Genomic DNA, 55,839 nt, shown 5'->3' with positions numbered 1-55,839 from the left:
GCACAAGACCTACCGCCCCACGATCAAGGGCGAGATGACGGACATCGAGGCCGCCATCGAGTTAATGCTGAATGCGGAGCGCCCCGTGCTCTACACCGGCGGCGGCATCATCAATGCGGGCCCCGAAGCGGCGCAGCTGCTGCAGGAATTGCAGCGCGTCACCGGCTTCCCGGTCACCTCGACACTGATGGGCCTGGGGGCGTTTCCGTCCCAGTCGCCCGCGTTCCTCGGGATGCTGGGGATGCACGGCACCTATGAGGCCAACCTCGCCACCCACGGCGCGGATGTGCTGGTTTGTCTGGGCGCGCGGTTCGATGACCGCGTGACCGGCCGGGTCGACCTGTTCTCGCCGAACTCGAAGAAGATCCACGTCGATATCGACCGCTCGTCCATCAACAAGAACGTGCTCGTCGACATCGGCATCGTCGGCGACGTCGGCCGGGTGATGGAGGACATGATCGCCCTGTGGAAGGCCAAGGCCCAGGGCCCGAAGCCGCTCACCGATTGGTGGGGCCAGATCAACGCCTGGCGCGAGCGCAAGTGCCTGGCCTATCGCCAGACCGGCGAGGTCATCCTGCCGCAGCACGCCATCTCGCGCCTCTATGAGGCGACGAAGGACAAGAGCCCGATCATCACCACGGAAGTCGGCCAACACCAGATGTGGGCGGCCCAGTATTTCGGATTCGAGAAGCCCAACAAGTGGCTCACCTCCGGCGGTCTCGGCACCATGGGCTACGGCCTGCCGGCGGCCATCGGCGCGCAGATGGGCAATCCGGATGCGCTGGTCATCGACATCGCGGGCGAAGCCTCGATCCTGATGAACATTCAGGAGATGTCCACCGCCAAGCAGTACCGCCTGCCGGTCAAGGTGTTCATCCTCAACAACGAATACATGGGCATGGTCCGCCAGTGGCAGGACCTCACCTACGAGGGCCGCTATTCGGAGAGCTACTCCGAGGCCCTGCCCGATTTCGTAAAGCTGGCCGAGGCCTATGGCTGGACCGGCCTTCGCATCGAGACCACGAGCGAGCTGGAAGCCGGCATCAAGGCGATGCTGGAAACCCCCGGCCCGGTGATGGTGGACTGCCGCGTGGCCAAGCTGGAGAACTGCTTCCCGATGGTGCCCTCGGGCGCGGGCCACAACGAGATGATTCTCAGCCCCGAGCAGGTCTCGGGCGAGCTTTCCGAGGAGGCCCAAGCCCTCGTCTGACCCCACGTTCACCCCCCGGCTCCCGGCTTACGGGCCGGGAGCGCCCCCACCACAGGAGTTGAAGACGGCGCGGCCCCGCAGAAGGGGTCCGCCCGATCCAGGCCCGAGCCCAGGAACGAACCATGTTGCAGCAGAACAGCCCCATCGAACGCCATACGCTCAGCGTCCTCGTCGATAACGAGGCGGGCGTCCTTGCGCGGGTGATCGGCCTCTTCTCCAGCCGCGGCTACAACATCGACAGCCTCACCGTGGCCGAGGTCACGCACGACCAGCTCATCAGCCGCATCACCATCGTCACCTCCGGCACGCCAATCGTCATCGAGCAGATCAAGGCGCAGCTGGAGCGGCTGGTGCCGGTGCACTCGGTGGCGGACCTCACCGTCCAGGGCCCGCATGTGGAGCGGGAAATGGCGCTGGTGAAGGTGACCGGCCAGGGCGAGAAGCGGGTCGAGGCGCTGCGCCTCGCCGATATCTACCGCGCCCGCGTGGTCGATGCCTCCACCCACAGCTTCGTGTTCGAGCTGACCGGCTCCACGGAGAAGGTGAACACCTTCATCGAACTGATGCGCGAACTCGGCCTCGCCGAGGTTGTTCGCACCGGTGTCGTCGCCATCGCGCGCGGCGTTACCACCCTCAGGCATCCCTGAACCAGCCCCCTGCGCGAGCCCCTGGGGCAGGCATAACAAACGGCCAGGCAGAACAGGCCGCAAGCAACAACGGAAGGAAGACTTACCATGCGGGTCTATTACGATCGCGACGCCGACGTGAACCTGATCAAGACCAAGAAGATCGCCATTGTCGGCTATGGCAGCCAGGGCCACGCCCACGCTCAGAACCTGCGGGATTCGGGCGTGCAGGAAATCGCCATCGCGCTTCGTGCGGGCTCGCCTTCCGCCAAGAAGGCCGAAGCCGCCGGCTTCAAGGTGCTGAGCAACAAGGAAGCCGCCCAGTGGGCCGACATCCTGATGATCCTGGCGCCGGACGAGCATCAGGCCGCCATCTGGGAGAACGACCTGAAGGGCAACATGAAGCCGGGCGCGGCGCTGGCCTTCGCCCATGGCCTCAACGTGCACTTCGGTCTCATCGAGCCGCAGGCGGATACGGACGTCATCATGATCGCGCCGAAGGGCCCCGGCCACACCGTGCGCGGTGAATATGTGAAGGGCGGCGGCGTGCCGTGCCTCATCGCCGTCCACCAGGACGTGACCGGCAACGCCCATGACGTGGCGCTGGCCTACGCCTCGGGCGTCGGCGGCGGCCGCTCGGGCATCATCGAGACCAACTTCCGTGAAGAGTGCGAGACCGACCTGTTCGGCGAGCAGGCGGTGCTGTGCGGCGGCCTCACCCACCTCATCCAGGCGGGCTTCGAGACGCTGGTCGAGGCCGGCTACGCGCCGGAGATGGCCTACTTCGAGTGCCTGCACGAGGTGAAGCTGATCGTCGACCTGATGTACGAGGGCGGCATCGCCAACATGCGCTACTCGATCTCCAACACCGCCGAGTATGGCGACATCACGACGGGTCCGCGCATCATCACCGATGAGACCAAGGCGGAGATGAAGCGCGTGCTGGCCGATATCCAGTCCGGCCGCTTCGTGAAGAACTTCGTGCTCGATAACCGCGCCGGCCAGCCGGAGCTGAAGGCTTCGCGCAAGGCCGCCGCTGCCCACCCGATCGAGAAGGTCGGCTCCGAGCTGCGCGCCATGATGCCGTGGATCGGCTCCAACAAGCTGGTCGACAAGGCCAAGAACTAAGCATTCTGCCCCCGACAGGTCGGAAGACGGCGGGCCGCTGCCACCACCCGGTGACAGCGGCCCGCTTGCGTTTGCGGGTTCAGCGCGTTTTAGAACGCCAGCGAAACCGTCGGATTTATTGACGAAACACACCGAATATATGCGGCCGGCCCAGCCATTCTGGCAGCAAGCTCCTGAATTAAATAGGATATATTAGCTAATACAAACGTTGGCATCATACTTGCTTTCTGCGGTCCGGAAACAACTGCAGTTCACAGGAGCAAGGAATGCACACGTTCAAGCTTGTTGCCGTTGCGTTGCTGGCGGGTGGAATCAGCGGCACTGCCGCCGCCGCCCCGGTCTTTACCGACATGAATTCCGCATCGGCGATGGATATGGCCAATGCGCTGCTCTCCTCGGGCAGCGGCATCACCGTCAATTCCGCCTCCTATGCCGGTGCGGGCAGCGCGTCCGGCCTGTTCAGCAACGGCAACAGCTCCAACATTGGCATCGACCAGGGGATCGTGCTCAGCTCCGGTCTGCTCGGCAACATGGGCTCCAACTTCAACACCGACAACGGTGCCGGCGGCAACCCGCTGCTGGGCGCATACAACGGCGGCCGCTCGACCTACAATGCCTCGACCCTGACCATCCAGTTCACGCCGCAGGGCAACCAGATCACCTTCTCCTACGTCTTCGCCTCGGCCGAATATCCGGATTACGTCAATGACAGCTACAATGACGTGTTCGCCTTCCTGGTGAACGGCGAAAACCGGGCGTTGGTGCCGGGCTCGAACTCGCCGGTCTCCATCAACACGGTGAACTGCGGCGACGAGAACGGCACCAGTCCCACCAATTGCGACCTGTTCCGCGACAACCGGAACGGCGATCTCAGCGATCTCGACCTGGGCGGCTTTACCCTGGCGTTCGACATCGTCGCCAACGTGACGCCGGGTGAAGTCAACACCCTCGTCCTGTCCATTGCCGATACCTGGGACGAGGCCTTTGACTCCGCCGTGTTCCTGCGTGGCGGCTCCCTCACCGTCTGCGGCGGCCCCAACCAGCCGCCGTGCAATCCGCAGCAGGTCTCCGAGCCCGGAATGCTCGGTATCGGCGCTTTCGCGCTCTTCGGCATCGTCGGCCTGCGCCGCTCGCGCCGCCGGGGCTGAGGCTGCCCTCCGCGCCTTATCTGCATCAAGGGGGCGGAGGCCAGTTCCGCCCCCTTTCCTTTTCCACGCGGTGGAGGTTGGGCTTCCCCCTGCCGCGAACCGCCATGCGCCTGCATTCTTTTTGGAATTTTTCCAAGCAGGGAACCTGCCACCCCATCTGCCGGTTTGTTTTACAGCTGAAGCTACCAGTTTCAGAAAACGATGGCGGCGTGGCCGCCTTCGCCCTTGAAACTCTTGTCTTTTTAAAAGGTCCGGTTTGGCCTGAATATTGCCTGCGTTTCTACAGCGGCATGTTGTCGGCATGATAAAAGGAGCACCTTATGCGTTTGCTCGGACTTGCGGCTGTAGCTGTATTCTCCGTCGGCATCGCGAGCGCTGCCCAGGCAGTCCCCGCCTTCACCGATCTGACCACGACAACGCCGGAGGCACTGGCCAACCTTCTCCTGGCGGAGAACTCCGGTATCACGATCAATTCCGTCGCTTATACCGGCGCGAACGTCGCCTCGGGATCGTTCACCAACGGCAACAGTTCGAACATTGGTTTCGACAGCGGCGTCGCGCTGACAAGTGGCACTCTCAACACCCTGCCCACCAGCTTCAACACCAACAACGTGGCGCTCCCCAACCCGGCGCTCGAGGAATACAATGGCGGCAACCCGACGTTCAACGCCTCCACGCTGACCATCGAGTTCACGCCGGTCGGCAATGAGGTCTCGCTGCTCTACGTATTCGGCTCGAACGACTACCAGTTTTCCGTCGGCACCGCCTTCAACGACGTGTTCGCCGCCGAGGTAAACGGAGAGAACCGGGCACTGGTGCCGGGGACGGACCTGCCCGTCACCATCAACACCGTGAACTGCGGTGATTTTGCCGGCAACAATGCCGCCAACTGCGACCTGTTCCGCGACAACCGCTTCGGCGACATCACGGACCTGGATCTGGAAGGCCTGACGCAGATTTTCGAACTGACAGCGAGCGTCACGCCGGGGGCGATCAACACCCTGATCCTCTCGATCGCCGACAGCTCCGACTCTTTCTTCGATTCCGTCGCCTTCCTGCAGGCGGGCTCCTTCGTCAGCTGCGGCGGCCCTGGCCTGCCGGAGTGCGATGGCGGACCGGGCCCCGGACCGGAACCGGTGCCGGAGCCGGGGACGATCGGCCTTCTTGGCCTTGCCGTGCTGGGCGCGGCGGCCCTGCGCCGTTCGCGTCGCGCACAGTAGGCCGCGCCAGGGGCACCCCGCAGAATTTTACGAGCTTCAGAAAAAGGCGGGCATCCACGGCCCGCCTTTCTTGCATTCTCACCTCAGGCGTTCTTGCCCGCTGTCATCTTGTCCAGGTCGGCGCGCACCGCCTCCAGCAGCGCCTCGCATCCCACCCGGGCCAGGCGGAAGGCTTCCTCAAAGTCATCCTCGCCGCCGTAGTAGGGATCGGGCACCGGTTGACCCTCCATGCCGGGGACGAAATCCAGCAGCATTTGAATGCGGGCCTGATGCCCCATCGGCGCCATGGCGCGGATATTCTCCAGATTGCTGTCATCCAGCGCGATGATGAACCGGAAACGGCTGAAATCCTCGCGGCTGATCTGGCGTGCCCTGAGGCCGGCGATATCGATACCGTACTTGGCCGCCACCGCGCAGCTGCGCGGGTCCGGGCTGCAGCCCACGTGCCAGTCGCCTGTGCCGGCGGAATCAATCCTCACCGCCTCCCCGAGGCCGGCTTCCTCGACCAGATGGCGGAATACGCCCTCGGCCACCGGCGAACGGCAGATATTGCCAAGGCACACGAACAATACTGAGGTCTTCTCCACGCCTTGCTCCTTTAGCCCACATGCGGGTGCGCGGGGTTGCGCGCCGCTTATGCCCCATGCGGCAGCGGGAGGCGAGAGGCTGCGCGGCGCGGCCACCATTCGGCGCAGGCTTGCCCCTCCGACCTTGGAGCAGCCAGGCGGTTGCCTGCATGTCATAAATGTCATCAAACAACCTTAGATTTTATGATTATGATGGCCTCACGCACCTCCCCAGGAGCTTCTCCATGAGCCTGAAGATTGCAGACCTTTTCTCCGTTTCCGGCAAGGTTGTCTTGGTCACCGGCGGCAGCCGCGGCCTTGGCGAGATTTTCGCCCGCGCCTACGTCGAGAACGGCGCGAAGGTCTACATTTCGGCCCGCAAGGCAGAGGCCTGCGACGCCCTGGCGCAGGAGCTGTCGGCCTATGGCACCTGCATCTCCCTGCCTGCCGACCTCAGCCGGATGGAGGAGATCGAGCGGCTGGCCGGCGAACTCGATGCCCGCGAGGAGAAGCTGCACATTCTCATCAACAATGCCGGCTCATCCTGGTCGGCCAAGCTCGATAGCTTTCCCGAGCACGGCTGGGACAAGGTGATGAATCTCAACGTCAAGTCGGTGTTCTTCACCACCCAGAAGCTGATGCCGCTGCTTGCCGCCGCCGGCACGGACGACGATTGGGCGCGGGTCATCAACATCGGCTCCATCGAGGGCCTGCACGTCTCGGAGCTGGACGCTCCGTCCTATTCCACCTCCAAGGCCGCCGTCATCCACCTGAGCCGCGTGCTCGCCGCCAAGCTGGCCCCGTCCAGGATTGCCGTCAACGCGGTGGCGCCGGGCTATTTCCTCAGCAAGCTGACCGAAGGGCTGGGCGAGGAGTATCTGAACGGCGTGGCCTCCGCCAGCCGCATGGGCCGCCTTGGCCGACCGGAGGACATGGCGGGCATTGCCCTCTACCTCGGCTCGCGCGCCAGCGGCTTCGTGACCGGGGCGGTGATTCCGGTGGACGGCGGGCTCGCCACGACTGCCTGATCCCCGTCCGAAAACCGTTTCGGATATAGTCCATCTGCTATATAAATTCAGTTATATCAGATGGGTGGGGAGCATCATGGCCGCGCGTTGGGACTACATCATCGTGGGCGCTGGCTCTGCGGGCTGCGTGCTTGCCAACCGTCTGAGCGAGAACCCCCGCAACCGGGTGCTGCTGGTCGAGGCAGGCGGGCCTGACAAGGACCTGTTGATCCGCATGCCGCTGGGGGTAGCCCAGCTGGTGCCGCCCGGTCGCTCGCCGCACAACTGGGAATACTGGACCGCACCCCAGCCGCAGCTGGATGGCCGCCGCCTCTACTGGCCGCGCGGCAAGGTGCTGGGCGGTTCCTCCTCCATCAACGCCATGGTTTATGCCCGCGGCCACCCGTCAGACTATGACACCTGGGCGCGACTCGGCTGCACGGGCTGGAGCTGGGATGACGTGGCCCCTTATTTCCTGCGCGCGGAGGATAGTGAACGGGGCCCCAGCGCCCACCACGGCGTTGGCGGGCCGCTGCGAACCTCCACCCGTTGCCTGCCGAGCCCGCTGGTCGAGGCCTTTCTGCAAGCCGGGCGCGAGCTTGCCCTGCCTGATACCGACGATTTCAATGGCCCGGTGTTCGAAGGGCTTGGCCGCTATGATTCCACCACTGGCAACGGCGAGCGCTGGTCTGCCGCCCGCGCCTGGCTGCGCCCGGCCCTCTCCCGACCCAATCTGAGCGTGCTGACCAATGCCGTGGCGGAGCGGATCGTATTCACCGAGGGCCGCGCCGCAGGTCTCCTCGTCCAGCGAGGCGAGGAACGGCAGGTCTACCCTGTTTCCGGGGAAATCCTGCTTGCGGGCGGCACCATTAATACGCCCCAGCTGCTCATGCTCTCCGGCATCGGGCCGGGCGATCACCTGCAGGACATGGGCCTTGCGGTTGTCCGCCATGCGCCGGGCGTCGGCGGCAACCTGCAGGACCACCTGGACGTTACCCTGCGCTGGACCTGCGAGGCCCCCATTTCGCTGCTGCGCTACCGTTATGGCCTGCCGCGCCTGCTCACCGGCCTCAGCTGGATGGCGGGGCGAAGAGGCGTTGCCGGCTACATTCCAACGCCTGCGGGCGGGTTCCTCAAATCGCGCGGCCAACTTGCCGTGCCTGATCTCCAGCTGCATTTCATGTGCAGCCTCGGCAATCCGCATGTGCGGGAGGAGATGAACCGCCACGGCTTCCAGATCCACGTCTGTCACCTGCGGCCGCTGTCGCGCGGCACCATCCGCCTCGCCTCGCCCGATCCTGCCCGGCATCCGGTCATCGATCCCGGCTACCTGCGGTCGGAGGCGGACCTGGAAGCCCTGCTGGCGGGCGTCGTGCTGACGCGCCGCATCGGCAACGCGGCAGCCTTCAGACCGTTTGGCAGCGCCGAGCTTGAACCGGGCGCGATTCACAGCCGCGATGATCTGGTCGCCTTCATCCGCGCATCAGCAGAGACCATCTACCACCCGGTGGGCACCGCCCGCATGGGCAACGACGAGCAGGCGGTGGTCGATCCGCGCCTTCGGGTGCGCGGGGTCGAGGGCCTGCGGGTCGTCGATGCCTCGATCATGCCGGTTCTCGTCTCCGGCAACACCAACGCGCCGACCATGATGATCGCGGACAAGGCCGCCGACATGATTCTGGAAGACAGCGCGCGCCTCGCGGCCTGAGCGCGCGTAGGTGTTACGCGGCGCGGCGCACCCGCTCGACGATGGTGACGCCGATGCGCTCGCCCAGCAGCACGATTTCGCCTCTGGCGATCAGCTCATTGTTGGCGTAAATCCACACCGGATCGTCATGGCGCGCATCCAGGTCGATGACCGCGCCACGGCCCATTTTCAAGAGATGCTTGATCGGCATTCTGGTCCGGCCAAGAACGACAGAGATCTCCAGCTTGACCTTGTCAACGGCGCTCATTCCCGGTTCCTTCGGCCCAGTCCTAATTGGTCACTCGCGAGGCAGACTGACGCAAGATGGTTAGAGAGACGTTAAGAGCGGGGGAAACGATAGACGCAACCGCATCGGCGGCAGAGGGCACAACGGCCCTGCCCGCGCCGGAGCTGCGCTTCAGCCCCGATCTGGTGCCCTACCCGAAAGCGCTGGCCGCCATGGAGGCGCGCGCCGCCGCCGTGGCCGAAGGGCGCGAAGGCGAGCTGGTCTGGTTCGTCGAGCATCCGCCGCTCTATACCGCCGGCACCAGCGCCAGGCCGGAGGACCTGCGGGACGCCGGCCGCTTTCCCGTGTTCGAGACCGGTCGTGGCGGCCAGTTCACCTATCATGGTCCCGGCCAGCGGGTGGTCTACCCCATCCTCAACCTCGGCGCGCGCGGGCGCGACCTGCGCGCCTACGTCTGCGCCATCGAGAGCTGGATCATCGACACGCTGGCGGATTTCGGCGTGAAGGGCGAGCGCCGCCAAGGGCGCGTCGGCGTCTGGGTGGTGCGGGAAGACGGGCGGGAGGAGAAGATCGCCGCCATCGGCGTGCGCGTGCGCCGCTGGGTGACGCTGCACGGGCTCGCCCTCAACGTGCGGCCGGACCTCTCCCACTACGGCGGCATCGTGCCCTGCGGCCTGCCGGATTATGGCGTCACCAGCCTCGCCGCGCTTGGCAAGGATGTCACCCTGCAACAGGTGGACGAAGCGCTCCTGCGCCACATGCCCGCCTTCCTGGCGCGCTTCACCAACAGCGGCTCCGCCTGTGCCACGGGCGCCGCATAGACAGAAGAACCCAAGGGGGACTTGCCCCTCTTGGAGCAGGTTGTCTTCAATATGCAGGGGGAGCGCTCAGCCAGTGGCTTCGCCCCCTTCCGACCCCAATTCGTCCTTCGGGCCCCGCTTCCAGCGCCCGCCTGATACGCGTCCCGACAACAAAGTGAGAAGGACCGGGCCGCGCCCTTCCTCCAGCGGATGCGCCAGCACGACCGGGCACGTCCCGATAAAACGAAGGGAGTGCAGAGGGCCCCAAGACCCTCTGCAAAAACAAACCCCTCTCCCGGCTTACGCCGACTTGCGGCTTGGCGTGTCCAGATCAGAGCGCGCCGGCTTGGGCTCCCCGAACAGGAAGCCCTGCGCCTGGCGCAGGCCCAGCTTTTCCACCTTCGCCAGCGTGTCCTCGTCCTCGACGCGCGTGGCGATGAGGGTGATGTTGTGCTCTTCGAACTGGGCGCAGAAGGCGGCCCGATCCATCGGGCACGGCGCTTCCAGCAGGGTGGATGCGTCGATCTTGACGAACTGCACGTTCATGCCCGCCAGCCAGGCGGCGTCCAGCGCGAACAGGTCCGTCACATGGTCGATGGAAAAAACGAACCCGAGGCGGCTCAGCGTCGTCAGCTGCTCGCGGCTGCCGGCCGGAAGCTGGATCATGTCTCGCGCTGTGGCCTCCAGCGCCACACGGCTGCCCAGTCCCCGATGCGCGCAGATGAAATTCACCAGCTCACCCAGGAAGCCCTGGTCCTCCAGCACCCGGCCGGAGATGTTGACGAACAGCTTCACGCCCGGCCGGCGCGGCCCCAGCTTTCGCACCAGATTGATGCAGCGGAAGAGCAGGAGGTTGTCGAGCGCCGAGACCAGCCCCGAGCGCTCCGCCTCGCTCATGTAGTCGGATGGGCTGATGACATTGCCCCGCAAGTCCCGCAGGCGTGAGAAGCTTTCATAGTGCACCACCCGGCGTTCGGGCAGCTGCACGATCGGTTGCAGATAAAGGTCGACCCGGCTTTCCTGCAGCGCCCCCTGAAGCAGGGAGAGCATGTTCACCTTGGGTGCGGTAGGCGCCAGGGCTTTGTCGGCCGGGTCCTGCCGGGCGCCGGCCACCTGCTCCACCATCACGCGCAGCATCTCGACCTCGGCCGTCAGCTCCACGGAGTTCTGGCTGTTCCGGTCCTGCAATTGGGCGGCCAGGGCTGCCAATTCCCGTTCCAGCGCGGCAATGCGGGCAGAAAGGCGCGGGGCGACATCGGCGGCATCTGCGATCTGCCGCTCTACGTCCGACCAGTAGCGCTCCAGCACCACCACCAGATAGGCCAGCGCCCCGAGGGCAGCAAAAGCGAAGCCGGTCAGCAGCGCCAGCCGGTCCTCCCCGGTGAGAGACCACGCCAGGCCGAGTCCCGCAAGAAAACACCCCGAGACGACGAAAACGCCTGTTACCCCCCAGCCAAGCGCCCGCAACCGCATGAGTTCCCCCGTCCTCAGTGCATACAGTGGCCAAACATCGGCCAACATCCTTTACGGAAAGTAAATTTCCGCAAATGGAAACGGAATTTTAATGAATTGCGACTGGGACCGAAATGATTCTACGCCATTTCTGACGGCGGCACAGCCACGCCGCGCCCCGGCCGCGGCGAGCCGAACAGATAGCCCTGTCCGTAGGCTGCGCCCAGTTCGAGCACCTCCGCCACCGTCCGGTCCGTCTCAATGCGGGTTACGATCAGCGTCATGCCGTGGCGCTCCAGCGTTTCGGCCAGCACGGCCCGCACATATGAAATGGGCCCGCTCAGGTAAATCTCGGCGTCCATCTTCAGGAAGCGCACGTTGAGCCGGGCCAGCCGCGCCAGGTCGAGCGCTGCCATGTCCGTTACATTATCTATGGAGAAGGCGAATCCCACGCGGGCCAGCTCCGCCAGCTGGGCGATGGCCGCCTCCGGCAGCTGGGCCAGATCGCCTGCTGAAAACTCGAACACCAGCCGGTCCGCCAGTTCGCGCTGCTGTTCCAGAAACTCCACCAGTTCGGCAAGGAAGGTCTCGTCGGTCAGCGATCCGGCGGACATGTTGCAGAACAGGCGCACGCCCGGCCGGCGCGGCCCCAGCTTGCGGATCAGGTTGATGGAGCGGAACAGCAGCAGGTTGTCGAGCAACGATACCAGCCCCGCTTCCGCCGCCTCGTCCAGGTAATCGCTAGGGGTGAACACCCGGCCCTTTTCATCGCGCAGGCGCGACAGGGCTTCATAGTGCATCACCTTCCGGCTCGGCAGGCGCACGATCGGCTGCAGATAGAGATCAACCCGGCTTTCTTTCAGCGCCGAGCGTAGAAGCGCGGCGATATCCCGTCCGGCCTGCCCCTTGCCCACCGCAGCCAGCGCGCCGGATGCCGCGTCGCTCGCCACTCCCGCCTGCCGCATGTCGCCCGCCAACCGCTCCATCATCAATCGCAAAAGGCTCAGCTCCGCAGCCAGGTCCGCCGTCTTGCGGCTCTGCTCGGCCGTCAGGTCGCTGAGCATGGCGGTCACGTTCCGCTCCACGCGCAGCAGCCGCTCGTCCAGTTCCGGCAGCAGTCGGTCCTGCTCCGTCACCCAGGCAATCATCCGCCGCCGCTCGCCCAGAATGCCGGCAATGAGGTGCAGCAGGAACGCCGCGCCCACCACCCCCAGCCCGAGGAGAAGGGCCGTTGTCACGTCCAGCCCGGCGAGGCTGAGCCCGGCCAGTGCCGTCAGCCCTCCGGCAAGGGCGTAGGCGACAAGGGCCGTGATGGTTCTGTACGGCAGCGGATGCATGTGTTCCCTGTTCTGGCGACAACCTTTGCCCAGACTGTGGGCGCATAGCCCTTACGGCACGGTTAACGCCCTGTTTTCCACGAATGGCTGGCCCGATCAGCGATGCCGGGAAACGCCGGCAGGGAGATAAGGCATCCGCGGCCTTGGCCTCGCCCAGTCTTGTCATCGGCAGCTGCGGCGGCCTGCCGGCCGGTCTTCTTGGCGTCGGCGCTCGGCCCTTGCATCCCCCGTCCTGCCCTTGTCGGGTGGGTCCTCCTGGCCTGGAAAACCGACTCAAGCGCAGCTCCGCTTCTCGGATTCATTCGGTTGGTTCCGTTTTGCCTCCTGTTGGGGCCCATGATCGGCCCCGCACCGGCCGAAACACGCCTTACGCACGCCTTCCCGGCCAACAGGAGGCGGATAATTTGCGTGTCTTTTCTGATACTTGCACCTTCAACACTTTTAGCCAAATCATTTTAATAGAGTTAAGCATCGTTCCTATTGCGTTATCGCAAGCGTTGGGATACGGCGGCGCTGCGGCAGAGGTTTTCGCCTTCCCGGCCAAGCCAAAAAAAGCTTGGAAAAATGGAAAGGTAGCAATCATTAAGCCGCTTGTTACGCTGATAAATAGTGGCTAAGGTTCCGCGCGGTTTGGGGACAACACGGGCTAACCAAAACCACTCGTTGACAAACAAGGAGTCAAAAATGGGTGATCTTCTGCTGAAACTGAAGTCGGCTGCTCTGGTTGCTGGTGCGGCTGTTGCTCTGGCCGCTTGCGGCGGTGGCGAGCAGGCTGCGACTGACGCTGCTGCTGAGCAGACCGAAGCTGCTGACGCTGCTGCTGCCGACGCCGCTGCTGCTGACGCTGCTGCGACCGACGCTGCTGCCGCTGCTGACGCTGCTGCGACCGACGCCGCTGCTGCTCCGGCTGACGCTGCTGCGACCGACGCTGCTCCGGCTGACGCCGCTGCGACCGACGCTGCTCCGGCTGACGGCGCTGCTGCCGAGTAAGCTGCTGCAAAGCACGCTAAGGGAGGCCGCCCAATCGGGCGGCCTTTCTTTTTGTCCCCCGGCCCCTCCCCCTAACCTACGCAGTTGAGTCCCCGCCCTCCGCAAGCTACGACCGGTACGAGAGAGACTGCGTCACTGGCATTCCGGAGATTTCGATGACCTTGGCGGAACTGACCGAAAAGCTGCGCGGCAAGGCGCGCGAAGACCTGGGGCTACGCAAGACCATCAAGCTGGACTTTGGCAACGAAGGCATCATCCGGTTTGACGGCACCACCACGCCCAACACCGTCTCCAACGACGACGGCCCGGCGGATTGCACCATCAAGGTGAAGCTGGCCGACTTTCTCGACATCATGACCGGCCGCAAGAGCGCCCAGGCGGCCTTCCTGTTCGGCAAGGTCCGGGTGGAGGGCGACATGGGCGTCGCCATGCAGCTCAGCCGCCTGGTCGGCTGAGCCACGGCCGCTTGCAAGCGCCCCCGGCAGGCCCAAATAACCTGTTCGTTCCGGGGCGTTTAAAGGACTTTCTGCAATCTGTCTCATTTGCTTGCGCGCGGGCTTGACCGGCTTTCGGGCTGCGGTAATTCTCCCGCCATGAGGATTATTACCGCATCGCTCGTACTGGCGGGGCTGCTTGTCTCCGTCCAGGCCCATTCCAAAGCCGCGCCGCGCAAGCCCAGCGCGTCCGCAGCCAAAAGCGCCTCGCTCTCGGAGCTGGAGGCCATCTGGAACATGCGCGCCGCGCTCAACGTGGCGGCGCTGCAATGCCAGTATGATCCGATGCTGGCCCTGCCGGACCGCTACAACACCTTCCTGCGCCTGCATGAAGACGAGTTGAAGCAGGTCTACACCAACCTCGTGAAGAAGCGGGGTGGCCAGGCCAAGTTCGACCGCATCAACACCCAAGTCTACAACAAGTTCGCCACGGTCCCGCAGAAGGTCGTGTTCTGCAACATGGCGGCGGACGTCAGCGTGGCCGCGATGAACGCCGCGCCCTTCGATCTCCTGTCCGTGGCCCGTGAGGCTCATCCGGCCCTCACCCGGCTGATCTCCGGGGCGGAAGTGGCCAGCGCCACGCCAGGCAGCCACTGAGCCCTAGAACCGCCAGGCACCGTCCAAGCCTGACCATCTTTTAACGTCAAAGCGCCCCATCAGCGGGCGCTTTTTCGTATGGGCAGTGCCTGCCCCATCCGCCCATCACGATCCGACAGGCGCTCCAAAAAGAAAGCGCCCGGCAAATCTGCCGGGCGCCTCTTTCTTCAGCCGTCGTGAAGACGATCAGGTCTTACTCAGCGACCTTGATCTCCACGCGACGGTTCTGCGGCTCGCGCACACCGTCGGCGGTGTCGACGAGCGGCTTGGACTCACCGAAAGCCTCGGTCTTGATCGCGTCAGCCGACAGGCCCTTGCTCTGCAGGAAGGCCTTGGCAGCCTGAGCGCGACGCTCCGACAGCTTCTGGTTGTAGGCGTCCGCACCGGCGCGGTCCGCGTGGCCCTGCACCAGGATGGAAACCTGGCCGCCCTTCTGGAAGGCCTCGGCAGCCTGGGTCAGCACCTGCTGCGCGTCGGCGGTCAGTTCGGCCTTATCGAACTCGAAGAAGACCATGAACGGACCCGGCACTGCCGGAGCCGGCGGCGGCGGAGGCGGCGGGGGCGGAGGAGGCGGCGGCGGCGGGGGCGGCGGCGGCGGGGGGAGGCGGCGGCGGCGGAGCAGCCGGCTCTTCCTTCTTCGTGCCGAAGTTGAAGGCCACGCCCAGCATCAGGCTGTGCGAGCGGAAATCGCCCTCGAGGGCGGTGCCGCCCGTCGAACGGAAGTCACCGCTGGTCGCCTTGAAGTAGCGATACTCCAGCGTCAGGTCGGTGCTCTCGCTCAGCTCGCGACGCAGACCGGCAATGGCCTGCCACGCAAAGGCGGTGTCGCCGTCGTTAAGGAAGGCATTGGCGCCCTCGGCAACGCGGTAGTTCTTCGCCTTCAGGTGCGCCAGACCGACGCCGCCGCCGATGTAGGCGGAGGTCTTGCCCTCGGTCGGGATGTCGAACAGGCCGTTCAGCATGAAGCTGGTGACGCGGGTGGTGCCGCGGCCGTCCCAGAAGTAGTCGGTGGAGCCCAGCTCCGGCAGACCCTCATTGAAGAAGTGGGTCATCTTGCCCTGCTGGTAGCCCAGCTCGAACTCCGTGCGGAACTTGCCGAAGTCATAGCCGACCTGGCCGGAAACGCCCCAGCCCGGAGCCTTGTGGTCCGTCTGGAATGCATCGGCATCGGCATCCTTCTGGGTGAAGGTGCGGTCCTGAATGATGGATACGCCGCCCTTGAGGCCAAGGTACCAAGCGTCGTCCTGCGCGAAGGCGGTACCCGCCAGAAGCGTCGTAGTCATCATGACTGCGACTGACAATTTGCGCATGATGTCCCCTTTCTTCGTGAACATTTCGGGTGGGAACTTAGTAACGCTGAAGGGGTCGGTCAACGAAACCGGAGGCTTAGAACGGGTCCAACCCTCCGCTAGCCCGTCTTAGGCCCGAATCTGTTGCGCGGAAGTCACAGTTTAATAACACAGTGGCAACTATTGCTTATAAATCAAGTTGCTTAAGAATACGGCATGTATGTTGCTAATAAGCATCAAACAACCTGTCAACCAGCGGCGGGCCAGCCATCCGTCCGCCACTGCGCGCCATCGCGCCAGGCGAAGGTTTGCGCCGCCTTCACCCAGGCCAGCATGCCTTCCCGCGCCGGGGCGAAGCGCCAACCGCCCCCGGTCCACAGCGCCAGCGCTCCATCCTGCCCGGCCCAGGCCTCCGTGGCGGCTGTTCCCACGATCCACATTTGCCCCGGCTGCGGCGCGGCGGGCGGAGTCGCCAGCGTGTGAGTCTCCACCGCCGGATGCGCCAGCAGATCGAGCAGCGCCAGCGCCTCGTTGTGGGTCACTTCCTTTTGCGCCTGCCCTGCCTGAAGCAGCGGCAGGCCATGCCGGATGGTCGTGTCCGCCATCGCCCATTCCTTCCGTCCGTTTGAGATTGCCTGAAACTCAGAATGCAACCGCGCGCCGGGCAGCCGCGCCCGGCGCCACCTGCACCTCGAACGAGGCGGGCGGCGCGCCGAAATCCTCGATTTGCTGGGTTTGCGTATAAACGGCCTCAGGCAAGGCCACCCGCCACTGCCGCCGCATCGCCCCGTTGGCGAGAATCCGCACATCATACTGTTCGGCTTCCTCCGCCAGCGGCGCGTCGGCCCCGTCCACCCAGTCGAAGCCCTGTCGGCTGCGCCGCACCCAGGTCAGGCGCACGTCGCCCGCCGCATCGCGCTGCGCCCGCAGGTGCGCGGGGGCGAGCGGCCTCAGCCCCTGCGCCGCCACCGTCACGCCTTGCGCCGCCACGTCCTCCAGCGTCTCGTAAGGGCTCATCGCCTTGAACAGCAGCGTCTGGCCCACCCTGGCGAGCCCGGCGTCATAGGGCACCAGCGCCGCGCCGCTCAGCAGCACGAACCGCTCGCCCGCCTGATGCCCGGCCACCGCCGCCTCCGTGCCCCGCCGCCCGCGCAAAAGTCCCGAGAGGCGGTAGCGCCCGCTCGCCAGCAGCTCGGCATTGGCGAACTGCACCAGCTCATCGCCGATGAGGCACAGGTTGCTTCCCGCCAGCACCGCCGGCTCGGGCCGCGACTCCAGCGCCATGTCCGCGGCGAGCAACTCCACCTCCACCGCGCTCACCCGGTCCCAGAAGGCGGTCTCCCCTGCTGGCAGCGCGGTTGCCGCCACGCCCATCACCGTGCGGGCGGGAATGTCCGCCGCCGCGCGGTAGTCGAAGCCACCATCCGGACTCACCGCGACGCTGGCCCGGCGCCACCCCTCCGACTCGCCCGCCACCGCCAGATGCAGCACGGGCCCCGTCGCCAGCGTGGCGGAGAGCGGCGGCAGGTCCAGCACATGCAGCGTCGTTGGACCGTGCGGTGTTGCGGGCTGCGGCACCGCCTCTCCCGGCTCGGCCTCGGCATGGCTCACTTCATCCTCAGACGATACCGGCACCGCGCTCACCAGAATGCGCCCGGCCTCCACCGTCACCTCCCGCGCCTGCCACAGCCGGTCGCCCTCGCCCTCCAGCCGCAACGCATCCCCCGGCGTCAGAGCGAGGTAGCGCCACGGCAAGGCCAGCGTCATCGGCGCGCGCCGCCGCCAGCGCCGGGCCAGCAGCCGCTCCGCCGCCTGCTTGGCGGTCTGGGCATCGAGCGCAGCCGGCACCTCCTGCCGCTCGGCGCTGCCGCCAGGCGCGCTCAACCGGCGGGCCCGTTGCAGGCCGGCCTGATAGTCCCGCGCCACATCGAGGTAGGAGAGGCTCACTTCCCGAGGCACCGAGGCCTCCCCCGCCCGCGTCACCTGCCGGCGCGGGGTCTCCTCCCCTTCGCTGGCCGCGCCCAGGTCGCGCTGCGCGATCACAACCGGCGTCTGCGAGGCCCGGTCCGCCAGCCGCATGTCTTCCCCGCTTTCAACGATATGAAGCGGGCTCAGCGCCCCCAGCGTCCTCAGCGCATCACCCGCCGTGACGGCCCGGCCGATGGCGAAGCCCCGCACGCCGTCCTGCGCCGCTCCCACCGTCGCCGGAAGCCCGATGCGGGCGCACAGGTCCTGCGCGATGCTGGCAACCAGCATCTTTGCCCCGCCATCCGCCGTCACTTCAAAGGTGAGCTGGGGAATGCGATTGGCGAAGTCTCCCAGCGCCAGGTCCTCGAACACCGCATAGGCCAGCCCCCGGTAGGCGGGGGCGTTGCCCACGCCCTGCGCCGCCTCGATCAGCGGGTCGGGCAGCTGGCGCTCATCACCCCGGTAGATCCGCATTTTCCCGCCCACGGTCAGGTGCCCGGCCGTATCGCGAATCAGCTTGCCGTCCGCCCACACCCGCCCCACCGAGAGAATGGGCCGCCCCGCCAGCGCCACCGCGAACGAGGCTGAATAGAGGTAACTGACCGTTGTCACCGAGCCGCGCTTGCCGCCGCCCTGTTTTTCCTCGACCCGCGTTTCCTTGAGCCCGGTCGCCCAGATCACGTTTCCAGCGATACGCGTCGTGCCATAGACCAGCGCGACCGCCGCGCCGTAGGAGGAGCCCTGCACCATCAGGTCCTGCAAGCGCGGCCCCTCGGCGCGGGCGGAGGGCGCGAAGACATAGTTATCCACCGCCGTGCCGATGGCCGAGCCGATCAGCCCGCCGATCGGCCCGCCGAAATAGCTGCCGACCGCGCCGAGGATGACATTAGCCATGTCTTGCCTCTCCCGTTTTCACAGCCCCCGCTGTTCCTGCCACCATCTCCTGCGGGAAGCGCCACGCCGCCGTCAGCGCCGCCTGCCACTCCCCGTCCAGCCGGTGCTCCGCCACCCGGCCCAGCCCCCGGTGGGCGTGGATGATCCCGTGCTCGCTCCGGATCGCCAGATGCAGCAGCCCCCGGCCCAGGTCGAACAGCAGCACGTCCCCCACCCGCGCCTGCCCCGGCGCCACCGGCACGAGCCCGGCTCGCGCCAGTCCCGCCTCCAGCCGCGCTCCGTTGCCGGTGAGGCCATAGCCCGTCTCGTCATGCGCGCTCAGCCCAAGGCTGCGCCCCACATGCGCCACCAGCCCCACGCAATCGAGGCCGCGCCCCGGCACTCGCCCGTGCGTGCGAAACGGCGTGCCGACGCACGCCCGCGCCGCCGCGGCGATTTCCTCCCCCGCGTCGTCATGGTTTTTCGCCTTTTTCTGGTTTTGTGTTTTTTGGTTTTGCAGGAGGGTCTCAACCCTCCTGCACCTCCCTGAACTTCAGGGCCACGCCCGGCCTTAAGCGGCGCACTTTCTGGAATTTTCGCAACCTGTCGGGTCGCGCCAACTTTTACTGCCGCGCCCGCCGGAGCAGTTATTTCAATCGGCCTCACCCGGCTTCCAGCACCGTGCCCTCGGGTCAATCGTCTCATCCGGCCTAACCCGGCATTACGCTCTCTGACTCTCTGGAGCCCGGCCACACCGAGCCGCACCCAATGCTCCAAGCCGCCCCCGAGACGCCAAGTCACACCCAGCGCACTCAGTCCACCAAGCGCACCAAACCACACCCAACGCACCTGCTCTTGCCGCCCCATAAATTTTAGAATGATTTTAAGGAACGATCACTTCTCTTCGGAAGGCCACAAACCCCTTCAAAGCTGGATGTTCAGGTAACTGAAGGCTGGTCAGCCCGCGCAGCATCTCGAAAGACAACTGATATTCCGCGCCCCTGCATCCAATTCCCCAACCAACCAATTCACAGAATGAGTTTAAGGAGCACGTGTCTTCCTTCGGCCCTCTTAAAACCCGCCATTCGGACACCCTTATTCCGGCCAACCGGTACAACCAGTCTCCCCGCCTCGCCAACCATCCCGGTCTTCATCATTGAATGATTGTAAGGAGCATTCACCCTCCAGTGTTCCAGCTCGCAAATGGGCCGATGCCGCGCACGTCCCGATAAAACGAACGGGTCGTAGGGGTCCGAGCCTCCTGCATGAAAAACCAACCGATCCTATCGCGCGTCCGGATAATCCAACATGGCATCCAGCCCCGGCACGTGCGGCTCGCCGCGAAAGTTCGCGCCGTTTCCAAACTTCCCCACGCAGGTGGAAAAGCGCCGGTCGCATCCGGCTGTCAGGATGAACACATCGCCCACGGCGATATCGCCCCGCATCGGCTCGCGCAGTTGCACCGCGCCGCCGCCGCTGGAGAACACGTCGGCCGACAGCCCGGCATTCGCGCCCGTCACCCAGCGCAGGCGGCCATAGGCATACCAGTCCGCCGTCGCCACCAGCCCGCCCGCCGTAAACCGGCTCCGGTCCGTCACGTTTGCCACCTGCGTCGTCACGCGGTGTTTTGAGAGGTCCACCCGGCAACGCCTGTCGCCCAGATCCGCCCGGCATTCGGGCGAGTAGCTCTCCGTTACCACCTGCCGGAAGCGGGCGCCGTCGGTATGAAGTTCGGCGCGGAAGGCGCCGTCCTCCCAGCGCACCGCGCCCAGCGTGCCGCTGGCGAGCGGAAGTATGCCGTCCCCCGGTTGCGCCCAGTTGATAAGGCCCACCGTCAGCCGGGCAAAATCGAACCGCCCGGCGGCAAGGTCCGCTTCCGTGATGGTGCTGTTTGTCAGCATGCCGGAAAGCTCAATATCGCCCGCCTCGAACTCGGCGGTGCTCACGAATGCCGAAGGCAGGAAGGATGGCGCGGCGCGATAGGCCACGCCCTCCACTGCCAGGTCCCGGTCGTGGCTGGTGAAGCCGAAAATCACCCCGTCCTTGCGCGTGATACGCCACAACAGGGCAAGCGTCGTCACCTCGCCGCCCAGATGGGCAGCAAGACCCGCTGGGATCGCCCGGCTCATGCTTCCCTCACCTCGATGAGCGGGATGGAGGGAATTTCCCCCGCCCGGAAGCCCGCGAGCGAAACCGACAACTGGTCATCGGCGAAGCGCACCGGCACATCGAACACGAAACCGGCCGTCACCACAGCGCCTTGCGGCGGCGCCTGCGAAAACTGCACTTCACCCGCCGCACCCAGCGCCCAACCCTGTGTTTGCTCCACGCCATTGATGGCCACCCTCACCGCCTCAAGCACCGGCCGCGTGATGCGACGCACATGGCCCTCCTCCTCGCCATAACGTTTGATGAGAGGAAAGCCGGTCCGCACGCCATCGCCAATGCCCAACTGCTGGTCAAACGGCGTCACCGTGTTTCCATCGGCAGACGCACAGTCGAACGGGTCACGAAAACGAAAAGCAAAAGCCCGGCCTCGCCGTGCGCGAAAGAACGCGATCACCTGCGCCAGGTCGGCCTCGCTCCGCACCCCCAGCCCCGCATCGAACCGCGCCCGCGCTTCTGCCCAGTTCACGTTGCGCTGCTCGAAGCCCGAGGCCGTCTCGATCACGGTCGTTGAAAATTCCGGCCCGCCGCTGGCACCAAACCCCACCTCCAGCGGAAAGCGCACGTCATGAAATCCGCCCACCTCATCCTCCCCCGCCGTATCGTAGAATGTCATTCCATCGCGCATCACCTGTGGCAGCGCCCACACGAACACTTGCGAACAATTCCGCCGCCGCGCATCCTCGATACTGCGGCCGATGGCCCGCCACTGCGCCCGCGCCTCGCCCTTCAACACGAAGCCCGCGAAATACTGCTGGCGCTCGCGCGGGTAGCCGAAGCGCGCATCCACCAGCGCGATGCCCCGCTCGTGCGCGCCCCAGTTCTCGGCGGTCACATGGTCATAGTCTTCCACCTGAAACACATCGAACGCCGGGTGGGCCCAGCTCAGCGGCATGTTCACCCGCTCCAGCATCGGCGCGCCCTCGTCGATCACCTGCGGCGTGAAAAACAGCAGCGCCACGGTCGCGCCCGGATGCGCCGCCTTCACCGCATCACGCAGGGCAAACGTCGCCGCGCCAAGTTTTTCGCCCAGCCAATCGAGATATTCCCCTTGCGCCGCGTCCGGCTGCTCTGTCACCAGCTGATGTGGCGTCGGCACCGGCCGCCCGGTCTCCGCCGCGTAGGCCGCCGTCGTTGCCGCATCATAGAAGCACGGCCGCCGCACCGCCCCCAGGCCCGACCACCACCACGGCTCGCCCACCTGAAAATCAACCGGCAGTCCGGCCTCCGCCGCCAGCGCGCAAAATTCCGTTGCCACGGCTTCCAGATACGCCACCGCCTCGCCGTTGCAGGGGGAAAGCAGCGTTGAGGGCGGATCCCACCCGGTCAATGCCGGCGCGCCTGCAAAATTCCGCTGCTTCCATTCTTCGGGCGCGTGTTCGTCCAGCAGCTCGAATGACAGGGAAGTGATAACCCGAAACCCCAGCAACTGGCTGCGGGCGTAAAAATCCGCATGCCATTGCCGCGCGGGCGCATTCAACATCTGCGCGCCTTCATTGCTCACGATGAACCGCCCGGTCGCCGCGTCATGGCCAAGGCGGAAATAATGGCTCATCCCGACATAATGATTGAGCCACGCCCGATAGCCGAGGCCCACGATATTGTGCAACACCCGCGCCGGGGTCAGGTGGTAGAGATCATCATAGCCCGTCGCCACGCGCAGCTTATGGGGCGGCACGAAGGCATCGCCCAGGCCAAGCGTCGCGCCGCCGCCTTCACACAGAATATCGCTCATCTCCACCGTGCCTTCCACCGGCGCGTCCAGCGCGCCATCGCCGCTGCCAAAACTTTCCGGCACAATGGAAATGAACATCCGGTCGATATCCCCGGCCCATACCGGGTCCGCCTCCTGCGGCAGCAGGAAACCGCCATTCAACGCATCAAAATCCAGCGAAATCACCGCATCATCGTTATCGCCAACCGCGTAATTCCACAGCCGTACATACCAGGTGCGTGGGCCTCCGTTCTGGTCCCGTCCCTCGATCGTCAGCGTCGGCTCGTGCACCGCGTTCAGCATGGCGATGCCGCCGCTTGCCCTCCAGCGGAAGGTGAGCATCAGCCCCCGGTAATCCCGCGCCGTCTCGTAAGCGAGCAGCGGGTGATCCCATGTGTCCTCGCTTTGCCAGATCAGCCCTGCCAGGTCCTGCTTCTGGTAGAAAACGCAATCGATCCTCAGGCTGTCCGGTCCGGTCGTCACCACGCTGCCCATGGCCGGGCGCGGAAAATTCATGGTCCAGAATCGCGGGTCGAACCGCTTGATCCAGTCCTCCGCCAGCCGGTCTTCGCTGCGCGCCAGCCAGTAAGGCATATTATCCCCCGATTATGTATGGTTCTTGCAGGGGCCCAGGGCCCCCGCAAAAACTCGTTTCAAAAATTCCCTCACCCATCTCCCACCGCGCGCCGCACCGCGCGGGCCACCTGCTGGGCGCTGCGTTGCATCAGTTGTGGCGAGGCGCTGTCCGGCGCGGCGACGTTGATGGAAATGTTGAAAACCCTCGCGCCCGTGCTGCCGGTCAGCGGCTCAATGCGACCGGCCCGCTCCGGCACGAACATTTCCGGGCCGCGTTCGCCCACCAGGTAGGCGCGGCCCTCCGTCACCGGCCCACCGCTTGCCCGCCCGCTCATACCAAGCAGCTGGACGCCCTGCGCGATGAGCCCCACCCAGTCGCTGCTGCCGCTCCCGCCGTTCCTTTGTCTGCCGAAAATCGCCCCGAGCCCTTCGCGCAGCGCGGCCTTGGCCACGTCCGCCAGAATATCGAGCAGCAGTTGCTTCAGCTCATCCAGCCCCAGCTTGCCCTTGCGGATCAGCCGGTCGAGCGCCACCTCCGTCGCGCGCATCGCGCTTTCCGCGCCGGTCTTCAACACCGCCCCATCAAGGCTGCGCCGCAGCGCCTTGCCCATGTCCACAGCGTCCGCCTCGAAGCGCGCCTTCATGTCGGCCGTATCCCTGGCCAGCGCGGTCGTATCGGCCCTGATTTTCAGCACCAGGGTTTCCAGTTCCTCGGTCATTGCGTGCCTCCCTATGCGCCATCCGGAAAGCGGGCCATCAGCTGCTCCAGCTCCGCCCGCCCCAGCCCATGGGCAGAGGCGCGCCCCAACCGCCCCTCCAGCGCCAGTCGCAGATCCTGCGGCGTTGCCTGCCAGAAGGCATCCGGCGGCCAGCCGAGCAGCCCCATGGCCACCCGCGCCGCCGCCGCGCACATTTCCGCAAAACCCTGGCCTTGCGCCGCCTGCGCCCGCGCCCAATATTCAGGGCAATCCCTGGAATGTTCGCTCATGGGCTCGCCGCCCCGCTTCTCGGAAAGGCTTGTCATGCGAAACATCTGGCTCCTCCCCGCTGTTCTCCTGCTCACGGCCCAGGCCCCGGCGAGCACGCGCCCGCCCACTCCGGCGCCCGCCAAGTCGTGGGTGCCGGACCTTGCCGTGGTGCTCGCCGTTGAAAACCACGTAACGCTGCCGCCGGGGTCCGAACCGCTCGACAGGTACATGCGTGTCTATGCAGGAGAGAGGCACGGGTCATACAACATCCTGCGAGGGCGTTATTTTCTGAAAAAAGACCCCGACAATCCGCCCATACGGATGCTTATGACCGCCCAGGTTTTCCCCCGCCCAACGGCCCCGGCTGTTCGGTGATTGATGTGGTTTTCAACGTTACCAGCAGCCAGCAGGTCGCCGCCACCTGCGTCGGCACGGGCGCGCAGCAGGAACGCTAGCTAGGCGGCCCGGCCGCCAAGAATATTCACTGCCAGCTGGCGAAAGGCGGGCAGCGCCGCTGCGATCCCTTCGCGCAGCAGCGCCTCGGCGAAGGCGTCGCGGGTCAATCCTTCCGGCCGGTGCACCAGGCAATGCCACAGCACCGCCGCCAGTTCGGAAAGGCCGATCCGTCCCTCGCTTGCGCGCTCGATCAGGCCAAACAGCGGCCCCACCTCCTGCTCGGCCGTCACCAGCGCGGCAAAGCTGGGGCGCAGCACGAACGTTTTCCCCTCCAGCCGCAGCGGCACTTCGCCCCGCAACGGGTTGGCGTCTGCGTTGCCATTTTCCATTGCGCCCTCCCGCCTACAGCACCGTCACCGCGCCGGTCGATTCCAGCGAGAGCGTGTAGCTGCGCTCGCCATTGAAATCCCCGCCGTAGTCAAGCCGGGTAATAAGGAATTTCCCCCGTATCCTCTCGCCGCTCTCGAACACCACCTCGAAGTCGTCCGCCGCGCCGGCCAGCGCCTTTTCCTTCAGCCGCGTCTCGGCGGCCGATCCGGTAAATACGCCCGAGCCCGAAATGGAAACTGACCGCACCCCTGCCTCCGGCAGCATTTCCCGCCAGCCGCCCGAACCCTTGTTGGTCACCACGATGCCCTCGGCGTTGATCGCCAGCTGCGTCGTTCTCATCCCCGCCACGGTGGCATAGGTGGCAGGCACCTCGCCATCGCTGATCCTCAGCAAAAATGCGCTTCCCTTCTCGGCCGCCATCGCCGCCTCCTTCCTTGCGTGTCGATTTTTGGAATTTCATGCAGGAGGGGCTTCGTGCGCGGAGGCGCACAAACTATCACCCCCTCCTGGCAACCTCCCGTTCGTTTCTCCGGATCGCACCCGCCCAACCGCTGCGCTTCCTCATTTCACTTCATATTTCCTGAAGGATTTTAAGGCGCGTCTGCGTTCCCGTTGGTTTTATTCCCGCACCGTGCGCGCGCGATAATCAGCAATGCCGTGGCGCACCTCGTCCTTCACGTCCGCGATCACGCGGGAGGAGAGAAACCGCAGGCTGACGAGCCTGTGACCATCCAGCATTGCCGGCATATGCTCCAGCGCCTCATCCACCAGCCCGAGGATCGCCTTGGCCTCCGCCATGCCGGCGTGGTCCGACCACGCATGCACGCTGATCCGATGTTCGCGCCCCTCGAAATCCTTGGCGGACCAATCCGTCTCCACCGCCTCGCCCACGGTCACGTAGGGCAGCTTCTGCCATTGGGGCACATAATCGAAAATACCGGTCACCGCCGCCATCAGCGGCGGGTATGCCGCGAGCGTTTCATAGAGCGCCCGCTGCACCGCCCATCCTGCCGCCACCATGTCACCCCCTCCCCGCCTGCCACCGCGCCCGCGCCTCTTCCAGCGCCGGGCCCAGGAAAGGGTGGGCCGCCTGGCGCCGCGTGCCGAATTCAACGAACCGCGCGAAGCCGGGGGCTGTCACCTCCGCTCCGTCCGCCGTCTCCACCGCTTGCAGCGCCTCGCCCAGGCGCCCCGGCGCGCGGGCGCGCGCCCCCTCGGCAATTTCGGCAGCCAGGTGCCTTGCCGCCCGCTGGCCTGCCGCCGCGCCTTTTGCGCCAGCTGCGCCGCCAGCCGGTCCGCGCCATGAAGTGCCTTTCCGCTCATGGCAGCGCCTCCTCCTCGGCCTGGAGCAACACCAGCTCCGGCCGCCCCTCGATGTCCTCCACCCGGCGAATGCCGAGCAAGCGGTTGCGCCAACGCAGGCGCCAGGCCGGTGTCAGCCCGTCGGGCTTTCGCGCCACCAGCCGGTAGCGCACCGGCCGTATTTTTTGCTGCGTCCTCTCGCCCTCGCGCACCGCCACCATTTCGATGGCCGCCCAGCCGCAGCCCATGCGCCGCCAGCCGCGCGTCAGGCCGCCCAGGCCGTCGTCCAGCCCGGTAAAGGCTTCGAACGCCACCCGCTCGCGCATCCGGCCCAGAAGCTCCGTCTCGCTCATGCCAGCCTCCCCTTGCGGAAAGGCCGCCACAGCGCGGCAACCGCCAGCGGCGGCCCCGTGTCGTCCGGCCGGTCGCGGTGCGAATAAAGGTGCGCCGCCAGCCGCAGGATGCCCTGCCGAAGCGCCTCCGGCACGGCATTCCAGTCCGCGCCCAGCCCGGCCCAGTAATCCACCTCCAGCCGCGCCTGCATCGGCGGCAGAAACGCCATCCGCAGCCAGGCGCCGCCACGCGCGTCTTCCTCCAGCGCGTAGTCGCTGGCGGAAAGGGCTGTGCGCGTGCCGTCCGCGCTCACCAGCGTTGCCGCCACCACCTGCCGCACCGGCCCCTTGGTGAGCATGACGCCGCGTCCTGCGCTCCACGGCGCGCTTCCCCGGTTCTGGGCAATATCGAACGCCCGGATTTCCTGAAATCGCGTGGCGATCAGCACCAGCCCGGTAAAGGCCTCGCACAGCTCCCGCGCCACCTTGAGAAAAGCGGCCAGCTCTGCGTCCTCCTCCGTGCCGTCGATGCGTAGGAACATCCTCGCCTCGCTCACCGAAACCGGCTCCAGCGCCGGTCCTTCCAGCCATGTCACCGCCATCACCGCGCCTCCGTCCGCACGATGAGCGAGCGGGCATCCTGCCGCCCGTCGCCGCGGGTGATGATGTTGGCGACACGGTAAACCTGGCCCGCCACGCCGCCTTCCAGCGTCACCTGCGTGCGGCCGTTCTCGCGGAAGGAGGCGGTGGCGCGCAGGCCGCCGTCCTCGGCGGGCGAGATCTCCCACTGGCTCTCCGCAATGGCGCTGCCATCGAGGTTCGCGCTCCAGTCGATGGCATAGTCCAGCCTTGAGCGCGGATCTTTCAGATAAACCCCCATCGGAATTATCCCCATCTGGCGCGCAGGCGCGTCCAGCCCGCGCGCATAAAAAAAGCCGCCCCAGGGGCGGCCGATGCAGTGCTGTTTTTTTAGCTCGTGTTTCCCGGCCTATGCCGGGTCGTTTATTTCCACGTCCCAGCTGCCGAAGGTCACGGTCTGCCCTGCGGTCAGCGCTTGCGCCGTACAGGTGGTCACGTAGAGCAACCGGCTGCCCGCCATGTCGAGCAGCGCCACATGGTTGGCCGTTCCGCTTGCCGTCACCTGCACGCCGCTCTTCTCCGCCACCGTCACCCGTCGGCCCGATTGCGCGCCGTCGGCAATGAGGAAGTCGCCCGCGCTCATCATCGCTTCCGCCAGCTTCAGGCTGCCGCTGGCCGCCGCGAAGCTCGCAGGCTCGCCCGCGCACGCCACCATTTTCGTGGCGCTGTTTTTCAAAACCATCAGCGCGCCATCCAGCACATCGTTGTGCACTGCCTTTGCCATTATCTCGTCCCCTTCATTGTGCCTGTTCTTGGGCTGCCCGGCCTCATGGCCAGCCCGCCGTCATGCCCCGCCGCTCCGGCGGCACGCGCATCGTCTCCGCCGCCGCGGCAAGCCACAGCAGCGAAGGCGCGCCCGCCGTCTGCGCGTGTTGGCCTGCCTGCGGCACCAGCTGCCCCGCCGCCGTGAAAACCGCCTGGCCTGCCGTCATGAAATGCCGCCCCCCGGCCGCATGCAGCACGGGCGCGGCGTGCGCCGCCAGCCCCGCGCTCGTCGCATCCTGCCGGTGCCGCCCTGCGTTGACCGCCAGCATCGGCGCGGCGTGCGCGGCCAGCGTCGGCGCCCCGTTTTTTGCGCCAAGCCGCCCGCCACTGCCCTCGATCAGCAAGGGCGGATGGGTCGCCATCTCCACCGTCACGCCCGTGCCCAGAGGCATGAAGGATGTATTGCCCACCTCCGCCTCCACGCCAGTGCGGAAGGAGCGGTAGAGCAGCAGCAGCTCCGGCGCGATGGCGAGCGGCGAGATGCCCCGTGCCAGCCGCGCGGCGTCCGCGGCGCTCAGGCGATAGTTCTGCCACACCGCCACTTCCGCCACCCAGCCATCGAAGGCGCTGAGGTTCGGCGCCTCCCGGCACAGCAGCGTCATGCGCCCGCCCGGTTTCGGCACGCCGGAGCCGACGCTGCCGGTCTCCACCGCTGCCGACGCGCCCTTCCACCAGACTTCGTGCAGCTGCTGGGCCCCGCCGCTGCCGGTATTATCCGGCGCGGCGCTGCCGCGGATGGAAAAGGCGAGCGGACAAAAATCCGCGCCCGAAAAATCCGCCAGCGTTGCCCGCCCGCGCCCATCCTGGTTGCTGCCCGCCCCCCAGGTGGCATCGTTCGTCGACGAGACGGAAATCACCACCTCCGTCGGCAGGGTGGTCCCCGAAGCGCTGCCGCCCACATGAACGATGAACCCGCGCGTGCGGGCGCTGTTAATCAGGTTGAAAATCCGGCTGCCGCCGGTCACGTCGCTGCCCCGCCGGATCCACAGGAAGGCGGAAAGATCCGCCGCATCGTCATATTCATCCGGCAGGAAAAAGGAATATCCGCCCGCACCACTGCCTCTGAGCGCCATGTTTCCGCCTCCCGCGCCGCCCCAGCAGAAAAAAAGCCCGGCCCGCAGGCGGCGGGAATTTTCGCCCCGCCGCCTGCTGCCCACGCGCCGCTCAGCTGGCCGAGAACTTCAGCAGCTTGATGGCCTCAGAGTTCACCACCGCGCCGCCCACCCGGCGGGTGGCGTAGAAGTGAACGAAGGGCTTGTTGGAGTATGGGTCTCGCAAAATCCGCGTGCCCGTGCGTTCGGCGATCACATAGCCATGGGCAAAATTGCCGAAGGCGACGGCGCAACTATCCGCTGCGATGTCCGGCATATCCTCGGCCTCGATGACCGGATACCCCAGCAGCGTTGCCGGCTGGCCCTCCGCGAGCGCGGGCCGCCACAGGAAATTGCCGTCGCCGTCCTTGAACTTGCGGATGCGCGCCAGCGTCGCCGAGTTCATCAGGAACACCGCCCCCTGCCGGTAGGCCGGGCGCAGCGCATGCACCAGGTCCACCAGCTTGTCGGCCGGGTCGCTGGCGGCGAAATTTCCGGCCGCACCCGTCGCCACATGTTGCAGCGTGCCGAACGGGCGGATGGCATCCTTTGTCGCGGCGGTGGGATAGGCGAGAAAACCCTTGGGCCGGTTGGTGCCGGTGCCGGAGATGAAGGCAGCGCCTTCCTGGGCGGCAAACTCCAACGCGATTTCGCCGGCCAGCCAGCTTTCCACATCGAACACCGCGTCATCCAGCATGGCCTGCGTCGCCGCCGGGTTGGCGTAAAGCTCGCCCCAGGGCGGCGCGATCTCGGCGAAGGTGGGCGTTGCCGTCTCGGGCCGCTGCGCCGTCTCCGCCACCCAGCCGGAGGCAAAGCCGCTGGTCGCCACCAGCTTCTTGTAATTGGCCGTGCCCACCTGCACCACCGACGCCACGGCGCGCAGCGGGGAAATGCTTCGCAGCCTTGTTTCGATCAGCTGGTCGATGGCCTCGGGCACCGCATAGCCGCCATCGCCCGGCGTTGCCATGTTCAGCGACTTTGCCTCAAGGCTCGCCAGCCCCGTCTCCAGCCCTTTTCGCAGGTAGCGGTCGGTAAAGGCGGCGCGGTGCGCGTCCTCGCCGCGCGCGGCCTTTGCCTCGCCGAGAAAAGGCCGCCGCGCCGCGCCCACCATTTCGCCCACCCGCTTGTCGAGCAGCGACACGGTGCGGGCCAGCTGCGCCATCTTCTCCTCGATGCCGCCGGAGGTCACGCCGCTGCCCGCGCCGGCCTCGCCGGTTTGCGAAGCATCCATGCCCGCGTCCTCGAACACATCCTCAAGCGTCGTCGCGCCCTTGATCTCATATCCGTCCATTTGCCGTCTCCAAAGGTGTCAAACCCCACGCCGACGCCACAGCCGTTTCCACCCCCAGCACCCGCGCCCGCGGCTGCATGGGAAAGGTCACCAACGAGATCTCCAGCAAATCCACATCCAGCAGACGCCGCAGCCGCTGCTTGCCATCCACCGCACTGCGCCGCACGCGATAGCCGATGGAAAGGCCGGTGAGCGCCTGCGCGCGGATCAGGCTTGCCGCATCCTGCCCGCGCCGCGCGCCGAGGCTGATGCTGCCGATCACCCGCAGCCCCCGCCCGTCCGTCGCCAGCGTCTCGATGCGGCCAATCGGCTCGCGCGCCTCATGCTGCCACAAGAGCGGCAGGGTTTTCGCGCCCTCGCGCAGGGCGCGGTCGAATGCCCCCGGCATCACCACGTCGCGGCCTGCGTCCATCTCATGAAAAATGCTCGCGTATCCGGCAAACCGCAGGCTTGCCGGTGGTTTTTCATCACCGCCCATGTTCGTGCTCGCTTGTATCCGTCCGGATTTCCTTGCGGAAAGGCCCAAGCCCCCCGCAAACCCGAAGCCCCTATTTCGCCCAGCCCAGCAGTTTCAGCTTCACGGCCAGTCCGATCATCAGCCCGGCCAGCATCAGCCGCACCAGCCAGCCGATGGCGGCGTTGCGCGCGGTACGCCGCACGTCGCGCCAGGCGGAGAGCAGTTCGCGCAACTCCGTAATGTCCGCCCCGGCCCGGCCGTCAGCCAGGCCCAGCCGGGCGAGCGCCCGCGCCGCGCCGGCTTCCGCCGCCTCTTCCCACAGCGCCCGCAGCGTCACCATCGACGCGCCCTCGCCGTGCGCCTGCCGCAGCAGCGCGCCCAGCATGGCGGCGTTGGGCCTGTCCCCCCTCGCTCATGCCGTCCTCTCCGTGCCCATATGTGCGGATTGCCGCCCGCGAAGCGACATTTCCGTCGCGTGCGGGCCGCGGCCAGAACCAGGGAGATGGAATCAAAAACGGGCCGGAGGTATTGCTCCGGCCCGTTGCCTCCGCCTCGGGAATCGGCAAGGAGGATTTCCCTTCCTCTATGGCTTGGCTTTAAGAATAAATCCAGCCCCGCTTCGTCAGGCTGTCGCATTTGCCGCGGCTGTTGCCGCTATTTCTGGTTAATTTTTCGCTTGTTATGGTTAATGTTACGCCGGCCTCAGTAGATGGGCTGCGGCTCGTCGGCGCCGGAGTCCATAATCAGCGCGCGGGGCGACATTTCCATCACCTTCGCCAGCGCCTGCAGCAGCAGCGGGCGCTCCGTCGGGCCGGCGGTCTCCAGCGCCTCCACCAGCGCCCTGGCCATCTTCTCGGCGTCCACCTTCTGCCCGTCAGGGATGTCGAACTCCACGTCGGCATTTGCCTGCGCGGGCAAAGCCGTGCCTGCGAACATCCCCAGGCTGGCCAGAACCACCGCCACTCTCCCCAGCTTCGCCATTGGCCTTCTTCCTTCTCTGCTGAACCGGTTTTTGCCCCCTGTGCATTTGGTTACCGCAAATTCCGGGCCAGCCTGCAGTTTTCCCCGTGAATCAGGAATTTGAATAGTTAACGGCTGCAGCCCGCGGGCGCGAGCTGTAAAATTATCCGTCACCCTCTCCGCCAAGGCCGAGCAGGCGGCGCTTCTCCTGCGCCGAGAGGAAGTCCGCCGTTGCCACCTGCCGCCACAGCCGCTCGCGGTCGGCCGCCAGCGCCGGAATGGCGTTGCGATCGATGTCGAGGCTCACCCCCTCCCACCAGTGGCCGAGGTAGGCCGAAAGGCTGTCGGCGATTTTCGTCAACAGCGGCAGCACGGTCAGCCGCCACAGCGCCCGGTTGGCCTCGCCGTAGTTGGCGTAGGTGTTGTCGCCCGGCAGGCCCAGCAGCATGGGCGGCACGCCGAAGGCCAGCGCCACCTCCCGCGCCGCCGCGTTGCGCGCCTCGATGAAATCCAGCTCTGCCGGCGAGAGGGACAGCGCCTGCCACTTCAGCCCGCCTTCCAGCAGCAGCGGCCGGCCCGCGTTCTGCGCGCCCTGGAAGCCCGCCTCCATTTCCGCCTTCAGTCGGTCGAACTGCTCCTGGGTCAGCGTTGTTCCCTGCCCCGGCTCGAACACCAGCGCCCCGCACGGCCGCGCCGCATTTTCCAGGAGCGCCTTGTTCCAGCGCCCGGCCGCGTTGTGCGTCTCGATCGCCAGCTGCGCCGCCTCCAGCGGCGACAGGCCATAGTGGTCATCCAGCGGATGGAAGGTGCGGATGTGCAGCAAATCGCCCCGGCCCGTCACCGGGTCCACGCCATAGCGCACCGTCGTGCCGCCCACCGTGTGCCGGTATTCCTGCGGCCAGCCGGTCGGACCCGGCACCACCGTCACCCGTTCGGGGCGCAGCAGGTGCAGCTCCAGCGGCATGTCGTCGGGGCCCGGCACCACCTCCACATAGGCGTTGCCCGCCAGCACCAGATGGCTGGCCAGCGCCTCGATGAACGCCGCCCCCGGCTGGCACGGGTTGGGCCGCGCCAGCAACTGCAGCGCCGGATGCCCTGTGGGCGCGCTCATCCACGGGGCCGAGGCCGCGCTCTCCGCCACCAGCCGCACCGCCCGCTGGGCAATGGCATTGCGAAGATAACTCTCCCGCACCTGCGCCTCGTAGCCGCGCGCCAGAGCGCCCACATGCCAGCCCGTCACCATCGCCATCGGCACCGCCGCGCGCCGCTTCTGCTCCCGCAGCGACGCGCCCTTGCGCCGCCACGGCAGGAACGAAAACTCCATGGGTCCCTCCCCGGTCTGTCCGTATGGATTTCTGTTTTTTGCAGAGGGACCCCGTGCGCGAAGGCGCACAACTAAAAAGTCCCCCCGTGGCCCTAAGGGCCACAGATAAAAATGCAGAGGGTCCAGGACCCTCTGCGCTCCCTTGCATTTTCTCCGGACACGCCCGCCATTTCTCGCTGCGCTTACCGGATTTATTTTTCCGATGGCGCGCCAGAAAAGAAGGGCACGCCCCAATAAAACCTTCCTTCGAAAATCTCCGCGACACCCTCACGCGCACAGCCCGAAAAAACGAATGGGAGGTTGCCAGGAGGGGCAAGCCCTCCTGCATGAAAAATCCCTTAAAAAATCTCTCAAAGTGTCCTGATCCTCGGCTTCGCATCGTGGCCCAGCATCAGTTCGGTCAGCGCCCACACCAGCGCGTCGGCGCGGTCGGGCGAGCGGCTGGGGCCGACATATCCGCCGCCCGGCATGAGGCCGCAGAGTTCGTCTTCCAGTTTGGCGAAGCTGCCCGCGTGGCGCACACGCCCTTGTTCGTAAAGCGCGGCGACCGGTTCGGCGCGAGCGGATTTTCCCCGGCTCGCCCGCACCAGTTTGACCGGCAGTTGCGGGCTCACCGAGCGCAGCACCAGCCCCACCAGGTCGCCGCCGTTGTTGGCTTCGGCCACCACCCTGTCGGCGTTGAACTCGTCAGCGGCGGCGGCGACGGCCCGGGCCCAGCCTTCGGGGCTTGCACCGTGGAGCGAGCGGTCGGCCAGCACGTAGGCAAGGCCATCCGTTCCAAGCCCCGCCACAACAATGCCGCAGGCGTCGGCCTCCGGCCCGCCGGTGACGGGCGGATCGACCGCCACCACCACGCGGGTGAGCGCAGGCGCAGCGTCGATCCGGCTGCGCTCGATCATGTCCGGCGACCACAGCGCGCCTTCCACCGCCTCCACCAGCTCGCCGTCCAGTTCCTGCCGGCCGAGGCGGGTGCCGCCATAGGCCGAGACCATGGCCGCGAGGAAGCTTTTCGGCAGGTTGGCCTGGTTATCCCAGGTGGCGCCGCGCGTCACCACCACCCTGGGGTCGGAGAGCAGCGCGCGGACCAGCGGCCTTGGGCGCGGCGTCGTCGTGACCATCACGCGCGGGGATGCCCCCAGCCGCAGGCCCATTTGCAGGTTGGCCCACACGGCCTCCGCATTGCGCCACTTGGCCAGCTCGTCGCACCAGGCGAAGTGGTGTTGCGCGCCGCGCAGCTGTTCGGGCGCGTCGGCGGAATAGAGGGTCGCCATGCTGCCGTTCGGCCAGACGAGGCGGCGCAGCGCCGGCTCGAACGTGGGGCGCTCCTGCGGCGGCGCGATAGCGAGCAATCCGGACTCGCCCTCCACCATCACCGCCCGCGCCTCCGCGAGCGTTGCCGCCACCAGCGCGATACGAACCGGCCCGCCCGCCGGGCGGTGCCGGCCCTGTTGCGCGCCCGGAGGAACGCCCGTCCCTTCAGCTGCCACGGTCCGCAGCCCCGCGCCTTCTGCCTCGCGCCCTACCCCCAAGCCCGAGGCGCAATCCTGCCCGGCGCGGCCTTCCCCGATACGATCCTTCCAGGTGCAGCCTTCCCAGGTGCAGCCTTCCCCGGCGCGGCCTTCCCCGGCGAGATCACCTCCAGCCCAGCCTGCTCCAACCCAGTCTGCTCCAATTCTCTCCTGTTCGTGCTCCCTCTCCCACCCCTGTTCCCATTCCTGCGCGCCGCCGCTTCCCTCGGCAAAGTGTCGTAAATGACATTTGCTACCCGAGCACGCGCCCCTTGAGCCCCTTGCGTCTCTTGCCGCCTCTCCGCCCGCGCCCCCCACGCCCGGCCCGGCCCTGGCGGTGCCGCCCTTTCCACCAGCGCCCTTTTCACCAGCGTTCTCTCCACCAGCGCCCTTTCCATCAGCGCTCTCTTCATCGGCAGACTGTCGTACATGACATCTCGTGGACAGGCCGATGGCCCCGCCTCCGGTGGCCAGCATCCGCACCCACTCGGCTCCGGCGCGGGTTTTGCCGAAGCCGCGCCCGGCCAGCACCAGCCAGGTCCGCCAGTTTCCAGCGGGCGGAAGCTGGCTGGGGCGACCCCAGAAGCGCCAATCGTGAAGCAGCCGCGCAACCCCGGCCGGGCCAAGCGCGCGCCACAGCTGGCGGCGCTCCTCCTCCCCGAGGCAGGCGAGACGCATGGCCAGCGATGCCTCGCCCGCCGCTGCGCCGCCATCCTGCCGGTTCATCGCCCTTGCTCCCTGTGCCTAAAGATCAACCCAGCGCCGCCGTTCTGCCGGCCCGGCGCCACCGGCCGCCATGGCGGCCCCTCCTCACCACACTAATGTTTTCGCCAGGCCCCTACCCGGCCTCCTGCCCAACCGCCCCTCTTCCATCCCGGCAAAGTGTCGTTAGTGACAATCTCAGCCTTTTCAGACGGTTGGGATGGAAGCATCAGAGCTTGCCTTGCGCTCCGCCGCCATCGGGCGGGCCGCCTTCAGCCTTTTCGTTGGCCCGCAGCGCCTTGAGCCGCGCCTCGATCAGCGTCACGGGGTCGGCCGGTCCGGCCGTCGCCGCTGCGGAGGGCTCGGCCGGCAGCGCGCGCCCATAGGTTTCGGGCCGGCGCGCCCGCAGCAGGAACATGGCGAGCGCATCTGAATACTGCCGCACCGAGCCGCAGGACCGGCCGCCATAGTAAACCGGCTTCTCGACACCGTTTATGGCCCGCTCGAACAGGGTTTCCTCCAGCGCGTCGAGCGCCTGATCCATGGCCTCCTGCCAGGCCTTGGCGAAGGCGGCCGACTTGCGCCGCATCCGGTAGGCGCTTTGGGGCGACACGCCCGCCGCCCGCGCCGCAGCCCGCACCTGTCCCAGATCGGCCAGCGCCTCGAGAAACGCTATCCGGGTCTGCGCCGTCCAGCCCCTGGCGGCGCGCTCGGGCACAGGAGCGCCCGGCGCTCCTGCCGCCGCAACCTTGCCCCCGCGCCGCGGGGATGCGGCCCCTGCCGTCCCCGCCGCCGCGCGCGCCCGCGCCGGTTGCTTTCCTTTTCCCTTTTTGGCGGCGGCGCTGTCCGGCCCTGCCTTCTGCCCGCCCATGGTCCTGCCTCCCGCCCTATGGTTGCGCCCACCGGCCTGTGGCCGGAACCGAAAAGGGCGGCCGGTCTTGCGCGACCGCCGCCCTGGAAAATGCCGTCTGTCCTCTAGTCTGAACAAATCGATGAAGCCAGGAAGCGCCGACGTGCTGCCCGACGAAACGCCGCCGCTGGAGCCCCGGCCCTGCCGCGCCTTGCCAAGCGCAATTCTCCATCGTGATTCGATTTATACAAAGTATCGTGACGATAGTCAATAGGCTTTTTCCTATCTCGGGCGCAAAAAAGGGGAGCGGGCAGACGGATTGCGATGGGATGGGTCGTAGTGGTCTGCCAGCCGGTCCAGCGCCAGACCGAGCACCAGCTTGCCGGCCCGGCGCGGCCAGCCCAGTTCCCGCTCCGCCGCGTCGAGGCCCGTGCCTTCGCACACCACCCGCCACAGCACATCAGCCAGGCCGGGGCCGACGGCATCGATGGCGGCATGGAAGCGCTGGCGCGCCGCCACCTGCGTCTCGGTGGGAGTAAGCGGCTCATGCGGTCCGCGCCGGGTGCGCGTGGCGGGCAGCATGTCCCACCCCTGCGTCACATGGGGAGAGAGGCAAGCCAGGTAATAGTCCCGCTGGATCCGCTCCGCCGCCATGGCCTGGCGCTCTGACAGGTGGCCGTGACGCTTGAGCCAGGCAACCGGCGAGTCGTCTTGGCAGAGCACCGTCACGCCGGAACATGGTTTCGTAGATGCAACCGCAACCTTTACAGTTCTGCTGTCAGACATGTCAGCCTCCGCTCGAATCGTTTCATCGATCAACCGTGCTGACTCGACTAGCGGGCCGGGGCTGCTGTAGGACAGTAGAAAGTACCTGTGCGGTGAGAAAGAGAGTCTTATGCACACGCGTATTCGCGAGGTCCGCAAGGCTAAGGGACTGACGCTGGCCGAGGTGGCCGCCCGTTGCTCCCCTCCGACGACTGCCCAGACCATCGGACGGCTGGAGACCGGCACCCGCACGGTGTCGGTGGGTTGGCTCAACCGCATTGCCGCGGCCCTGGGGGTGGAGCCATCGGAACTGGTCAGCCTGCCAGACCGGCCGGATGTGCCGGTGGCGGCCGTTCTGGGCACGGGCGGCGCGGAATCGCCGCGCCGGGCCATGATGCTGGCCGCCCCGCTGGTCCAGCCCAATCTGATGGGCATGATCGTCGAGGTGGCGCAGGGCGATTACCGCGCGGGCGACGAAATCTGGCTGAGCCGGCTTCCACCCGAGCAGTACGGGGAGGCCCTCAACAAGGACGTCCTGGCGCCGCTGACGGAAGGACGCTTCGCCTTTGGCCGGCTCATCTCCGCCGAGGCCGACCGCCTGCTCATCCTCCCGCCCGTGCCTGGGGTCCAGCCCATCGCCGTCTCCAGCCCCCGGTGGATCGCGGCGGTCAACATTCTGGTTCGCAGGCTCTGACTCGCCCGCTGGTACAGCGTGTTGCCCCGGCCAGCTCTGTCTCCCGTCACCTGCCCTCCTGCCGGGGGACATTTCGTCATCCATAGCGCGCGTCCCGCTCGGAAGCGCCGCACCGGCCTGCCCGGCTGATCCTTTTCAGTGTTGCCCTTTCTCGCCCTCGCCGGGCTTTCCCTTCTCTCCTTCGACTTCGATTTCCTTAGGTCGCGCCGCAATACCCTTGTGCGGCCTGTATCCCTTCGGTGATCTCTCCTCTGGCCTGGCCCTGCGGTTTTGATCCTGTGGCCTGCTGCCCGGATTTGATACCCGGATTTGATGTCTGGACTTGATGCCTGGCGCTCCGGGTTCCGCCTGCCGCCCCTGCCATTTCAGGCAGTCCGCCTGAAAGCTGACCTGGCAAGGGCGGCCGGGGGAGGAACCAGATCGACAAGAACGCCGCTTGGGAGGTACGCCAACCTGCAGGCATGCCTGGCGCAAAGAGGAAACGCCGGCAGCCCGAACTGGGGGTCAGATCATGCCCCGAGTGAGAGCCCTTGAGGCAAAGCCTCTCAAGGCAAAGTCTCCTGAGACAGAGCCACCTGAAACAGAGCCTCTTGAGACAGCAGCTCCTGAGTCAGGTAGCTTCTTGATTCAGGCAGCTCCTGAATCAGGCGGCCGTTACTCAAAAAGCCCCGTATCCAGAACACCCTGCGCTGACAGACTCTGAAAACCAGGGGACGCAACCTGGCCCCGCAAGGGAGAACGCGGGCCAACCAGAAGGAACGCGGACTAAGGTTCGCAGCAGCCCGGCAAAGATACGCAGAGTGCGCGCACTCCAACCCGCGCCGCCAGCCATGACGGAACATAACGCGCCAGGTGCCCCGCCCCTGGACCCCCTGAAAGCTGGCCAGAACCCACTCGCCCAGAACCCACTGGCTTAGAACCCACTGGCCTAAAATCCGCCGGCCCGAAGTGCTGCGCTATCCCCGGCTTGGCCAAACCGACAGCATGCAAAAGCGCGCGCCTGGCTTGCAGAAACAATTCGGAATCCGCGCCACCTTCAAAAGCCCGCCTGTGAGACCTTGCCTGCGAAATCCTGCCTGCGAAACTCTGGAGGACTTGCGGGGAACCGCAACCGTGCGGCTCGGTTTCATCATGCGAAAAACCTCCATGCGGGGCAATGCCCGCATGGTCGAATATCCGGGCAGCCCAGGGTTTGCGAACCGCCGTCGCTCCTCCTCGTTGCCGCCTCCCCTGTTCTGTTGCAGTGGCTTGATTTGTAAGCATTACAGCCTGTGTCCTCTTCCCCGCGGCGGGCCGTTGCTTCTGCCGCGCAAAGCCCACGGGCGGGCGCGCGGGCACTGGCTGGCCCTCCGGCACCGGCCTATTCATTGCGCCAGCAGAAAGAAGACGCCCGGAAGAACGCCGGCAAACCAGGGATGAGGGAGGCGGCGCGTCATGCGCGAGATGATACAAGCGGCTATCGGGAACAGGGGTTCATCGCAGTCCCGCGGGTTCTTTCGTGCCGGGCGGGCGGGCACGCTCGCCCTGGCCTGCGCCCTCATGGCCGCCACGCCCGCCCTCGGAGCCCCCGTGGTCCCGCCCGCAGCGGAGCCCGCATCGGCAACCCCGGCGCAGGCAAGGCTCTCCGCCTCCGCTCCGCCAGCCTTGCGGGTGGGCGACCAGCTTCTCTCGGTCCTGCCCCAGGCCGAGCCTGGCAGCGCGGCTTCCGGCGATGCCCCTGTCTGCCGCCTGTCGCTCACCGACCGGCTGCTCCAGTTGGCGGCGCGCACGGTCGGCAGGGTGTTGCCCTTCCCCGTGCTGGTGCTCTGAGGCGGCTTGCGGGCAGGCTAGATAAGGCTCTGCCGGCCCGTCACCGGTAGCGCCGCACAAACCGCTTCCACATCCGCCAGCCGACAAAGGCGGCGATCACGGCCAGAACCAGCGCGATCAGCAGCACCACCGCCACGCCGCCAAGAATGGCGGCCAGCGTATCCCAGAAGCCGAAAGTGGCAATGAGCGCCACCAGGACGAGAAACAGCAGCAGGGGCATGGGCAGGGCCTTCTTCCATACGGTCCAGCTGGAAGAACAGTTGAGCCGCCCCCAAGGTTCAGCCTCTGCCAGCCCCGGCGGGCCTTATGCCCTGAAACCTAACGTCTCGCCCGCAGCGCGCTGTCGCTGACGAACGGGTTGGTCCGCCGCTCCTGCCCAAAGGTGGACATGGGGCCATGGCCGGGCACGAAATGCACCTCGTCCCCCAGCGGCCACAGCCGGGTCGTGATGGCGTTCAGCAGGTCCTCAAGGTTGCCCTTCGGGAAATCCGTGCGGCCGATGGAGCCCTGAAACAGCACATCCCCCACGAACGCCAGCTTCACCCCTTCGTGGTAGAAAATCACATGGCCCGGCGTGTGGCCGGGGCAGTGGCGCACCTGAAAGGTCTGCGCGCCCACGGTTACCGTATCGCCGTCCTTCAGCCAGCGGTCCGGCACGAAGCTGCGCGCGGGCGGAAAGCCATAGGCCTTGGCCTGTTGCTCCAGCCCGTCGATCCAGAACTTGTCGTCCTCGTGCGGCCCCTCGATCGGCACGCCCAGCTTCTCCGCCAGCTCGGCCGTTGCCCCGCAGTGGTCGAGATGCCCGTGCGTCACCAGCAGCTTCTCGATCGTCACGCCATGCTGCTTCGCCGCCGCCGTGAGCTGGTCGATATCCCCGCCCGCATCGATAAAAGCGCCGCGCATGGTCCGGGTGTCCCACACCAGGCTGCAATTCTGCTGGAATGGCGTGACCGGAATGATCGTCACCTGAAGGGGCGGCTGGGGCGTCGAGGTGGCTTGCGTACTCATGGCCCAACAGGTGCCCTCGCCCGGTGCCTCTGTCAACGCCCCCCCGACCTTCGGGTTTTGACAGGTTGTCTTTTCTCGCAGGGGGCCTCACCCCCCTGCACCCCTGCCTTTTTCGAGCCGACTCCGGGGCTGCCGTGGCACCTAATGAGAAGGTTCAAAGGGCCGCGTCCGGCATCCACCGCCCAGCCCGTCCGGCAAGGGGTTGAATGGGTCGCCCCCGGCGGCAACCGCACGCCCCATTCACAATCACCTGATGTTATATTGAATGATTTTAAGGAACAGACGCACCGTTTGATGTCGGCCAAAGAAAAAGGGCCGCGCCCTCTATGAAGGACACGGCCCTTTGAATCGACTGGGAGGTGCAGGAGGGGGCCGGTTTTTTTGTGCGCCTCCGCGCACGGGCCCCTCCTGCAAAACCCTGGAAAAATCCCCCCTTTATCAATCCAGCAGGTATTTCTGCCAGAACATCAGGCTGGCCCAGAACTGGGCGTCGAGGTTTTCCTTTTTCTTGAACTGGTGGCCTTCGTCCTTGGCGAGGAAGTGCCAGGCCTCGCCGCCATTGGCGCGCACGGCCTGCACCACCTGATCGGCTTCGGAGGCCGGCACGCGTGGATCGTTCGCGCCGGTCACCACCATCAGCGGAATGGTGATTTTATTGACGTTGGTGAGCGGGGAGATTTTCTCCAGGTGCGCCTTCATCTTGGGGTCGCGCTCGTCGCCATATTCCACGCGGCGCAGGTCGCGGCGATAGGCTTGCGTGTTGTTGAGGAAGGTGACGAAGTGGGAGATGCCCACCACCTCGAGGCCTGCCCGCAGCTTGTCGGAATAGTGGGTCAGGGTCGCCAGCGTCATGTAGCCGCCGTAGGAGCGGCCCGTCACGCCGAAGCGGCTGGCATCGAGCATCGGGTCCTTGGCCAGCGCGTCGAGGAAGGCGCCGATGTCCTTCACCGAATCCTCGCGCTTGAAGCCGTTGTCGAGCGTGAGGAAGGTCTTGCCGTAGCCTTCCGAGCCGCGCACGTTCGGGAAGAACATGGCGATGCCCATCTCACTGACCAGATAGTTGTAGTTGCCCTGGAACTCGGGGCGCAGCTGGCCTTCCGGCCCGCCGTGGATGTGCATGATCATCGGCCGCTTGCCGGGGAACTTTTTCGCATCCGGCCGGTAGAGGAAGCCGGAGATTTCCAGCCCGTCGAAGCTTTTGATCGCCACCAGCTCCGGCTCGGCGAAGGTCTGCGTGTCCACCCCGCCGGTCTCGCTCTCGGTCCAGCGCGTCACGGCAAGCGTGTTGGGGTCCACCGAGAACACGTCGCCCGGCGTGCGGGCCGAGGAGAAGGAGAAGCCCACCGCGCCGGTGTCGGCAATCTCCAGGTGGGAGATCACGCCCTTGGGCAGCTGCGGCGAGCGCGGGGCGATGCGCTTCTTCAGGTCATGGATCACCAGCCGGCTGCTGCCCGCCTCGTTGATGACATAGGCGAGGAAGCTGCCGTCCGGCGCGATATCGAACGCCTCCACGTCCCACTTGTCGTTGGCCGAAACGCGGGCGGTCTTGCCGGTCTTGGGGTCGAGCGTTGAGAGCGTCTTGAACTCGCCGCCCGCATCGGTGGTGACGAAAATGGTGCCGTCAGGCGCGAACCTAGCCTCGCCGTAGGAGACTTTCCCCTTCGGGGTGATCTGGCGCATCTGGCCGGTGGCGATATCGAGCAGGTGCAGCGAGCTTTCGTTCACCGAAACGTAGCGCATCACCAGCGCCTGCTTGCCATCGGCCGACACGTCCACCGGCTGCCAGCCGACGCCATTGATCTGCGCCACCAGCCGGTCGGTCTTCGGGTCGCGCGGGTCCATCACGTAGATGTCCGAGTCCCGCCCGTTGCGCCGGGTGGAGGTGTAGAGCAGCTTGGAGCCGTCCTTGAACCAGGTCGGGCTCATGTTGCGGCTCTTGCCGTCGGTCAGCAGCACCGCCTGGCCCGAACCGGGATCGAGGCGATAGAGCTGGTAGAACTCGTCGCCCTTCTGGTCCTGGGCATAGACCATCATGCCGTTGCCCTTGGGCGCGTAGGAAGCATTCACCACCGGCTCGACGCCGAAGGTGATCTGGTGGCGAGCCGCGCCGGGCGCGCTCACCTCGTGCAGGTGCGGCACGTTGCCGAAGCGGGTGGAAATCAGCGCGCCGCCCGTCACCGGATGCCAGCCGAGGAAGGTGGCGCTGCGATATTCAAGGTAGGAACCGGTCTTGGCCTTCAGCTCGGCCGGAATCGGCGGCAGGCCATCGGCCACCACATTGGCCGGATAGTCGGCGGCATTGGCGGTGCCCGCCAACATCAGGGCGGCCGCCACAATCAATTGCTTCATGAATAAACCCCCAGCAGTCAAAACCCCAGACAGCGCCGGGACACGCGACTCGGCGAGACGAGCCCCAGCATGTAATACTTATGCTTCAGGTTCGCTCTGTCGCCTTCCAATGTTGAGACAAACGCCCCGTCTCGTCCGACGAGTTGTTTCGGAAGCGGGTTGCCCCCCTCGTTCCGGGGGCATTAGTGTCGCGTGTTCGATAAAAAACGAACTGTATTGTTCATAAGCGTTATTCAGGGGGTAAAATCATGAAATACCGTGCCTCACTCCTGGCCCTTGCCTTGCTGGCAGCGGCCACGCCGGCCGTTGCGGCCGAAAAGGCGCCGGCCAAGACCGAAAGCTCGGCCGACAAGGCCGCCGACAAGGCGATTCCCGAACCGAAGGTGTTCGTGACCGAGCACACCGGCCGCTTCAACGGTCAGGAAGTCCGCTACAAGGCGATCGCCGGCGAGACCTACCTGCGCGATGAGGACGGCGAGCCGCGGGCGGCCATCTTCTCCACCACCTACATCCGCGAGGGCGTGAAGGACACCACCCACCGTCCGGTGATCTTCCTGTTCAACGGCGGTCCGGGTTCAGCCTCGCTGTGGCTGCACATGGGCGCGTTCGGCCCGAAGCGCCTGGTTCTGCCGTCTGACGCGAAGGATGACGGCGCGCCGCCGTACAACATCGTCGACAACGACAAGACCCTGCTCGACATCGCCGACCTGGTGTTCATCGATCCCGTCGGCACCGGCTTCAGCCGTGCGATCGGCAAGGGCGAGAACAAGGACTACTGGGGCGTCGACCAGGACGCCGAGAGCATTGCCAAGTTCATCCGCCAGTGGACGAGCGAGCACAAGCGCTGGAACTCGCCCAAGTACGTGATGGGCGAAAGCTACGGCACCACCCGCGCCGCCAAGCTGGCTGAAGTGCTGGAAGGCGGCTTCAACGGCTATGGCCTGAACGGCGTCGTGCTGATTTCGGCCATTCTCGACTTCTCGACCGCCCGGTTCCAGACCGGCAACGAGACGCCGTACATCGGCTTCCTGCCCACCTATGCCGCCACCCACTGGTATCACCACCTGCGCGGCAAGACCGACGTGACGCTGGAGCAGCACGTTCAGCGCGCCCGCGAGTTCGCCCTCAACGAATACGCCCCGGCGCTGCTGAAGGGCGACCGCATCACGCCGGAAGAGAAGGCGCGGGTCCGCAAGACCCTGTCCGAGCTGACCGGCCTGTCCGAGCAGTACCTCGACCAGACCAACCTTCGCATCAACGCCTTCCGCTTCATGAAGCAGTTCGGCCGCAACGAGGGCTACACCGTTGGGCGTTTCGACACCCGCTACACCGGCAAGGATCTGGACGAGGCGGGTGAGACCTTCGACAACGATCCGTCCGGCTACGCCATCGCGCCGAGCTACACGGCGGCGTTCAACCAGTATGTGCTGACCGATCTGAAGGTTGACCTTGGCCGCGAGTACAAGGTGCTGACCAGCGATCCGGGCCGCAACTGGGATTGGGTCGGCCAGAAGCGCGGCGGCTACATCAACGTGAACGTGGCCGAGGGCCTCGGTCAGGCCATGCGCGAGAACAAGGACCTGCGCGTGATGCTGGCCACCGGCTACTACGACCTGGCGACGCCGTTCTTCGCGGCGGAGAACACCCTGGCCAGCAACGGGCTGGTGAAGGAGCGCGTGTCCTACACCTACTACCCGGCCGGTCACATGATGTACCTGAACCATCCGTCGTTCGACAAGCTGCTGCAGGACATCCGCAACTTCGTCGTTGCGGGTCAGAAGTAAGCCTGTCCTGCCTGTCGGGCTCATCTGAGCCCGGCGCGCTCAGAGCCCCCGGAGCCCTCGGCTCCGGGGGCTTTTGTTTTGCCCCGCCACGGGCCGGTGCGTCGCCTCAGTCACAATTGTTGCATATTTGTTACACCAATGCCGCGAAGTTAATATTTGTTAACAGCAACCCATTGCGCGTCGGTAACGGCAGGAGCACATAAGCGCCACCCCATAGGGGCCTCCCCCTGTAAGGCCCTGCAACGATTGGGTTTTGAGTAAAGGAATTGCACATGAAGAAGCTTCTTGCTGCATCGCTGCTCGCGATGACCGTTTCCGCCCCGGCTTTCGCTGCCGACTTCACCGGCCCGCGCGTTGGCTTCAACATCGGCCTGGCCGACAACGACTTCCTGGGTGATGACACCTTCACCTACGGCTTCAACGCTGGCTACGACCACGCTTTCGGCAAGCTGATCGTCGGCGGCACCGTTGAGTATCAGGAAGGCGAGGACGCCTACGGCCGCGACCTGTCCGCCACCGTTCGCCTCGGCACTAAGGTTGCTGAGCAGGCGATGGTCTATGGCCTCGTCGGCTACACCAACCAGGGCATCGAGAACACCCCGGTCGAGCTGGACGGCGTTCGTCTGGGCCTGGGCGCTGAGGTTGCCTTCAACCAGTACCTGTTCGGCAACGTCGAGTACCGCTACTCGAACTACGAGGCCGGCGCTGAGCTGCACCAGACCCTGGTCGGCATCGGCTTCCGCTTCTAAGCGGACAGGCTTTACGCCTTTCGGGAAGGGCGGCCCTCGGGCCGCCCTTTTCCGTTTAGGGCATCTCGTTCAAGGCCCGCCCATTGCGCCGCCCGTCCTGGCAGGCTATCGGCCTTTTCCAAATGTTGCCGCTTGAACCCCTTCAGCCGTTCGCGCTTTTCGAGGACGCCCGTGGCCCCGAAGCTGGCCCCGCGCGCCTACTCACCCGCCTCGAAAAATCCATCGCCGTCCGGCACCCCGCCGAGCTTGAGCCCGCGCTGGAGGCCGTGCGCGCCGCGCTGAACGAAGGCCTGCACGTCGGCGGCTGGCTCGCTTACGAGGCAGGTATGCTGCTGGAGCCGCGCCTTGCCCCCCGCTTCCGCGCGCCGGAAGGCGAGCCGCTGGCGTGGTTCGGCCTGTTCCGCGAGTGCCGCCTCGTCGACCCGCTGGAGGCGGAAACCTGGTGGCGCGGCCAGCGCCCCGCCCCGCCGTCTGCCCCCGCCGTGCCACGCGTCGATGAGGCCGCCTACACCGACGCCGCCCGGCGCGTCGCCGACTACATCGCGGCGGGAGATGTCTACCAGATCAACCTCACCTTCCCGGCGGACTACGCCTTCGAGGGCTCGCCCCTCGGGCTCTACCGCCGCCTGCGCGAGGCCCAGCGCCCGCGCCACGCCGCCTGCCTGTGGACGGGCAGGCGCTGGCTCCTCTCCCTCTCGCCCGAGCTGTTCTTCGCGTTGGAGGATGGCCGCCTCACCGCCCGGCCGATGAAGGGCACGAGCGCCCGCCGCCCCGCCGCCCCGGAAGACGCAGCGGCCGCCGCCGCCCTTGCCGGCGACGAGAAGAACCGGGCCGAGAACCTGATGATCGTCGATTTGCTACGCAACGATCTCTCCCGCGTGGCCGCCCCCGGCTCGGTCCGGGTGCCCGCGCTGTTCACGGTCGAGACCTACCCGACGGTCCACCAGATGACCTCCACCGTCACCGCCGAGCTGGCCGAAGGGCTGGACGCCATCGACGTGCTCCGCCGCCTCTTCCCCTGCGGGTCGATTACCGGCGCGCCCAAGATCCGCGCCATGGAGATCATCAGTGAGCTGGAGCCTTTCCCACGCGGTGTCTACACCGGCAGCATCGGCTGGCTCGCCCCCGGTGAAAACGGCAAGCCGGGCGATGCCTGCTTCAACGTTGCCATCCGCACCCTTCTGCTGACCGGCCCCAGCAAGGCCCGCCTCGGCCTTGGCAGCGGCTTTGTTGCGGACAGCGCGCCCGCCGCCGAATGGCAGGAGTGCCTGCTGAAAGGCCGCTTTCTCGCCGCCGACCAGCCGCCGTTCGACCTCATCGAAACCCTCGCCTGGCACCCCGGCACTGGGCATTCGGATACTGGCTACGCGCGGCTCGACCGGCACCTCCTGCGCCTCGAAAGCTCCGCCCGTTACTGGGGCTTTGCCGTCAACACCGCAGGCTGGCGCGCCGCGCTCGAAGAGGCCGCCCGGCACTTCACCGGGCCCACCCGCGTGCGCCTGCTGGCCGCCCGCTTTGGCGGCTGCGCGGTGCAAGCTGCGCCCCTGCCGCCCGCCCCCGCCCAGCCGATCAAGGTGGCGCTCGCCGACGTGGCGGTGAACCCGGATGATCCCTTCCGCCTGCACAAGACCACCCACCGCCGGATGCTGGACGCCGCCCGCCAGAGATTGGCAAGCCAAACCGGCTGCTTCGACGTGCTGTTCCTGAACACGCGCGGCGAGGTGACCGAAGGCTCCTTCACCAACGTCTTCCTTGAGCGCGATGGCTTCCTTCTCACCCCGCCCCTTGCCTCAGGCCTGCTGCCCGGCGTGCTGCGCGAGGAACTTCTCGAACAAGGCCGCGCCCGCGAGGCGGTTCTCACGCCCGAAGACCTGAAAACCGGCCGCCTCTACCTCGGCAACAGCCTGCGCGGGCTCATGGCGGCTGAGATGGTTTCAATTTAAGGGCTTGTTTCGTGGGGGACTTATCCCCCACACCCCCCTTCGTTTTCGGGCCGCGTGTCAGGCGCAGCCTGAAAGCAGGCGAGGGACTTCAAGGACCGCACCCAGTCCCTGCCGCACCGCCCGCTCTCCCAAGCCCTACATTTCGTTGAATGATTTTAAGGAGCGCTTGCTGCGCTCACGACCGCAAAAAGGCGCGGCCCGCTCTCCCCCTCACAAAGCCGCCGTCCTTATCCACGTGCACGGCCGTCAAAACGAACGGGGGCGCAGGGGTTCAAGACCCCCTGCAAAACAGGCGTCCCTCTACTGCTTGAAGAACCGCCACTGCGTCACGGCGAGCAGCAGCAGGCCGACCGCACCCATGACCAGCGTGAAACCGAGCGGGCCGAGGAAGGTCATGGCCAGCCCGCCGGTCGAGGGGCCGATGAGCGCGCCGCTCTGGTAGGCCAGGAGGAACCCGGTGTTGGCGCGGATCACGTCCTCGCCTTCGAACTTCTCGCCGAGCAGGGTGAGGCCGAGCGAGTAGAAGCCGAGCACGCCGCCGCCGAGCAAAAAGGCCCAGAACAGCGCAAGGGTCGGCTGCATGGTGACGAACGAGAGGGCAATTACGCTGACGATGGTAAGGATCGCCACCACCGCCAGCATCCGCCCCTTGCTCCAGCGGTCGGCCAGCCAGCCGAAGGGATATTGCAACAGGATGCCGCCGAGCAGCAGCGCCGAATAGGCGTAGAGCGAGGCGGAGGTGCCCCAGCCAAGGTCGAGGCCGTAGACGACGAACAGGCCGAAGCACAGGCTCTCGGTCAGGCCCGCGGCGACAGCCGCCAGCGCCACCACCTTGGCGCGGCGCAGCACCGGCCAGGGGTTGCGAATGGCCTCCAGCGCAATCGGGGGCGCGTATTTGCGGGCGATGACGAGCGGCAGCGTCGCGCCGAGGAGGAAGGCGATGCCCACCAGAATGATCGGCCAGCCGTTCGCGCCCACCGCGTCGATGGTGATGGGTCCCAAAGAGAAGCCCACGAAGAAGGCGGAGGCATAGGCCGCCACCACCCGGCCGCGCAGGTGCGGCGGGGCGGCCAGGTTCACCCAGCTTTCGCCCAGCAGCCAGGGCATGGTGAGGCCCAGCGCCGCCACCAGCCGCAGGCCGATCCAGGCCCACACGAAGGGCAGCAGCTGCATGGAGACGAGCGCGACCACGCCCACGGCGCAGCCGGTCGCCATCACCGTCGTCGGGTTGAGGCGCGGCATCCGCGCCACGATCGGCAGCACGATGAGCAGCGCCAGCGCCGTCATCGCGGCCGACAGGCCGATCTCCCACGACTGCGCCCCCCACTCCCGGAATCGCAGGGCGGTCAGCGGGGCCAGAATGCCGAGGCTCGCGCCGATGCAACCCATGTGCAAGATGACGGCGGCCAATCCGGGCAAGGGATTGCGGACAGGCAGGGTGGCCTGTTCGGCAAGCTCGGCGCGTACGGGCATTCACTAACTCCGTGATTCAAACCGCACGCAGACTTGCCAGAAATGAACCGGCCGGTCGAGAGTCCCGACCGGCCGGAGGTCCTGCAGTTAAGATGAAAGGCGGATTTAGAAGGTTGCCTTGAGCGTCGCCTGGACCGTGCGCGGCGCGCCGACCGAGTAGGTCGGGTTCTGGCTGGCACGGGTGCGGGAGCTGACGTTGCCCAGATATTCCTCGTCAAACAGGTTGATGACGTTGAACTGGAGCTTCATGCCCTTCACGCCCATCAGGTCGGCCAGGTCGTAACTCACGTCCAGGTCAACCACGGTGTAGGACGGCGCCTTCTCGTCGTTGATGTCGGTTGCCCAGCGCGACCCCACATACTTGGCCTGCACGCCGGCGGCAAAGTTGCCGACGGCGTATTCGGCGCGGCCGCCGAACTGCCATTCCGGCGTTTCCACCAGTTCCTTGCCCTTGGTCGGGGCAAAGTTGTCCGGGCCCAGCTGCAGGTCCTGCTGGACCTCGCTGTTGATGTAGGAGCCGGAGAGGTAGAAGGTCAGGCCTTCCGCCGCCTTGAAGCCCACTTCCGCGTCCACGCCCCACAGGTCGACGCTGCCGACGTTGCGGTCGATGGTCAGGTTCAGCGCCTCGTCGTAGGAGGAGACGATGCGGTTCTTGAACTTGCTGTACCACAGCGCGGTCGAGCCGATCACCCGGCCGCTCTGGTAGCGGTAGCCCACGTCGACCGACTGGGTGGTCTCCGGCTCGGGGTTGGCGATCTGGAGGCCATAGAGGTTGTCGGTGCGCGGGGCGGACAGGCCCTCGGCATAGCTGGCGTAGATCTGGTGCACCTCGTTGAAGCGGTAGGAGACGCCCAGGTTCGGCAGGATGTCGTCCCACTTGCGGGTCGCCTCATAGGGGGCGATGACCGGCGCGCTCACGCTCGACGGCAGGGTGTCCGCCGTGGTGCAGTACTGGTTCTGGTTGTGCGAGCCCTGCGCGGAGGCGATGCCGCCGATGGTGTAGCAGTACTGGTTCAGCTCGCGCTTGAAGAACGGCGCGCGCACGCCGGCGGTGAAGCGCAGGTTATCGTCCAGCAGCTTCAGCTGATACTCGGCCGAAATCTGGTTGAGCAGCGCGATGGACTTACGGTCGCGGGTCCGCAGCACGTCGCCGTCGGCGGTGTGGACCGGCTCGCCGTTGCGGCCGGCGAACACATTCTCCGGATGGCCGTCCGCCTCGATGTAGCCCGCCTCGCCAGTCTGGCGGTGGCGGCCACGGTCATAGGTGTAGGCGAAGCGGATGCGGTTCTGATCGTTGATGTTCCAGATGAGCGAGCTGTTGACGATGAACCGGCGGGTGTTGGTGGTGTTGGGGCGGTAGAGGCGCACGCTGTCCAGCACGTCGCCGTCGCCGTTCAGGTCCACGCCCGCGGCGTCGCTGTTGCCGATGAGGCGCGGGTCGTTCTCATTGAACAGCTGGCTGCCGCCGCCGTTGGCCAGCACGTACTGGAAGGCCGGGTCGACGGTCAGGATCAGGTTGTCCGCGAGGCTGAAGCGGGACTGGGCGCGGATGTTGCCCGTATCCGACGGGTTGATGCTCAGCCCGTAGAAGTTGCCGCCGCTGGAGGGGTCGATATCCGCCTCGCCCGCCGTCGGCTCGTCGCGCTCATACTCGGAGAGGTACTCGAAATCGTCCCCCAGCTCCTTCCACTGCTTCAGCGTCGGGTTGCGGTAGAAGTTGTTGCGGTTCCAGTTGAAGTGACCGGAGATGGCGATGAAGTCCTCGCCGCCCAGCGGCTGGTGGATGCGGGCGTTGACCTGCTTCTTCTCCATCGTGCCCGGACCCTTGAACTTGTCGTACTTGGTGTACGAACCGGCCAGGAACGCGGTGGTGCCGAGCGAACCCCACTCGCCCGTCTCCACCATGCCGAAGATGCGGCGATAGTCGTGGCTGCCGATGCTCGGCGAAAGGGTGACGGAGAGGTCCTTGCCCGGCGTCATCGTCACGTAGTTGACCGTGCCGCCGGTGGCCGAGGCGGTCGGGCTGTCCACGTCGGTGGTGCCCAGGTTCACGTTCACGCGTTCGATGATTTCCGAGTCGACCTGCTGGTTCGAATAGATGGCGTAGTTGCCCGTGTCGTTGAGCGGAATGCCGTCCAGCGTCAGCGAGATGCGGTTGCCGTCAAAGCTGCGGATACGCAGGTTGCCGCCCGAGTTGCCGTAAGGGTCGCTGTTGGTGAAGTTCACGCCCGGCAGGAGGTTGATGGTCTGGAGGACCGACTGGCCCGCCACCTGACGGCCGATATATTCCTGGGTGATGGTGGAGCGGGTCTTGGCCGCTTCCTCGGCCTTGATCAGGCCGTTCAGATCGGCCTGCGGCCGGCTGCCGTTGACGATGATTTCATCGATCTGAGAGGCCGTGGACTGGGCCATCGCCCCGCCCGCGCTCGCCGAGGCAATTACGAGGGCCGCCAGCGCGGTGCTGCGCCTCAGCGCAGAACCCTGCCGTTTCCGCTGCTGTGCCGTCACCAGATTTTTGGTAATCATTTCAAGCTCCTGATTCAGACGAGACGAACAAAAACCGACGTCCCGCAAACCAGGCACGCACCGCAAAACGACACAGCGAGAACACTCCATCCGCGCCCGGACGATCCCGCCCCTTGCAGCCGCCCCGGTCACCGCCGGTTCGTCGGGGAGCCAACTGCACGCGCGGGATTGCAGGTCGGTGACGGGTCGATGACGTCTCGAAGACTCCGGTGACGCCGGCGCAACGACCGAATGAGCTGTTGCAATTAAATCACAGGGAGGGGTTGGCCGCCGCCTATGCTTCCGGCGGCGGGGCGACAGGGCGGCGGCTGGCAAGGTCGAAGCCGTCCCCGGCGCTGAGCACGTGCATCCGCACATCGAACATGGTGAGGACCCGCTCGGGCTCGGCCTCGGTGATGTTGGAGTGGCTCACCCCTTCCCCATCGACCACATAGACGGCCCCGTGGCCGATCACGCGCAGCTTCGGGCCGCGGGCGATGGCGGCGGTATCCTCATCGACGCCAATGCCCAGCACCCGGGGGTTATGCGCCACCGCCCCGATCAGGCGGCCAATCCGTCCGCGCTCGGCAAAGTGCTGGTCGATGACCACGTTGCGGATCAGCCCGAGGCCGGGGGCCATGTGCAGGTCGCCGATGCGGTGCGACTCGCGATTGCTGCCCTTCACCAACATGGTGTCGCTCATCACCGAGGCGCCGGCGGACGTGCCGGCGATGACGCCGCCCATCTCGAAGATTTCCCGCACCCGCTGCTCGACCGGCGTGTCGCCGATCTGGCTGCTGATGCGAAGCTGGTCGCCGCCTGAGAAGAAAACGCCGGAGGCCCCTTCGAACATTTGCAGCTTCTGCGGGTCCTGGGCCTCGCTGCGGTCCTGAAGATACAGCTCGACAAGATCCGTCACGCCGAATCTGGCGAAAACCTCCTTATAGACTTCGAAATAGCCCTCCGGGTGGTGGGAGGCGACGGTCGCAATGACCAGTCGCCCCCCGCCCAGAAGCTGCGCCACCTCCCTCAGGATTTCAGCGTCGCCCTCCTTGTCCTCCTTGCCTCCGATGATGACCAGCGTGCCCTCGCTGGGCTTGCGCGACTTGCGGCTCATGGCCTCTCCCCTCGTTACGCCATGCCCGCCGCCTGCGCCTGGGCGGCCAGGATTTCGGCTTCGCCGCCCGTGGCCGGGCGGAAGGCGAGCATCTGCCGCCACATGGCTTCCACGTCCGTCGGGGTCAGCACCACGAGATCACCGGGCCGCGCCAGGGTCAGGCACAGGTTCGCCGCGTCATCCTCTTCAAGAACGCAGTGAATACGCTCGGCCGGGAAACCGGCCGCCAGAGCCCCTTCGCGCAAGTACTTCACGATCTCGCCGGGCTGGCGGCCCCGGCGCGCCGGATCTTCGCGGAAGACGATCACATCGAAGATGCCGGCGGCGATCGCGCCCATCTCCCGCATGTCCTCGTCGCGCCGATCGCCGGGAATGTTCACCATGCCGATGCTCTGGCCATAGCCGGGGCGCAGGCGGCGCACCACGCCGCCCAACGCGCACAGTCCCGCCGGGTTGTGGGCATAGTCCAGAATGACCCGGAAGCCATGGCCGTCGTAGACGTTCAGGCGGCCTGGGTTCTGCTGGAACGAGGTGGTGAAGCTGGCCAGCGCCGCGCGGATGACCAGCATGGGCACGCCGTGGGCGAAGGCCATGGCCGCCGCCGCCATGGCGTTCTGAATGTTGAACTCCGCCGCGCCGCCCAGCGTTGCCGGAATATCGCCTGCATTCATCAGCGGCAGGCGCTCGCCATCCTCGTGGAGAATGATATCGCCGCCATGCGCCCCCGGCTCGCGGGTGACGGCAAGGCCGCCGGCAAGGATGTGCTCGCGCAAGGGCGCGGGCCAGTCCGCCCGCCCCTTCAGGGAGAAGTAGACGATGCGCCCCCCGGCCCGCCGCGCCATGGCGGCGGTCAGTTCGTCGTCCGCGTTCAGGATGCTGAAGCCGCTGCGGCGCACGGCCTCCACCACCACCGACTTCACCCACGCCAGGTCGTCCAGCGTCTCGACCCCCTTGAGGCCCAGGTGATCCGCCTGCACGTTCAGCGCCGCGCCCACGTCGCAGCTGTCAAACGCCAGCCCCTCGCGCAGGATACCGCCGCGCGCCGTCTCCAGTACCGCCGCTTCCACGCGCGGATCGCGCAGGATCATCCGCGCGCTCGCCGGGCCGCTGGCATCCCACTTGCCGATGCGCTCGTCGTTCACATAGACGCCGCTCGTCGTGGTGTAGCCGACCACGAGGCCGGATTTTCGCAGGATGTGCGTCAGCATCCGCGCCGTCGTCGATTTGCCGTTGGTACCGGTAATGGCGAAGATCGGCACCCGGCTCGGCGTGCCGCGCGGAAACAGCATATCGAGCACCGGCCGGGCCACGTTGCGCGCCGGCCCCTCGGATGGCTCCAGATGCATGCGGAAGCCGGGCGCGGCATTCACCTCGATGATCCCGCCGCCCGTCTCGTGCACGGAGAAGGCGATGTCCGGCGCAACGAAGTCGATGCCCGCCACATCAAGGCCGATGGTCTGGGCCGCCCGCTGCGCGATGGAGGCATTGTCCGGGTGGATGACATCCGTCCTGTCGATCGCCGTGCCGCCGGTCGACAGGTTGCCGGTGGAGCGCAGGCGCACGCAGATGCCCGAGGCGGGCACGCTGTCCAGCGTCAGCCCGGCCCGGCCCAGCATGTCGAGCACATGGTCGTCCACCTTGATGCGGGTCATCACCTTTTCATGGCCTTCGCCGCGCCGCGGGTCCGCGTTCACGATGTCGATCAACTCGCGAATGCTGTGCACGCCATTGCCCACCACCTGGGCGGGCACCCGCTCGGCGACCGCCACCACCTCCCCGTTGACGACGAGGATGCGGTAGTCCCGGCCCTGCCAGTATTGCTCGACGATGACCTGCCGCCCATGCCGCCGCGCCTGCTCAAAGCCCCAGGCCAGCTGCTCCGGCGTCATCAGGCCGAGGCTGACGCCCCGGCCGTGGTTGCCATCAAGCGGCTTGGTCACCACCGGAAAGCCGAGCCGCTGCGCGGCCTCCAGCGCCTCCTCCAGCGTTCGGGTCACGATGCCGCGCGGCACCGGCAGACCGGCCTCGTCCAGCAGCTTCTTGGTCAGATCCTTGTCGCTGGCGGTCTCGACGGCGATGTTCGAGGTGCGGCCGGTGATGCTGGCCCGCAACCGCTGCTGATACTTGCCATAGCCCAGCTGCACGAGGCTGTTGTCGTCCAGCCGCAGCACCGGAATGCCGCGCCGTTCCGCTTCCTGCACCAGCGCGCGGGTGGTCGGGCCCAGCGCCGTGCGCTCGTGCAGCCGTCGCAGCGCCTCCACCGCCGCGTTCAGGTCGAAGGGCTCCGCGAGCGCCGGGCCGTCGATGCCCTTGCCCACGACGCCAAGCCCCTCGATGCCGCGCAGCATCTGGGGCAGCAGGGAGTTGACCAGTTGCAACGCCAGGCGGCCCGCCAGCAGGCCCACCCGCTCGTCGTGATAATGGAACAGGATATTATAATAGCCGGGGAAACCCTTGACCGAGCGGGTCTTGCCCCGCGTCACGCAGACCCCGGCGAGGGATTGCAACTCAATCGCCACATGCTCGACCACGTGGCCAAGCCAGGTTCCGTCCTCAAGCCGGTGGACGAACCCTCCGGGGCGGCCATAGCTGCATCCATGCTGGGCAAGGCCCGGCAGCAGCGTCAGCAGACGCTGGTTAAAATCCGGCAGGGTGTTGGTCGGGTGCAGCTCCAGCGGCCCCAGGTCCAGCATAATGCGGATCATGGGCAGGTCGCCGTAGACATGGGGCCCCCTGTACACCCCGGTCTCGATAACGCGCATGCAACCTGAAACTGTCGTGGAGCGCTGAGCCATCTGAGGCATGGTCATGCACACGCCTCCTGCTTGTGCAGGGAGCGGCTGATCCGCAAGATTTGGATGAACACAGAGAGCGTACCTTCACTTGAGATGCCGATAGCCGGCTCCCTTCTCGGCGAGAGAGCCCGGATCGATCCAAACGAGCCGAATTACTCTGTGTTCCAGCGCACAGGCGAAGCGTGGCCATCTTGCGCGTCAGCGCGGCACGCAGACCCGATCACCTGTGGCGCGGCTTGCGGTTCAGGCGATAGGTTCCGGATGGGTTTTTGAAAATTGGCGGCCATATCAGGCCGAGATTGGTGCCCCTGGCCGGACTCGAACCAGCACGACGTTTCCGCCACTTGATTTTGAGTCAAGCGTGTCTACCAATTCCACCACAGGGGCACCGGACTTGGCGCAGCGCACTATAGAGACGACTCTAGCCCGGTCAATCGAGTCTTTTCGAGACATGGGCTCATTCTCGAACTATGGATGCTCCCCCGGCGTCCCGACCAAAATCAGAAGGCTCAGCGGTTCATCATGTCGCGCAAGTTCCGTCCTCCGGTTTCAACCGCTTCCCGCCCCACCAAGGCTCCCGGCCGCGCCCGCGCCGAATCGGCCGGGCGGGAGCCGCGCGCTAAGGGCCGGGCAGCCTCGGCGCGCGCACCCAAGGCCGAGCCCCGGTTCGAGGCGCACGAACCCCAGCGCATCGCCAAGCTGCTGGCCCGCGCCGGCGTCGGCAGCCGCCGCGACGTGGAGCGGATGATTCTCGAAGGCCGGGTGGCGCTGAACGGCG

General features: G+C 66.3%; 55 protein-coding genes, 1 tRNA gene and 1 pseudogene (2 of these 57 running past the window's edge). 19 read left to right on the top strand and 38 right to left on the bottom strand.

Annotated features, from left to right (window positions below; translation table 11 throughout):
* From L0C21_RS06290 to L0C21_RS06265, 6 genes are all read left to right on the top strand, one after another.
* A protein-coding gene (locus tag L0C21_RS06290; protein WP_259277543.1) for an acetolactate synthase 3 large subunit crosses the window boundary here: on the top strand, positions 1–1,210 show its 3' portion. It extends 542 nt beyond the left edge of the window; the window shows 1,210 of its 1,752 coding nt (coding positions 543–1,752); the start codon falls outside the window, past its left edge; it ends in the stop codon at positions 1,208–1,210.
* 122 nt (positions 1,211–1,332) lie between these two features.
* Positions 1,333–1,857: an acetolactate synthase small subunit gene (gene ilvN, locus L0C21_RS06285; protein WP_259277542.1), complete on the top strand. Its 525-nt coding sequence runs from the start codon at positions 1,333–1,335 to the stop codon at positions 1,855–1,857.
* Positions 1,858–1,944: 87 nt separating this feature from the next.
* Positions 1,945–2,964 carry a ketol-acid reductoisomerase gene (gene ilvC / locus L0C21_RS06280; protein WP_259277541.1) on the top strand — a complete coding sequence of 340 codons (1,020 nt, stop codon included), beginning with the start codon at positions 1,945–1,947 and terminating at the stop codon, positions 2,962–2,964.
* Positions 2,965–3,230: 266 nt separating this feature from the next.
* Positions 3,231–4,112 carry a choice-of-anchor L domain-containing protein gene (locus tag L0C21_RS06275; RefSeq protein ID WP_259277540.1) on the top strand — a complete coding sequence of 294 codons (882 nt, stop codon included), beginning with the start codon at positions 3,231–3,233 and terminating at the stop codon, positions 4,110–4,112.
* 104 nt (positions 4,113–4,216) lie between these two features.
* The gene (locus L0C21_RS06270; RefSeq protein ID WP_259277539.1) at positions 4,217–4,417 is read left to right on the top strand and encodes a hypothetical protein; all 201 of its coding nucleotides are present in this window, start codon (positions 4,217–4,219) and stop codon (positions 4,415–4,417) included.
* Positions 4,418–4,432: 15 nt separating this feature from the next.
* Positions 4,433–5,332, top strand: a complete 900-nt coding sequence (locus tag L0C21_RS06265; RefSeq protein ID WP_259277538.1) for a choice-of-anchor L family PEP-CTERM protein — start codon at positions 4,433–4,435, stop codon at positions 5,330–5,332.
* A gap of 83 nt (positions 5,333–5,415) precedes the next feature.
* Here L0C21_RS06265 and L0C21_RS06260 read toward each other — a convergent pair whose 3' ends face one another.
* Entirely contained in the window at positions 5,416–5,919 is a 504-nt protein-coding gene (locus tag L0C21_RS06260; RefSeq protein WP_259277537.1) for a low molecular weight protein-tyrosine-phosphatase, read from the bottom strand.
* A 224-nt stretch (positions 5,920–6,143) separates the two neighbouring features.
* On the opposite strand from L0C21_RS06260, the gene L0C21_RS06255 reads away from it, so the two are divergent.
* Complete coding sequence (locus L0C21_RS06255) at positions 6,144–6,926, top strand: SDR family oxidoreductase (RefSeq protein WP_259277536.1); 783 nt, start codon at positions 6,144–6,146, stop codon at positions 6,924–6,926.
* Between the two features lie 76 nt (positions 6,927–7,002).
* On the top strand, positions 7,003–8,613 hold the full coding sequence (locus L0C21_RS06250; RefSeq protein WP_259277535.1) for a GMC family oxidoreductase: 1,611 nt from the start codon (positions 7,003–7,005) through the stop codon (positions 8,611–8,613).
* Between the two features lie 13 nt (positions 8,614–8,626).
* On the opposite strand, the gene L0C21_RS06245 is transcribed toward L0C21_RS06250, so the two are convergent.
* Entirely contained in the window at positions 8,627–8,860 is a 234-nt protein-coding gene (locus L0C21_RS06245; protein WP_259277534.1) for a FliM/FliN family flagellar motor switch protein, read from the bottom strand.
* Between the two features lie 56 nt (positions 8,861–8,916).
* On the opposite strand from L0C21_RS06245, the gene lipB reads away from it, so the two are divergent.
* Positions 8,917–9,660 (top strand): lipoyl(octanoyl) transferase LipB, encoded by a 744-nt coding sequence (lipB, locus tag L0C21_RS06240; protein WP_259277533.1) that lies wholly within the window; start codon positions 8,917–8,919, stop codon positions 9,658–9,660.
* 279 nt (positions 9,661–9,939) lie between these two features.
* Here the strand turns inward: lipB and L0C21_RS06235 are convergent, their stop codons facing one another.
* Both L0C21_RS06235 and L0C21_RS06230 read right to left on the bottom strand, forming a co-directional pair.
* The gene (locus L0C21_RS06235; RefSeq protein WP_259277532.1) at positions 9,940–11,112 is read right to left on the bottom strand and encodes an EAL domain-containing protein; all 1,173 of its coding nucleotides are present in this window, start codon (positions 11,110–11,112) and stop codon (positions 9,940–9,942) included.
* A 119-nt stretch (positions 11,113–11,231) separates the two neighbouring features.
* The gene (locus L0C21_RS06230) at positions 11,232–12,428 is read right to left on the bottom strand and encodes an EAL domain-containing protein (protein ID WP_259277531.1); all 1,197 of its coding nucleotides are present in this window, start codon (positions 12,426–12,428) and stop codon (positions 11,232–11,234) included.
* A 404-nt stretch (positions 12,429–12,832) separates the two neighbouring features.
* Here L0C21_RS06230 and L0C21_RS06225 point away from each other — a divergent pair, with 404 nt between their 5' ends.
* From L0C21_RS06225 to L0C21_RS06210, 4 genes are all read left to right on the top strand, one after another.
* Positions 12,833–13,045 (top strand): hypothetical protein, encoded by a 213-nt coding sequence (locus tag L0C21_RS06225; RefSeq protein ID WP_259277530.1) that lies wholly within the window; start codon positions 12,833–12,835, stop codon positions 13,043–13,045.
* 67 nt (positions 13,046–13,112) lie between these two features.
* The gene (locus L0C21_RS06220; RefSeq protein ID WP_259277529.1) at positions 13,113–13,418 is read left to right on the top strand and encodes a hypothetical protein; all 306 of its coding nucleotides are present in this window, start codon (positions 13,113–13,115) and stop codon (positions 13,416–13,418) included.
* 155 nt (positions 13,419–13,573) lie between these two features.
* Positions 13,574–13,873 (top strand): SCP2 sterol-binding domain-containing protein, encoded by a 300-nt coding sequence (locus L0C21_RS06215; RefSeq protein WP_259277528.1) that lies wholly within the window; start codon positions 13,574–13,576, stop codon positions 13,871–13,873.
* Positions 13,874–14,011: 138 nt separating this feature from the next.
* On the top strand, positions 14,012–14,509 hold the full coding sequence (locus L0C21_RS06210) for a hypothetical protein (protein WP_259277527.1): 498 nt from the start codon (positions 14,012–14,014) through the stop codon (positions 14,507–14,509).
* Positions 14,510–14,702: 193 nt separating this feature from the next.
* On the opposite strand, the gene L0C21_RS06205 is transcribed toward L0C21_RS06210, so the two are convergent.
* From L0C21_RS06205 to L0C21_RS06075, 26 genes and pseudogenes are all read right to left on the bottom strand, one after another.
* Positions 14,703–15,023, bottom strand: a complete 321-nt coding sequence (locus tag L0C21_RS06205; RefSeq protein WP_259277526.1) for an OmpA family protein — start codon at positions 15,021–15,023, stop codon at positions 14,703–14,705.
* Complete coding sequence (locus L0C21_RS06200) at positions 15,001–15,819, bottom strand: outer membrane protein (RefSeq protein ID WP_259277525.1); 819 nt, start codon at positions 15,817–15,819, stop codon at positions 15,001–15,003. The genes L0C21_RS06205 and L0C21_RS06200 overlap by 23 nt, the downstream gene beginning before the upstream one ends.
* A 227-nt stretch (positions 15,820–16,046) precedes the next feature.
* A complete protein-coding gene (locus tag L0C21_RS06195; RefSeq protein ID WP_259277524.1) occupies positions 16,047–16,403 on the bottom strand; it encodes a DUF2793 domain-containing protein in 357 nt (118 codons plus the stop codon).
* Between the two features lie 37 nt (positions 16,404–16,440).
* Positions 16,441–18,660 carry a phage tail protein gene (locus L0C21_RS06190; protein ID WP_259277523.1) on the bottom strand — a complete coding sequence of 740 codons (2,220 nt, stop codon included), beginning with the start codon at positions 18,658–18,660 and terminating at the stop codon, positions 16,441–16,443.
* The gene (locus L0C21_RS06185; RefSeq protein WP_259278832.1) at positions 18,653–19,096 is read right to left on the bottom strand and encodes an NlpC/P60 family protein; all 444 of its coding nucleotides are present in this window, start codon (positions 19,094–19,096) and stop codon (positions 18,653–18,655) included. Before L0C21_RS06185 ends, L0C21_RS06190 begins: the two co-directional genes overlap by 8 nt.
* A gap of 826 nt (positions 19,097–19,922) precedes the next feature.
* A complete protein-coding gene (locus L0C21_RS06180; protein WP_259277522.1) occupies positions 19,923–20,768 on the bottom strand; it encodes a phage/gene transfer agent baseplate hub protein in 846 nt (281 codons plus the stop codon).
* On the bottom strand, positions 20,765–23,113 hold the full coding sequence (locus L0C21_RS06175) for a DUF2460 domain-containing protein (protein WP_259277521.1): 2,349 nt from the start codon (positions 23,111–23,113) through the stop codon (positions 20,765–20,767). Before L0C21_RS06175 ends, L0C21_RS06180 begins: the two co-directional genes overlap by 4 nt.
* A gap of 71 nt (positions 23,114–23,184) precedes the next feature.
* A complete protein-coding gene (locus L0C21_RS06170) occupies positions 23,185–23,814 on the bottom strand; it encodes a tail tape measure protein (protein WP_259277520.1) in 630 nt (209 codons plus the stop codon).
* Positions 23,815–23,825: 11 nt separating this feature from the next.
* Positions 23,826–24,119, bottom strand: a complete 294-nt coding sequence (locus L0C21_RS06165; RefSeq protein WP_259277519.1) for a phage tail assembly chaperone — start codon at positions 24,117–24,119, stop codon at positions 23,826–23,828.
* A 399-nt stretch (positions 24,120–24,518) separates the two neighbouring features.
* Complete coding sequence (locus L0C21_RS06160) at positions 24,519–24,848, bottom strand: gene transfer agent family protein (protein ID WP_259277518.1); 330 nt, start codon at positions 24,846–24,848, stop codon at positions 24,519–24,521.
* Between the two features lie 13 nt (positions 24,849–24,861).
* Positions 24,862–25,269: a phage tail tube protein gene (locus tag L0C21_RS06155; protein WP_259277517.1), complete on the bottom strand. Its 408-nt coding sequence runs from the start codon at positions 25,267–25,269 to the stop codon at positions 24,862–24,864.
* A 198-nt stretch (positions 25,270–25,467) separates the two neighbouring features.
* Positions 25,468–25,869, bottom strand: coding sequence for a DUF3168 domain-containing protein (locus L0C21_RS06150; protein ID WP_259277516.1), 402 nt, complete (start codon positions 25,867–25,869; stop codon positions 25,468–25,470).
* A gap of 117 nt (positions 25,870–25,986) precedes the next feature.
* Positions 25,987–26,172 carry a hypothetical protein gene (locus L0C21_RS06145; protein ID WP_259277515.1) on the bottom strand — a complete coding sequence of 62 codons (186 nt, stop codon included), beginning with the start codon at positions 26,170–26,172 and terminating at the stop codon, positions 25,987–25,989.
* A complete protein-coding gene (locus tag L0C21_RS06140) occupies positions 26,169–26,504 on the bottom strand; it encodes a head-tail adaptor protein (protein WP_259277514.1) in 336 nt (111 codons plus the stop codon). The genes L0C21_RS06145 and L0C21_RS06140 overlap by 4 nt, the downstream gene beginning before the upstream one ends.
* A complete protein-coding gene (locus L0C21_RS06135; protein ID WP_259277513.1) occupies positions 26,501–27,085 on the bottom strand; it encodes a head-tail connector protein in 585 nt (194 codons plus the stop codon). The genes L0C21_RS06140 and L0C21_RS06135 overlap by 4 nt, the downstream gene beginning before the upstream one ends.
* Complete coding sequence (locus tag L0C21_RS06130; RefSeq protein ID WP_259277512.1) at positions 27,085–27,363, bottom strand: phage fiber-tail adaptor protein; 279 nt, start codon at positions 27,361–27,363, stop codon at positions 27,085–27,087. Before L0C21_RS06130 ends, L0C21_RS06135 begins: the two co-directional genes overlap by 1 nt.
* A gap of 108 nt (positions 27,364–27,471) precedes the next feature.
* A complete protein-coding gene (locus L0C21_RS06125; RefSeq protein ID WP_259277511.1) occupies positions 27,472–27,846 on the bottom strand; it encodes a hypothetical protein in 375 nt (124 codons plus the stop codon).
* Positions 27,847–27,889: 43 nt separating this feature from the next.
* Complete coding sequence (locus L0C21_RS06120) at positions 27,890–28,960, bottom strand: hypothetical protein (protein WP_259277510.1); 1,071 nt, start codon at positions 28,958–28,960, stop codon at positions 27,890–27,892.
* A gap of 91 nt (positions 28,961–29,051) precedes the next feature.
* Positions 29,052–30,140 carry a phage major capsid protein gene (locus L0C21_RS06115; protein ID WP_374940249.1) on the bottom strand — a complete coding sequence of 363 codons (1,089 nt, stop codon included), beginning with the start codon at positions 30,138–30,140 and terminating at the stop codon, positions 29,052–29,054.
* A gap of 115 nt (positions 30,141–30,255) precedes the next feature.
* On the bottom strand, positions 30,256–30,747 hold the full coding sequence (locus L0C21_RS06110; protein WP_259277508.1) for an HK97 family phage prohead protease: 492 nt from the start codon (positions 30,745–30,747) through the stop codon (positions 30,256–30,258).
* 70 nt (positions 30,748–30,817) lie between these two features.
* Positions 30,818–31,111, bottom strand: coding sequence for a DUF6127 family protein (locus L0C21_RS06105; RefSeq protein ID WP_259277507.1), 294 nt, complete (start codon positions 31,109–31,111; stop codon positions 30,818–30,820).
* 317 nt (positions 31,112–31,428) lie between these two features.
* Positions 31,429–31,707, bottom strand: coding sequence for a hypothetical protein (locus tag L0C21_RS06100; protein ID WP_259277506.1), 279 nt, complete (start codon positions 31,705–31,707; stop codon positions 31,429–31,431).
* A 142-nt stretch (positions 31,708–31,849) separates the two neighbouring features.
* A complete protein-coding gene (locus tag L0C21_RS06095; protein ID WP_259277505.1) occupies positions 31,850–33,010 on the bottom strand; it encodes a phage portal protein in 1,161 nt (386 codons plus the stop codon).
* A 350-nt stretch (positions 33,011–33,360) separates the two neighbouring features.
* Positions 33,361–34,425: pseudogene (locus L0C21_RS06090) on the bottom strand (DNA-packaging protein); the annotation flags it as partial.
* Positions 34,426–35,449: 1,024 nt separating this feature from the next.
* Positions 35,450–36,091, bottom strand: a complete 642-nt coding sequence (locus L0C21_RS06080) for a hypothetical protein (protein WP_259277504.1) — start codon at positions 36,089–36,091, stop codon at positions 35,450–35,452.
* A gap of 261 nt (positions 36,092–36,352) precedes the next feature.
* The gene (locus tag L0C21_RS06075; RefSeq protein ID WP_259277503.1) at positions 36,353–36,799 is read right to left on the bottom strand and encodes a DUF6456 domain-containing protein; all 447 of its coding nucleotides are present in this window, start codon (positions 36,797–36,799) and stop codon (positions 36,353–36,355) included.
* Positions 36,800–36,965: 166 nt separating this feature from the next.
* Between L0C21_RS06075 and L0C21_RS06070 the strand changes: the two genes are divergently transcribed.
* Both L0C21_RS06070 and L0C21_RS06065 read left to right on the top strand, forming a co-directional pair.
* Positions 36,966–37,529 carry a helix-turn-helix domain-containing protein gene (locus L0C21_RS06070; protein WP_259277502.1) on the top strand — a complete coding sequence of 188 codons (564 nt, stop codon included), beginning with the start codon at positions 36,966–36,968 and terminating at the stop codon, positions 37,527–37,529.
* A 1,434-nt stretch (positions 37,530–38,963) separates the two neighbouring features.
* Positions 38,964–39,338 carry a hypothetical protein gene (locus tag L0C21_RS06065; protein ID WP_259277501.1) on the top strand — a complete coding sequence of 125 codons (375 nt, stop codon included), beginning with the start codon at positions 38,964–38,966 and terminating at the stop codon, positions 39,336–39,338.
* A gap of 40 nt (positions 39,339–39,378) precedes the next feature.
* On the opposite strand, the gene L0C21_RS06060 is transcribed toward L0C21_RS06065, so the two are convergent.
* The 3 genes from L0C21_RS06060 to L0C21_RS06050 form a co-directional block, all read right to left on the bottom strand.
* Positions 39,379–39,558 carry a hypothetical protein gene (locus tag L0C21_RS06060; RefSeq protein ID WP_259277500.1) on the bottom strand — a complete coding sequence of 60 codons (180 nt, stop codon included), beginning with the start codon at positions 39,556–39,558 and terminating at the stop codon, positions 39,379–39,381.
* A gap of 98 nt (positions 39,559–39,656) precedes the next feature.
* Positions 39,657–40,346 (bottom strand): MBL fold metallo-hydrolase, encoded by a 690-nt coding sequence (locus tag L0C21_RS06055; protein WP_259277499.1) that lies wholly within the window; start codon positions 40,344–40,346, stop codon positions 39,657–39,659.
* Between the two features lie 438 nt (positions 40,347–40,784).
* Complete coding sequence (locus L0C21_RS06050; RefSeq protein ID WP_259277498.1) at positions 40,785–42,695, bottom strand: S9 family peptidase; 1,911 nt, start codon at positions 42,693–42,695, stop codon at positions 40,785–40,787.
* A 248-nt stretch (positions 42,696–42,943) separates the two neighbouring features.
* Between L0C21_RS06050 and L0C21_RS06045 the strand changes: the two genes are divergently transcribed.
* From L0C21_RS06045 to pabB, 3 genes are all read left to right on the top strand, one after another.
* A complete protein-coding gene (locus L0C21_RS06045) occupies positions 42,944–44,479 on the top strand; it encodes a S10 family peptidase (protein ID WP_259277497.1) in 1,536 nt (511 codons plus the stop codon).
* 272 nt (positions 44,480–44,751) lie between these two features.
* Entirely contained in the window at positions 44,752–45,228 is a 477-nt protein-coding gene (locus tag L0C21_RS06040) for an outer membrane beta-barrel protein (protein ID WP_259277496.1), read from the top strand.
* 122 nt (positions 45,229–45,350) lie between these two features.
* Positions 45,351–47,171, top strand: coding sequence for an aminodeoxychorismate synthase component I (gene pabB / locus L0C21_RS06035; RefSeq protein WP_259277495.1), 1,821 nt, complete (start codon positions 45,351–45,353; stop codon positions 47,169–47,171).
* Between the two features lie 300 nt (positions 47,172–47,471).
* Here the strand turns inward: pabB and L0C21_RS06030 are convergent, their stop codons facing one another.
* The 5 genes from L0C21_RS06030 to L0C21_RS06010 form a co-directional block, all read right to left on the bottom strand.
* Positions 47,472–48,644: an MFS transporter gene (locus tag L0C21_RS06030; RefSeq protein WP_259277494.1), complete on the bottom strand. Its 1,173-nt coding sequence runs from the start codon at positions 48,642–48,644 to the stop codon at positions 47,472–47,474.
* A 105-nt stretch (positions 48,645–48,749) separates the two neighbouring features.
* Positions 48,750–51,170: a TonB-dependent receptor gene (locus L0C21_RS06025; RefSeq protein ID WP_259277493.1), complete on the bottom strand. Its 2,421-nt coding sequence runs from the start codon at positions 51,168–51,170 to the stop codon at positions 48,750–48,752.
* Positions 51,171–51,444: 274 nt separating this feature from the next.
* Positions 51,445–52,266 carry a cyanophycinase gene (locus L0C21_RS06020; RefSeq protein ID WP_259277492.1) on the bottom strand — a complete coding sequence of 274 codons (822 nt, stop codon included), beginning with the start codon at positions 52,264–52,266 and terminating at the stop codon, positions 51,445–51,447.
* A gap of 14 nt (positions 52,267–52,280) precedes the next feature.
* The gene (cphA, locus tag L0C21_RS06015; RefSeq protein WP_259277491.1) at positions 52,281–55,076 is read right to left on the bottom strand and encodes a cyanophycin synthetase; all 2,796 of its coding nucleotides are present in this window, start codon (positions 55,074–55,076) and stop codon (positions 52,281–52,283) included.
* A gap of 285 nt (positions 55,077–55,361) precedes the next feature.
* Positions 55,362–55,448: transfer RNA gene (locus L0C21_RS06010), tRNA-Leu, on the bottom strand.
* A gap of 135 nt (positions 55,449–55,583) precedes the next feature.
* Here L0C21_RS06010 and L0C21_RS06005 point away from each other — a divergent pair.
* On the top strand, positions 55,584–55,839 hold the 5' portion of the coding sequence (locus L0C21_RS06005; protein ID WP_259277490.1) for a pseudouridine synthase. Its footprint extends 1,202 nt past the window's final position; 256 of the gene's 1,458 nt are visible here — the first part of the coding sequence; it begins with the start codon at positions 55,584–55,586; the stop codon falls past the right edge of the window.

The organism is Pedomonas mirosovicensis, from assembly GCF_022569295.1.
GTDB classification, from domain to species: domain Bacteria; phylum Pseudomonadota; class Alphaproteobacteria; order Sphingomonadales; family Sphingomonadaceae; genus Pedomonas; species Pedomonas mirosovicensis.
The sequence above is the reverse complement of the archived record's forward strand: the minus strand, read 5'-3'. Positions and strand labels throughout refer to the sequence as shown.

Coding starts and splice junctions, on each gene's coding strand:
- L0C21_RS06220 (WP_259277529.1), top strand. CDS start 13,113: ATGGGTGATCTTCTGCTGAAACTGAAGTCGGCTGCTCTGGTTGCTGGT.
- L0C21_RS06170 (WP_259277520.1), bottom strand. CDS start 23,814: ATGACCGAGGAACTGGAAACCCTGGTGCTGAAAATCAGGGCCGATACG.
- L0C21_RS06100 (WP_259277506.1), bottom strand. CDS start 31,707: ATGGCGAAGCTGGGGAGAGTGGCGGTGGTTCTGGCCAGCCTGGGGATG.
- L0C21_RS06265 (WP_259277538.1), top strand. CDS start 4,433: ATGCGTTTGCTCGGACTTGCGGCTGTAGCTGTATTCTCCGTCGGCATC.
- L0C21_RS06140 (WP_259277514.1), bottom strand. CDS start 26,504: ATGAGCGAGACGGAGCTTCTGGGCCGGATGCGCGAGCGGGTGGCGTTC.
- L0C21_RS06215 (WP_259277528.1), top strand. CDS start 13,574: ATGACCTTGGCGGAACTGACCGAAAAGCTGCGCGGCAAGGCGCGCGAA.
- L0C21_RS06245 (WP_259277534.1), bottom strand. CDS start 8,860: ATGAGCGCCGTTGACAAGGTCAAGCTGGAGATCTCTGTCGTTCTTGGC.
- L0C21_RS06120 (WP_259277510.1), bottom strand. CDS start 28,960: ATGGCGCTCAGAGGCAGTGGTGCGGGCGGATATTCCTTTTTCCTGCCG.
- L0C21_RS06250 (WP_259277535.1), top strand. CDS start 7,003: ATGGCCGCGCGTTGGGACTACATCATCGTGGGCGCTGGCTCTGCGGGC.
- L0C21_RS06135 (WP_259277513.1), bottom strand. CDS start 27,085: ATGGCGGTGACATGGCTGGAAGGACCGGCGCTGGAGCCGGTTTCGGTG.
- L0C21_RS06130 (WP_259277512.1), bottom strand. CDS start 27,363: ATGGGGGTTTATCTGAAAGATCCGCGCTCAAGGCTGGACTATGCCATC.
- L0C21_RS06275 (WP_259277540.1), top strand. CDS start 3,231: ATGCACACGTTCAAGCTTGTTGCCGTTGCGTTGCTGGCGGGTGGAATC.
- L0C21_RS06125 (WP_259277511.1), bottom strand. CDS start 27,846: ATGGCAAAGGCAGTGCACAACGATGTGCTGGATGGCGCGCTGATGGTT.
- L0C21_RS06045 (WP_259277497.1), top strand. CDS start 42,944: ATGAAATACCGTGCCTCACTCCTGGCCCTTGCCTTGCTGGCAGCGGCC.
- L0C21_RS06205 (WP_259277526.1), bottom strand. CDS start 15,023: ATGGTCTTCTTCGAGTTCGATAAGGCCGAACTGACCGCCGACGCGCAG.
- L0C21_RS06020 (WP_259277492.1), bottom strand. CDS start 52,266: ATGAGCCGCAAGTCGCGCAAGCCCAGCGAGGGCACGCTGGTCATCATC.
- L0C21_RS06050 (WP_259277498.1), bottom strand. CDS start 42,695: ATGAAGCAATTGATTGTGGCGGCCGCCCTGATGTTGGCGGGCACCGCC.
- L0C21_RS06040 (WP_259277496.1), top strand. CDS start 44,752: ATGAAGAAGCTTCTTGCTGCATCGCTGCTCGCGATGACCGTTTCCGCC.
- L0C21_RS06145 (WP_259277515.1), bottom strand. CDS start 26,172: ATGAGCGGAAAGGCACTTCATGGCGCGGACCGGCTGGCGGCGCAGCTG.
- cphA (WP_259277491.1), bottom strand. CDS start 55,076: ATGACCATGCCTCAGATGGCTCAGCGCTCCACGACAGTTTCAGGTTGC.
- L0C21_RS06180 (WP_259277522.1), bottom strand. CDS start 20,768: ATGAGCCGGGCGATCCCAGCGGGTCTTGCTGCCCATCTGGGCGGCGAG.
- L0C21_RS06210 (WP_259277527.1), top strand. CDS start 14,012: ATGAGGATTATTACCGCATCGCTCGTACTGGCGGGGCTGCTTGTCTCC.
- L0C21_RS06070 (WP_259277502.1), top strand. CDS start 36,966: ATGCACACGCGTATTCGCGAGGTCCGCAAGGCTAAGGGACTGACGCTG.
- L0C21_RS06255 (WP_259277536.1), top strand. CDS start 6,144: ATGAGCCTGAAGATTGCAGACCTTTTCTCCGTTTCCGGCAAGGTTGTC.
- L0C21_RS06155 (WP_259277517.1), bottom strand. CDS start 25,269: ATGGCGGCCGAGAAGGGAAGCGCATTTTTGCTGAGGATCAGCGATGGC.
- L0C21_RS06230 (WP_259277531.1), bottom strand. CDS start 12,428: ATGCATCCGCTGCCGTACAGAACCATCACGGCCCTTGTCGCCTACGCC.
- L0C21_RS06030 (WP_259277494.1), bottom strand. CDS start 48,644: ATGCCCGTACGCGCCGAGCTTGCCGAACAGGCCACCCTGCCTGTCCGC.
- L0C21_RS06105 (WP_259277507.1), bottom strand. CDS start 31,111: ATGCTGGGCGCGCTGCTGCGGCAGGCGCACGGCGAGGGCGCGTCGATG.
- L0C21_RS06115 (WP_374940249.1), bottom strand. CDS start 30,140: ATGGCGCAGCTGGCCCGCACCGTGTCGCTGCTCGACAAGCGGGTGGGC.
- L0C21_RS06060 (WP_259277500.1), bottom strand. CDS start 39,558: ATGCCCCTGCTGCTGTTTCTCGTCCTGGTGGCGCTCATTGCCACTTTC.
- L0C21_RS06270 (WP_259277539.1), top strand. CDS start 4,217: ATGCGCCTGCATTCTTTTTGGAATTTTTCCAAGCAGGGAACCTGCCAC.
- L0C21_RS06160 (WP_259277518.1), bottom strand. CDS start 24,848: ATGGAAAATGGCAACGCAGACGCCAACCCGTTGCGGGGCGAAGTGCCG.
- L0C21_RS06025 (WP_259277493.1), bottom strand. CDS start 51,170: ATGATTACCAAAAATCTGGTGACGGCACAGCAGCGGAAACGGCAGGGT.
- L0C21_RS06190 (WP_259277523.1), bottom strand. CDS start 18,660: ATGGCTAATGTCATCCTCGGCGCGGTCGGCAGCTATTTCGGCGGGCCG.
- L0C21_RS06200 (WP_259277525.1), bottom strand. CDS start 15,819: ATGCGCAAATTGTCAGTCGCAGTCATGATGACTACGACGCTTCTGGCG.
- ilvC (WP_259277541.1), top strand. CDS start 1,945: ATGCGGGTCTATTACGATCGCGACGCCGACGTGAACCTGATCAAGACC.
- L0C21_RS06055 (WP_259277499.1), bottom strand. CDS start 40,346: ATGAGTACGCAAGCCACCTCGACGCCCCAGCCGCCCCTTCAGGTGACG.
- L0C21_RS06095 (WP_259277505.1), bottom strand. CDS start 33,010: ATGGAGTTTTCGTTCCTGCCGTGGCGGCGCAAGGGCGCGTCGCTGCGG.
- pabB (WP_259277495.1), top strand. CDS start 45,351: ATGTTGCCGCTTGAACCCCTTCAGCCGTTCGCGCTTTTCGAGGACGCC.
- L0C21_RS06175 (WP_259277521.1), bottom strand. CDS start 23,113: ATGCCTTACTGGCTGGCGCGCAGCGAAGACCGGCTGGCGGAGGACTGG.
- L0C21_RS06235 (WP_259277532.1), bottom strand. CDS start 11,112: ATGCGGTTGCGGGCGCTTGGCTGGGGGGTAACAGGCGTTTTCGTCGTC.
- L0C21_RS06080 (WP_259277504.1), bottom strand. CDS start 36,091: ATGGGCGGGCAGAAGGCAGGGCCGGACAGCGCCGCCGCCAAAAAGGGA.
- ilvN (WP_259277542.1), top strand. CDS start 1,333: ATGTTGCAGCAGAACAGCCCCATCGAACGCCATACGCTCAGCGTCCTC.
- L0C21_RS06195 (WP_259277524.1), bottom strand. CDS start 16,403: ATGGCGGACACGACCATCCGGCATGGCCTGCCGCTGCTTCAGGCAGGG.
- lipB (WP_259277533.1), top strand. CDS start 8,917: ATGGTTAGAGAGACGTTAAGAGCGGGGGAAACGATAGACGCAACCGCA.
- L0C21_RS06065 (WP_259277501.1), top strand. CDS start 38,964: ATGCGCGAGATGATACAAGCGGCTATCGGGAACAGGGGTTCATCGCAG.
- L0C21_RS06150 (WP_259277516.1), bottom strand. CDS start 25,869: ATGGTGGCGGCAGGATGGGCGGTGCAGCGGGCGCTCTATGAAACGCTC.
- L0C21_RS06165 (WP_259277519.1), bottom strand. CDS start 24,119: ATGACAAGCCTTTCCGAGAAGCGGGGCGGCGAGCCCATGAGCGAACAT.
- L0C21_RS06110 (WP_259277508.1), bottom strand. CDS start 30,747: ATGGGCGGTGATGAAAAACCACCGGCAAGCCTGCGGTTTGCCGGATAC.